This window comes from Paracoccus aminovorans (assembly GCF_900005615.1).
In the GTDB taxonomy this organism is placed as follows: domain Bacteria; phylum Pseudomonadota; class Alphaproteobacteria; order Rhodobacterales; family Rhodobacteraceae; genus Paracoccus; species Paracoccus aminovorans.
The window spans coordinates 1,487,021-1,542,652 of sequence record NZ_LN832559.1 but is presented as its reverse complement, the minus strand read 5'-3'; the positions used below and the strand labels follow the sequence as shown (position 1 = coordinate 1,542,652).

At 68.0% G+C, this 55,632-nt stretch carries 53 protein-coding genes, 1 tRNA gene and 3 pseudogenes (1 of these 57 running past the window's edge); 31 read left to right on the top strand and 26 right to left on the bottom strand.

Features of this window, described 5'->3' with window-relative positions:
• Positions 1-244 carry the start of a glycosyltransferase gene (locus JCM7685_RS07685; RefSeq protein WP_083412549.1) on the bottom strand. Its footprint begins 1,145 nt before the window's first position, so the window shows 244 of its 1,389 coding nt (coding positions 1-244); the start codon lies at positions 242-244; its stop codon lies beyond the left edge, outside the window.
• Positions 245-523: 279 nt separating this feature from the next.
• Between JCM7685_RS07685 and JCM7685_RS07680 the strand changes: the two genes are divergently transcribed.
• Both JCM7685_RS07680 and JCM7685_RS20905 read left to right on the top strand, forming a co-directional pair.
• Complete coding sequence (locus tag JCM7685_RS07680; RefSeq protein ID WP_083412547.1) at positions 524-1,366, top strand: polysaccharide pyruvyl transferase family protein; 843 nt, start codon at positions 524-526, stop codon at positions 1,364-1,366.
• A 273-nt stretch (positions 1,367-1,639) separates the two neighbouring features.
• Positions 1,640-1,957 (top strand): annotated as a pseudogene (locus JCM7685_RS20905) (transposase family protein); the annotation flags it as partial.
• Positions 1,958-2,001: 44 nt separating this feature from the next.
• Here the strand turns inward: JCM7685_RS20905 and JCM7685_RS20250 are convergent.
• A pseudogene (locus JCM7685_RS20250) lies at positions 2,002-2,211 on the bottom strand (transposase); the annotation flags it as partial.
• An 862-nt stretch (positions 2,212-3,073) separates the two neighbouring features.
• Positions 3,074-3,150: transfer RNA gene (locus JCM7685_RS07665), tRNA-His, on the bottom strand.
• A 113-nt stretch (positions 3,151-3,263) separates the two neighbouring features.
• On the opposite strand from JCM7685_RS07665, the gene JCM7685_RS07660 reads away from it, so the two are divergent.
• Positions 3,264-3,479 carry a DUF6324 family protein gene (locus JCM7685_RS07660; RefSeq protein ID WP_074966204.1) on the top strand — a complete coding sequence of 72 codons (216 nt, stop codon included), beginning with the start codon at positions 3,264-3,266 and terminating at the stop codon, positions 3,477-3,479.
• Here the strand turns inward: JCM7685_RS07660 and JCM7685_RS07655 are convergent.
• The 7 genes from JCM7685_RS07655 to JCM7685_RS07625 all read right to left on the bottom strand — a co-directional run bounded on the left by JCM7685_RS07655 (position 3,460) and on the right by JCM7685_RS07625 (position 9,027).
• Positions 3,460-3,936, bottom strand: a complete 477-nt coding sequence (locus JCM7685_RS07655; protein WP_074966203.1) for an MmcB family DNA repair protein — start codon at positions 3,934-3,936, stop codon at positions 3,460-3,462. The genes JCM7685_RS07660 and JCM7685_RS07655 overlap by 20 nt on opposite strands.
• A 336-nt stretch (positions 3,937-4,272) precedes the next feature.
• The gene (locus JCM7685_RS07650) at positions 4,273-5,205 is read right to left on the bottom strand and encodes a DUF481 domain-containing protein (RefSeq protein WP_074966202.1); all 933 of its coding nucleotides are present in this window, start codon (positions 5,203-5,205) and stop codon (positions 4,273-4,275) included.
• Positions 5,206-5,622: 417 nt separating this feature from the next.
• Positions 5,623-5,928, bottom strand: a complete 306-nt coding sequence (locus JCM7685_RS07645; RefSeq protein ID WP_074966288.1) for a hypothetical protein — start codon at positions 5,926-5,928, stop codon at positions 5,623-5,625.
• A 102-nt stretch (positions 5,929-6,030) separates the two neighbouring features.
• Positions 6,031-6,534, bottom strand: coding sequence for a transcription antitermination factor NusB (gene nusB, locus JCM7685_RS07640; protein WP_074966201.1), 504 nt, complete (start codon positions 6,532-6,534; stop codon positions 6,031-6,033).
• Entirely contained in the window at positions 6,531-7,079 is a 549-nt protein-coding gene (locus JCM7685_RS07635; RefSeq protein ID WP_074966200.1) for a 6,7-dimethyl-8-ribityllumazine synthase, read from the bottom strand. The genes nusB and JCM7685_RS07635 overlap by 4 nt, the downstream gene beginning before the upstream one ends.
• Positions 7,080-7,083: 4 nt before the next feature.
• Positions 7,084-8,202, bottom strand: a complete 1,119-nt coding sequence (ribB, locus tag JCM7685_RS07630; RefSeq protein WP_074966199.1) for a 3,4-dihydroxy-2-butanone-4-phosphate synthase — start codon at positions 8,200-8,202, stop codon at positions 7,084-7,086.
• A gap of 231 nt (positions 8,203-8,433) precedes the next feature.
• Complete coding sequence (locus JCM7685_RS07625; RefSeq protein WP_074966198.1) at positions 8,434-9,027, bottom strand: riboflavin synthase; 594 nt, start codon at positions 9,025-9,027, stop codon at positions 8,434-8,436.
• Between the two features lie 232 nt (positions 9,028-9,259).
• Between JCM7685_RS07625 and JCM7685_RS07620 the strand changes: the two genes are divergently transcribed.
• From JCM7685_RS07620 to JCM7685_RS07610, 3 genes are all read left to right on the top strand, one after another.
• Positions 9,260-10,657: a capsule biosynthesis protein gene (locus JCM7685_RS07620; protein WP_083412545.1), complete on the top strand. Its 1,398-nt coding sequence runs from the start codon at positions 9,260-9,262 to the stop codon at positions 10,655-10,657.
• A 133-nt stretch (positions 10,658-10,790) separates the two neighbouring features.
• Positions 10,791-11,933, top strand: a complete 1,143-nt coding sequence (locus JCM7685_RS07615) for a polysaccharide biosynthesis/export family protein (protein ID WP_074966286.1) — start codon at positions 10,791-10,793, stop codon at positions 11,931-11,933.
• A gap of 4 nt (positions 11,934-11,937) precedes the next feature.
• Entirely contained in the window at positions 11,938-13,932 is a 1,995-nt protein-coding gene (locus JCM7685_RS07610; protein ID WP_074966197.1) for a capsular polysaccharide biosynthesis protein, read from the top strand.
• On the opposite strand, the gene ribD is transcribed toward JCM7685_RS07610, so the two are convergent.
• Positions 13,908-14,957: a bifunctional diaminohydroxyphosphoribosylaminopyrimidine deaminase/5-amino-6-(5-phosphoribosylamino)uracil reductase RibD gene (gene ribD, locus JCM7685_RS07605; RefSeq protein ID WP_408634324.1), complete on the bottom strand. Its 1,050-nt coding sequence runs from the start codon at positions 14,955-14,957 to the stop codon at positions 13,908-13,910. The two genes, JCM7685_RS07610 and ribD, sit on opposite strands and share 25 nt — an antisense overlap.
• Positions 14,954-15,418 (bottom strand): transcriptional regulator NrdR, encoded by a 465-nt coding sequence (nrdR, locus tag JCM7685_RS07600; RefSeq protein WP_074966195.1) that lies wholly within the window; start codon positions 15,416-15,418, stop codon positions 14,954-14,956. Before nrdR ends, ribD begins: the two co-directional genes overlap by 4 nt.
• A 201-nt stretch (positions 15,419-15,619) precedes the next feature.
• Between nrdR and JCM7685_RS07595 the strand changes: the two genes are divergently transcribed.
• Both JCM7685_RS07595 and JCM7685_RS07590 read left to right on the top strand, forming a co-directional pair.
• Entirely contained in the window at positions 15,620-16,744 is a 1,125-nt protein-coding gene (locus tag JCM7685_RS07595; RefSeq protein WP_074966194.1) for a TRAP transporter substrate-binding protein, read from the top strand.
• Between the two features lie 101 nt (positions 16,745-16,845).
• A pseudogene (locus JCM7685_RS07590) lies at positions 16,846-17,781 on the top strand (transposase).
• Positions 17,782-18,157: 376 nt separating this feature from the next.
• On the opposite strand, the gene JCM7685_RS07585 reads toward JCM7685_RS07590, so the two are convergent.
• From JCM7685_RS07585 to JCM7685_RS07575, 3 genes are read right to left on the bottom strand one after another with little or no spacing between them, the layout of a single operon-like run.
• Positions 18,158-19,126 carry a GGDEF domain-containing protein gene (locus JCM7685_RS07585; protein ID WP_074966193.1) on the bottom strand — a complete coding sequence of 323 codons (969 nt, stop codon included), beginning with the start codon at positions 19,124-19,126 and terminating at the stop codon, positions 18,158-18,160.
• A 3-nt stretch (positions 19,127-19,129) separates the two neighbouring features.
• Entirely contained in the window at positions 19,130-19,699 is a 570-nt protein-coding gene (locus JCM7685_RS07580) for a heme NO-binding domain-containing protein (RefSeq protein ID WP_074966192.1), read from the bottom strand.
• Between the two features lie 31 nt (positions 19,700-19,730).
• Positions 19,731-21,905 (bottom strand): ComEC/Rec2 family competence protein, encoded by a 2,175-nt coding sequence (locus JCM7685_RS07575; protein ID WP_074966191.1) that lies wholly within the window; start codon positions 21,903-21,905, stop codon positions 19,731-19,733.
• A 123-nt stretch (positions 21,906-22,028) separates the two neighbouring features.
• On the opposite strand from JCM7685_RS07575, the gene gltX reads away from it, so the two are divergent.
• The 3 genes from gltX to JCM7685_RS07560 all read left to right on the top strand — a co-directional run bounded on the left by gltX (position 22,029) and on the right by JCM7685_RS07560 (position 25,621).
• Complete coding sequence (gltX, locus tag JCM7685_RS07570) at positions 22,029-23,435, top strand: glutamate--tRNA ligase (RefSeq protein WP_074966190.1); 1,407 nt, start codon at positions 22,029-22,031, stop codon at positions 23,433-23,435.
• Between the two features lie 54 nt (positions 23,436-23,489).
• Positions 23,490-24,782 (top strand): citrate synthase, encoded by a 1,293-nt coding sequence (gltA, locus tag JCM7685_RS07565; RefSeq protein ID WP_074966189.1) that lies wholly within the window; start codon positions 23,490-23,492, stop codon positions 24,780-24,782.
• A gap of 140 nt (positions 24,783-24,922) precedes the next feature.
• Positions 24,923-25,621 carry an SDR family NAD(P)-dependent oxidoreductase gene (locus JCM7685_RS07560; RefSeq protein ID WP_231964703.1) on the top strand — a complete coding sequence of 233 codons (699 nt, stop codon included), beginning with the start codon at positions 24,923-24,925 and terminating at the stop codon, positions 25,619-25,621.
• Here JCM7685_RS07560 and JCM7685_RS07555 read toward each other — a convergent pair.
• Positions 25,618-27,060, bottom strand: a complete 1,443-nt coding sequence (locus JCM7685_RS07555) for a cobyric acid synthase (protein ID WP_074966188.1) — start codon at positions 27,058-27,060, stop codon at positions 25,618-25,620. The genes JCM7685_RS07560 and JCM7685_RS07555 overlap by 4 nt on opposite strands.
• A gap of 54 nt (positions 27,061-27,114) precedes the next feature.
• Here JCM7685_RS07555 and secG point away from each other — a divergent pair, with 54 nt between their 5' ends.
• From secG to JCM7685_RS07495, 12 genes are all read left to right on the top strand, one after another.
• Positions 27,115-27,639 carry a preprotein translocase subunit SecG gene (gene secG, locus JCM7685_RS07550; protein ID WP_074966187.1) on the top strand — a complete coding sequence of 175 codons (525 nt, stop codon included), beginning with the start codon at positions 27,115-27,117 and terminating at the stop codon, positions 27,637-27,639.
• Positions 27,640-27,787: 148 nt separating this feature from the next.
• Positions 27,788-29,431 (top strand): CTP synthase, encoded by a 1,644-nt coding sequence (locus JCM7685_RS07545; protein ID WP_074966186.1) that lies wholly within the window; start codon positions 27,788-27,790, stop codon positions 29,429-29,431.
• Between the two features lie 241 nt (positions 29,432-29,672).
• Positions 29,673-30,545 carry a DMT family transporter gene (locus tag JCM7685_RS07540; protein WP_074966185.1) on the top strand — a complete coding sequence of 291 codons (873 nt, stop codon included), beginning with the start codon at positions 29,673-29,675 and terminating at the stop codon, positions 30,543-30,545.
• Between the two features lie 122 nt (positions 30,546-30,667).
• Entirely contained in the window at positions 30,668-31,132 is a 465-nt protein-coding gene (locus JCM7685_RS07535; protein WP_074966184.1) for a hypothetical protein, read from the top strand.
• A gap of 61 nt (positions 31,133-31,193) precedes the next feature.
• On the top strand, positions 31,194-32,102 hold the full coding sequence (ppk2, locus tag JCM7685_RS07530; RefSeq protein ID WP_074966183.1) for a polyphosphate kinase 2: 909 nt from the start codon (positions 31,194-31,196) through the stop codon (positions 32,100-32,102).
• 61 nt (positions 32,103-32,163) lie between these two features.
• Positions 32,164-32,454, top strand: coding sequence for a DUF1330 domain-containing protein (locus tag JCM7685_RS07525; protein WP_074966182.1), 291 nt, complete (start codon positions 32,164-32,166; stop codon positions 32,452-32,454).
• Positions 32,455-32,507: 53 nt separating this feature from the next.
• Positions 32,508-32,969 carry a tellurite resistance TerB family protein gene (locus tag JCM7685_RS07520; protein WP_074966181.1) on the top strand — a complete coding sequence of 154 codons (462 nt, stop codon included), beginning with the start codon at positions 32,508-32,510 and terminating at the stop codon, positions 32,967-32,969.
• 126 nt (positions 32,970-33,095) lie between these two features.
• Positions 33,096-33,908: an ABC transporter ATP-binding protein gene (locus JCM7685_RS07515; protein ID WP_074966180.1), complete on the top strand. Its 813-nt coding sequence runs from the start codon at positions 33,096-33,098 to the stop codon at positions 33,906-33,908.
• 25 nt (positions 33,909-33,933) lie between these two features.
• Complete coding sequence (locus JCM7685_RS07510) at positions 33,934-34,659, top strand: transporter substrate-binding domain-containing protein (protein WP_074966179.1); 726 nt, start codon at positions 33,934-33,936, stop codon at positions 34,657-34,659.
• A 59-nt stretch (positions 34,660-34,718) separates the two neighbouring features.
• A complete protein-coding gene (locus JCM7685_RS07505) occupies positions 34,719-35,597 on the top strand; it encodes an ABC transporter permease (protein WP_074966178.1) in 879 nt (292 codons plus the stop codon).
• Positions 35,594-36,421 carry an ABC transporter permease gene (locus tag JCM7685_RS07500; RefSeq protein ID WP_074966177.1) on the top strand — a complete coding sequence of 276 codons (828 nt, stop codon included), beginning with the start codon at positions 35,594-35,596 and terminating at the stop codon, positions 36,419-36,421. The genes JCM7685_RS07505 and JCM7685_RS07500 overlap by 4 nt, the downstream gene beginning before the upstream one ends.
• A gap of 3 nt (positions 36,422-36,424) precedes the next feature.
• Positions 36,425-37,756, top strand: coding sequence for a glutamine synthetase family protein (locus JCM7685_RS07495; protein ID WP_074966176.1), 1,332 nt, complete (start codon positions 36,425-36,427; stop codon positions 37,754-37,756).
• 47 nt (positions 37,757-37,803) lie between these two features.
• Here JCM7685_RS07495 and JCM7685_RS07490 read toward each other — a convergent pair whose 3' ends face one another.
• The 5 genes from JCM7685_RS07490 to gmk form a co-directional block, all read right to left on the bottom strand.
• Positions 37,804-38,001, bottom strand: coding sequence for a hypothetical protein (locus JCM7685_RS07490; protein WP_100526055.1), 198 nt, complete (start codon positions 37,999-38,001; stop codon positions 37,804-37,806).
• 186 nt (positions 38,002-38,187) lie between these two features.
• On the bottom strand, positions 38,188-38,640 hold the full coding sequence (locus tag JCM7685_RS20005; RefSeq protein WP_197701071.1) for a transposase: 453 nt from the start codon (positions 38,638-38,640) through the stop codon (positions 38,188-38,190).
• A gap of 269 nt (positions 38,641-38,909) precedes the next feature.
• On the bottom strand, positions 38,910-39,965 hold the full coding sequence (locus tag JCM7685_RS07480; RefSeq protein WP_074966175.1) for an ATP-binding protein: 1,056 nt from the start codon (positions 39,963-39,965) through the stop codon (positions 38,910-38,912).
• A complete protein-coding gene (locus JCM7685_RS07475) occupies positions 39,962-40,489 on the bottom strand; it encodes a gamma carbonic anhydrase family protein (protein WP_074966174.1) in 528 nt (175 codons plus the stop codon). Before JCM7685_RS07475 ends, JCM7685_RS07480 begins: the two co-directional genes overlap by 4 nt.
• Positions 40,486-41,118, bottom strand: a complete 633-nt coding sequence (gene gmk, locus JCM7685_RS07470; RefSeq protein WP_074966284.1) for a guanylate kinase — start codon at positions 41,116-41,118, stop codon at positions 40,486-40,488. Before gmk ends, JCM7685_RS07475 begins: the two co-directional genes overlap by 4 nt.
• Positions 41,119-41,361: 243 nt before the next feature.
• On the opposite strand from gmk, the gene JCM7685_RS07465 reads away from it, so the two are divergent.
• Positions 41,362-42,090 carry a PAS domain-containing protein gene (locus JCM7685_RS07465; RefSeq protein WP_100526053.1) on the top strand — a complete coding sequence of 243 codons (729 nt, stop codon included), beginning with the start codon at positions 41,362-41,364 and terminating at the stop codon, positions 42,088-42,090.
• Between the two features lie 101 nt (positions 42,091-42,191).
• Here JCM7685_RS07465 and JCM7685_RS07460 read toward each other — a convergent pair whose 3' ends face one another.
• The gene (locus tag JCM7685_RS07460) at positions 42,192-43,601 is read right to left on the bottom strand and encodes a class II 3-deoxy-7-phosphoheptulonate synthase (protein ID WP_074966172.1); all 1,410 of its coding nucleotides are present in this window, start codon (positions 43,599-43,601) and stop codon (positions 42,192-42,194) included.
• A 276-nt stretch (positions 43,602-43,877) separates the two neighbouring features.
• Here JCM7685_RS07460 and JCM7685_RS07455 point away from each other — a divergent pair, with 276 nt between their 5' ends.
• The 6 genes from JCM7685_RS07455 (at position 43,878) to JCM7685_RS07430 (ending at position 49,637) form a co-directional block, all read left to right on the top strand.
• A complete protein-coding gene (locus JCM7685_RS07455) occupies positions 43,878-45,062 on the top strand; it encodes an ABC transporter substrate-binding protein (RefSeq protein WP_074966171.1) in 1,185 nt (394 codons plus the stop codon).
• A 105-nt stretch (positions 45,063-45,167) separates the two neighbouring features.
• Positions 45,168-46,046 (top strand): ABC transporter ATP-binding protein, encoded by an 879-nt coding sequence (locus JCM7685_RS20730; protein ID WP_074966283.1) that lies wholly within the window; start codon positions 45,168-45,170, stop codon positions 46,044-46,046.
• Positions 46,046-46,756, top strand: coding sequence for an ABC transporter ATP-binding protein (locus JCM7685_RS07445; RefSeq protein ID WP_074966170.1), 711 nt, complete (start codon positions 46,046-46,048; stop codon positions 46,754-46,756). The genes JCM7685_RS20730 and JCM7685_RS07445 overlap by 1 nt, the downstream gene beginning before the upstream one ends.
• Positions 46,757-46,758: 2 nt before the next feature.
• The gene (locus JCM7685_RS07440; protein ID WP_074966169.1) at positions 46,759-47,196 is read left to right on the top strand and encodes a hypothetical protein; all 438 of its coding nucleotides are present in this window, start codon (positions 46,759-46,761) and stop codon (positions 47,194-47,196) included.
• Positions 47,197-47,281: 85 nt separating this feature from the next.
• Positions 47,282-48,283, top strand: coding sequence for a branched-chain amino acid ABC transporter permease (locus JCM7685_RS07435; protein ID WP_074966168.1), 1,002 nt, complete (start codon positions 47,282-47,284; stop codon positions 48,281-48,283).
• A 13-nt stretch (positions 48,284-48,296) separates the two neighbouring features.
• On the top strand, positions 48,297-49,637 hold the full coding sequence (locus JCM7685_RS07430; protein ID WP_074966167.1) for a branched-chain amino acid ABC transporter permease: 1,341 nt from the start codon (positions 48,297-48,299) through the stop codon (positions 49,635-49,637).
• A gap of 81 nt (positions 49,638-49,718) precedes the next feature.
• On the opposite strand, the gene purN is transcribed toward JCM7685_RS07430, so the two are convergent.
• Together purN and purM are read right to left on the bottom strand one after the other, a co-directional pair.
• Complete coding sequence (gene purN, locus JCM7685_RS07425) at positions 49,719-50,315, bottom strand: phosphoribosylglycinamide formyltransferase (RefSeq protein ID WP_074966166.1); 597 nt, start codon at positions 50,313-50,315, stop codon at positions 49,719-49,721.
• Positions 50,312-51,358, bottom strand: coding sequence for a phosphoribosylformylglycinamidine cyclo-ligase (gene purM / locus JCM7685_RS07420; protein ID WP_074966165.1), 1,047 nt, complete (start codon positions 51,356-51,358; stop codon positions 50,312-50,314). Before purM ends, purN begins: the two co-directional genes overlap by 4 nt.
• Positions 51,359-51,557: 199 nt before the next feature.
• Between purM and JCM7685_RS07415 the strand changes: the two genes are divergently transcribed.
• Positions 51,558-53,099 (top strand): SARP family transcriptional regulator, encoded by a 1,542-nt coding sequence (locus JCM7685_RS07415; RefSeq protein WP_231964702.1) that lies wholly within the window; start codon positions 51,558-51,560, stop codon positions 53,097-53,099.
• A 13-nt stretch (positions 53,100-53,112) separates the two neighbouring features.
• Here JCM7685_RS07415 and JCM7685_RS07410 read toward each other — a convergent pair whose 3' ends face one another.
• Together JCM7685_RS07410 and JCM7685_RS07405 are read right to left on the bottom strand one after the other, a co-directional pair.
• Positions 53,113-53,814, bottom strand: coding sequence for a pentapeptide repeat-containing protein (locus JCM7685_RS07410; protein WP_074966163.1), 702 nt, complete (start codon positions 53,812-53,814; stop codon positions 53,113-53,115).
• A gap of 83 nt (positions 53,815-53,897) precedes the next feature.
• A complete protein-coding gene (locus JCM7685_RS07405; RefSeq protein ID WP_074966162.1) occupies positions 53,898-55,571 on the bottom strand; it encodes a DUF6345 domain-containing protein in 1,674 nt (557 codons plus the stop codon).
• Positions 55,572-55,632: the final 61 nt, after the last annotated feature.

Below are 55,632 nucleotides of genomic sequence, written 5' to 3'. Positions count from 1 at the left end.
CGGCCGCCGCATCGGTGGCGGCGCAGGCTTCCGGAAGGGACAGGTATTCGACCTGCGGGAAAATGACGCCGTCCGCCTTGAGCTTCAGAAAATTCTCTTTCTGTGTCGGTGCATGGCTGAGGTTGAGAAGAATCGGCTGGAAATCCGGCATCTCCGAGAAGGCGTTCAGACGATGATGCACCGCCCTGATCTTTCCGCCGCCACCCATTCCTAAGCGCTCAAAAATACTAATGATTTTGGTCATGTTGCCTCCGTCTCGCGGGTCAGGAACCTATGTCGTGACCGCCTCTGCGAGGTGTCCAAGTCGCCCGAAGTGTTAACGTCCATCCTTCCTGAGAGCAATGAACAGTTCAGTTCATGCAATCGTTCCGGTCCTTCTGCGGACGGGCCATCCACCTGGGCTCTCGCGAGCCGCGAACGAGGGAAGACGGGCGTCAGCGGCACGCGGCGGTCCTACACTTGGGGTTGAAGGTCCAACCCGCGAACTGTACTGACGGGTTCAGTCGGAGAGGCTGGGACAAGCATGTTTGGAATCGAGAGACCGTCAGACCAGGATCTGAAGCGCCTGCTCGACGGAGAGTTGGACGATCACAACATGTACTGGGCCTGGCCACGGCACCGCACGAATTTTGGCGACTGGATCGGCCCGTACATCTATCTCAAGCGGACCGGAATCAAGCCGCGGCTTGCCCATGCACATCAGGCCGGCGGCGATCGTACGGTTTACTACACATGCGGCAGCATCCTGCATCTGCTGACGCGGAAGGACGCGGCCGTCGTCTGGGGCTCCGGCGTCATCACCGCCACCAAGCGTTTCGCCCGGCCCAAGCGCAGCTTGGCCGTTCGCGGACCGGTGACGCAGGACAGGTTGAAACGGCACGGATACGACGTCCCGGAGGTCGTCGGCGATCCCGGGCTGTGCCTGCCCTTTTTCCACGAAGGGTCATCGGAAAAATCCCATCGTCTGGGGGTCATCGCCCATGTGATCGACGGACTGTTCTGGCGATCGGTCGAGAAGTTTCTTCCCGAGGGGGTAAAAGTCATCCACCTCGACAAGGGCTTCGAAAGCGTCATCGACGAAATCACATCGTGCGAGTGCACGATATCTTCCTCGCTCCATGGCGTGATCGTCTCTCACGCCTATGGCATTCCATGCGCCTGGGTGAAATCTTGCGCGAGCGCGCTGAGCGGGGACGGTGCGAAATTCGACGACTATTTCATGTCGATCGGCGCCAGGGCGCGGTCGACCGATGCGCAGAAGGTGCAATTTCCCTTCAGAGTGGATGGCTATGACTTCGAGATTTGTGCGCCAAGCCGCGATCTGAAGGCGATGGCAGGCCAGCTTCTGGAGGTATGCCCGTTCTGACATCGAACGGAGTTCCGGAGGCTTCGGCACCGCCTCGGATCAGCGCGCAGATATGCCCCTGTTCGGCGCCGCACCTGCGTTCGGCCGAAGAGTCACCCATCTGAATGAGAAAGTAGATTCACCGCATCGACCCCGACCCCCGCGACCTGCCCGGATCGCGGTCCCACAGGCTTTCGGGCTGTTGACCGGCGTGGAATAAGGGGTCTGACGCAGATTTGGTGCAGTTGAGCTTCAGCCTCGCTACATTTTGGCCTTCTTCCAGGGAGGTTACCGATGGCGTCATGGTTTTCAGGCCGAGATTTTCTGCCGGCAGGGCTTACGGCCGATCAGGTCGAGCTCGATGGCAATACGATCCGTATCCATGCCCGCTCTTCGGAGGCCGCGGCCGGCTGTCCACGCTGCGGGAGCATTTCGGACCATGTCCACAGTCGGTATCGACGTCGCCCGGCCGATGTTCCTGCGCATGGGCGAGCCGTGGAAATCGTCTTGCAGGTTCGTCGCTTTCGCTGCCGCGCGCCCGGCTGTCCGGCCCGGATTTTCGCCGAACGGTTCCCGCCCGGCGTCATCCGACCGCATATGCGACGCGGCTCCTCGCCCGGGCCCAGCATCAACGTCGCGAACTCTACGGGGTCTTCCGGTGCGGGCAAAACCAGCCGCCCCTTCCGCGCCAGCGTTCGCAACGATGATACATGGTTTGCAGGCAAGCCGTGCCGTCGCGCCACCTCATTCACCGTTGCACCAGGCTCCAGCGTCTCCGCCACGACCCGAGCCTTCACCTCATCTGGCCACTTCCGGTTCCGACGGCCTCGGCCGCCAACCGGGAGAACCTCCAATGCAGTCTCCATGGAGAAACTCCCTCCTGATCATCACGAACATCCAATGCGACGATCAGCTCAAAGCCTGGAAGGTGCGGTCCAGTCACCGCTTACATACCTCTGGCAGTCCTTGGTTATCTTCTATGCTGGGATCGAAGGGGATAAAGCATGCCGCCATCACATCTGGTCAGCGCGATTTTCTTAGGATTGCAAAAAGGGTTTTGGCCACCCGGCACAGCCTCCGAAGCGAACGGGAAAAGCCTCCGGGTAGGGGTGATCCGCAAGTACCTCTATCGCCCCGCCTGACAACGGAAGTCCTGCTGCCGCATCGCAGACCGGGCCGCACGGAGCCGCCTCCAGAGCATCTTTTCGGTCAAGGCATGGATATCGAAGGCCCGTGCGAACAGGCCTACCAATCCTGTATCCCGCATCGGTGGGCGCGGATTTAGAGGGACAGTTGCACGGGCAAGTCAGCATCGTGGGCCTGCCGCTGCCGAGAACGGTTGCCGCCGCCGCGGTCGCCCAGGTCTCTTTTCCGGTGTACCGCGGGCCCGGACGATCCTGGTGCCGGTATGCGCGATCGGAAAAGGCGCGAGCCAGGCGGGGCGCTTCCCACGTCCGGCGCAGGAAGCTTCTCGATGTGGGGCTCGTTCGCAGGCAGGATGCGCCGGCGCTCGTCGCGATATACAAGCGAGCCGTCACGACGGACGGAGCCCTATGTCGCGTAAAGGCAGGTGATTGGTTTGAACTCCGCCCGGGTCTTTGGCGGAACCCCTGCTATCTTGCCCGACGAATGAATCAGCCGCGCTGCAGTGAGTACCGCCCTGCCGGCTCCAGACAACTCCCACATCGATTCTGATGGGTGTGTATTCTGCCAAGTGTTTGATTTTGATGGTACCGCCTCCCCGGCTCGAACGGGGGACCTCTAGATCCACAATCTAGCGCTCTAACCAGCTGAGCTAAGGCGGCACAGGCGCGTATCTATCGCCAGCGCCCCGCCTGCGCAAGCCCGACTTGCCGGTTTTTGACAAGCGGGTTAAGGAAAAATTCAGCACCCAAGCGCGAGCCGGCAGGAGAGCAGCATGAGCATCAACAGCGAAAGCGATATCGCGGCAAACCTTCAGATCGGCCCCACCGATCGCGGCATGGTCCGAATCTATGTCGAGGGCGAGGGCGTGGACCTGCCGCTGGACTTCGATCCCGACGAGGCCGAGGAAATCGCCGAGGAACTGCTGGCGGCCGCCGAAGCCGCCCGTGCCATGGGCGCGCCCGCCAAGCCTAAAAAGCCGCGTCGCTGACCCCCATCGGATCGGTCAGCGCCAGCAGCCGCCCGGCCGAGACCCGCGCGATGTCGCGCAATAGCCGCGACCGCCGGGCTCCGGCCAGCCGCGATTCGGGCGCCATGCGCACCAGTTCCGCGCCCCAACTGTCGGCCCGGATCAGGCCCGAGCCTTCGGGCAGCAATTCCTCGGGAAAATCCGCGTCCACGGCCCAGAAGAAGCGGTCGCAGAACGCCAGGTAGCCTTGCCATTTGCGGTCGCCGACGAAATCGGCCCGGCAGCTCTTGCATTCCACCACCCAGATCTCGCCCTTCGGCGAGATCGAGATCACATCGACCCGCAACCCGCCCGTCGGCACGAACTCGGCCAGCGCCGCATGGCCCAGCCCGTTCAACATCCGCGCCACGCCGCGTTGCAGCCGCTGGCCGGGCTTCGAAGGCAAGACCTCGTCGGGGAAAGGTTCGGTGTGCTGCATGTCCGAAACATGAACGAAGCGGAAACATCTTGCAAGCCCGGCAGCGCGGCCCTTGCGGCAAGCCGAGGCGTGACCTATCTAGCGTGACTGGCGGGCTTCTGCTCTTCTCGTGTGTGGCCTCTTTTTCCACTGGCCTATAATTTCACCGAGGGGGCTGGCTCTGTCGGGGCCCTGGTCCCGGTATCCGGCTCCCACCTGGACATCCAGGCTTTCGGGGAAACTAGCGCTGCCACGGTTGCTGCGGTTCCCGCCGCCCTACTCTTCCCGCCAAAACGAAAAGGGACGGCCCGAAGGCCGCCCCCGTTGTTGCGAGAGAGAGGAAGGAGAACCGGCTTCTTAGAAGCCGTAGACCAGCGACACGCCCAGCGTGTTGTCGGTGCGGATGCTGCGGTCCGAGACGTATTCGGTCTTGTAGGACACGCGGGTTGCAAAGGCTTCGGTCATCTTGAAGTTCAGACCCAGCTCGTTGGTGATCGTGTCGTTCGCGTCCGAGGTCAGGTAGTCCGTGTCGTTGGTGACGAAGAACTGCTCGTTGATCCGGTGGTAGAAGCGCGACGACAGCAGGTAGCCGACATCGGTGTCCGAATTGTAGTCGATGGTGCCGGTCAGCGGGTCCACCGGATCTTCGGTCGCAACCACGGCCTTGGTGTAGCGGATGCCGACGGCGGCCTGCACGCGCCATGCGGTGGTGTCGTTGTTGATGATCCGGTAGCCCGGGCCGACGCCGAAGTAAGCGTCGCGCTTCAGGCGGCCGTCCAGCGAGCTGAAGGTCTCGCCGCTCGACAGGCTGATCGGATCGCCGGCCAGCGCGTCGGTGGCCAAGCGGCCAAGGGCGAAGGCGTAGAACTTGTCGTTGAAGTTATACATCCCTTCGTAGATCACGTAGGTCTTCTCGGTGTCCTTGTTGCCGGCGTTGTTGTCGCCGTATTCAAGCAGGATACCGACCGACTGCGAGAACTGGCCCTGGTTGTGCGACAGGCGGCCCGACAGGTTGAAGTCCTGGTTTTCGCTGTTGCCGGTCGAGCCGGTATAGCTCAGCGCGACCGAGCCGAAGGTGCCCTGACGCTGGTCGGGGTTGCCGAAGCGATAGGCGTCTTCCGAACGGGCGAAATCGTCGCGGACGTCGCGCTCGATGTCGCGCATGTCTTCGTTGACCTGGGTGATGCCGACGGCATTGGCGCCGGCCGAGGTTTCCGACTGCGCGAAGGCAGGGGCCGCGAAAGAGGCGGCCAGGGCGGTGGCGCCGGCAAGGTAAGCGAGCGTTTTCATCTTTATCAGTCCTTTTCTCGAACCGTGTTCCGTGTCCGTGGCGCCGGCCTTCCGGCACCGCGAGCATCTCTGCTGGCCCAGAGGTAGAACCCTGGCGCTTGTGGATAAAGGGGTCCAAAAAAACTGGTCCGATCTCTCAAAAACGTGAAAACCCCAGGGAACCCACGCATCGGCGGAAAAGCGACAGGGGCAAATCGTGATGAAACCAAATCCTGTTAAGGTTGTGTAAAGGTTTTTGCAGAAACATCAGCAGGTAACTTGGCACCGTCGCGCTCACGAAAGATGACCGAACCGTAACAGTTGTATGGAAGACGGTCGCTGCTCAAAAAAGCGGCAGCGAATTTTCGCCGCCGGCCGATCGGATATGTTGCCCCATGTCCACAGTGCTGGCGCAAAAATGTCAGACCGGAAAAGGGGTCAGCGCGGGCGTGCCGGAACCAGAGCCGGCGCGGACGCGGCTTTGCGGCGAATCCGCTGTCGCAGGCCGCCGCCGGCGCCGCCGTCGCTGGCCATCAGCATGATGCGGATGCCGAATTGCACGCCAGAGAACAGCACGGTGTGAAAGACCACCAGCATCAGCACCGCGATCCAGCCGCCGCGCGTGGCCCCGACCAGGTGGCGCAACCCGGCGACATCCATCGCCAGCAGCAAGGCGGTGAAGGCCAGCGCCAGGGCAAAGCCGACGGCGATGCTGACGATGTAAAGCCGGACGAGCTGCGGCATCTGCTTCCCCGAGGTGACGAACGGCGTCATCCTAGACCCGGCGCCGGCTTTGCCGAAGCGAAAAAGTCTCGCCGCGTCACAATGCCCCGGGGACAGGCGGCATTACGCCTGGAACGCCTCGGGCCGCGCCTCGCGCGCCATGTGATCGAGCACGGCGTTCACGAATTTCGCCTCGCGCCCCTCGGCGAAGAAAGCCTGCGCCAGGCGGACGTATTCGGTGATGACCACCTTGGGCGGCGTCTTCTGCGTCACCAGCTCGGCCCCCGCAGCGCGAAAGACCGAGCGCAGCACGGGGTCGATGCGGTCGATCGGCCATTTCGCCACCAGCGCCCGGTCGGTCATCTGGTCGATCCGCGCCTGCCAGGCCACGGCATCGTCGACGATGCGGGCGAACAGCGCATCATCGGCCTGGGCCGAGACCATGTCCTCGTCCTCGCCCTCGCGGCCGATGCGCCAGTTCAGGAACTCGCGCTGCACGCGGTCGGCCGATTGGCCGGCCGCCTCCATCTGGAACAGCGCCTGCACGGCATAAAGACGCGCCGCCGCAGTCCGCGCCTGCCGTGCTTCACGGTTGCCCGCAGTCCGCTTGTCGCCCGCCTTGCTCATGCGCCCTCCGGCCCTTCGATCTCGCCGGCCAGCCGGATCGCGTCGCGCGGCGCCTCGGCATCCGCGCGCGGCGATTGCGCGGCCCAGCCGCGTTTCAGCGCCACCAGGTGCAGCGCCGCCGCCGCGGCGCCGCCGCCCTTGTTCTGGCCGTCGGGATCGGCGCGGACCGCGGCCTGTTCGTAATTCTCGACCGTCAGGATGCCGTTGCCGATGCAATGGCCCTGCAGGCCCAGCAGGGCGATGCCGCGCGAGCTGTCGTTGCAGACCGTGTCGTAATGCGTGGTCTCGCCCCGGATCACGCAGCCCAGGGCGACATAGCCGTCGTAGAGCCCCCGCGCCGCAGCCAGGGCGATGGCGGTCGGCACCTCCAGCGCGCCGGGGACCTCCACCAGGTCGGCCTTGGCGCCAGCCTCGGCCGCGACCCGCCGCGCGCCGGCGATCAGCCCGTCGGCGATCTGGCGGTAATAGGGCGCGACGACGATCAACAGCCGCGCGCCATCCATGCGGGGCAGCGGCAGTTGATAATGTTCGATGCTGGCGGCCATTGCGTCATCCTTTGGGAATCGGACGGGTGGAATGGATCGAAAGCCCGTAGGCGTCAAGTCCGACGACCTTCATCGGCGGCGAATTCGTCAGCACCACCAGTTCCGACAGTCCCAACGCCGACAGGATCTGCGCCCCCAGCCCGTATTGCCGGATCACATGCGACGACACCTCGTCCTGGCGCGGCAGCCGCGGCTCGAGGTCGCGGAACAGCACCACCACCCCCCTGCCCTCGCCGGCGATGACCTCCATCGCGGCGTCCAGCGTCCCCGCCTCTTCCCGGCCGATGCCCAGCACGTCGTGCAGCGGGTCCAGGACGTGCATCCGCACCAGCACCGGCCCGGGCGCGTTCAGGTCGCCCTTGGTCAGCACGATATGCTCCGCAGCCGTGGTCTCGTCGGCGAAGATGCGCATCATCCAGTCGCCGCCATGGACCGAGTGGACGGCGCGCTGGCCGCGTTCGGCGATCAGGTTGTCGTGGCGGCGGCGATAGGCGATCAGGTCGCTGATGGTGCCGATCTTCAGCCCGTGCTTCTGGGCGAAGGCGACCAGGTCGGGCAGCCGGGCCATGGTGCCGTCCTCGTTCATGATCTCGCAGATCACCCCCGCCGGGTTCAGCCCGGCCAGGCGCGAGATGTCCACCGCCGCCTCGGTATGGCCGGCGCGGACCAGCACCCCGCCTTCGCGCGCGCGCAGCGGGAAGATATGGCCGGGCGTCGCGATGTCGGCGGCGCCCTTGGTCGGATCGATGGCGACCGCGATGGTATGGGCGCGGTCATGGGCCGAGATCCCGGTCGTCACCCCCTCGCGGGCCTCGATGGACATGGTGAAGGCGGTCTCGTGGCGGCTGGTGTTCTTGGAGCTCATCAGCGGCAGCCCCAGCGCGTCGATACGGGCCCCGGGCATCGACAGGCAGATCAGACCACGACCGTGGGTGGCCATGAAGTTGACCGCGTCGGGCGTCGCCATCTGCGCGGGGATCACCAGATCGCCCTCGTTCTCGCGATCCTCGTGGTCGACCAGGATGAACATGCGGCCGTTGCGGGCCTCGTTGATGATCTCCTCGGTCGGGGAAATGGCGCTCGACCAGTCCCGCTCGACCGTACCCGGCTTGTCATACTGCATCCGCAACTCCTGCAAAGAACCGCTGCGCGCCGGGGCAACCCGCCCCGCCGCCAGCCATCGTGATTTCCCGTCGGCATCCAGCCCCGCGGGACGCCGGCATCGCCTTCCCGGCCCGCGCCTGCGGCCGGGCCGCGGCCCTGGGGCGAGGCCGCATGCCGCTCTGCACCGCCCGCGCCCCTGGCGCAAGTCCCGGCCGGCCAAACACCCGCGACCCCGCGTCGCGGCCACCCATCAGCCGGCCTCGGCCAGGCGCGCGACATAGCGCGCCAGCGTGTCGATCTCCAGGTTCACCGCATCGCCCGGCCGTGCCGCGCCCCAGGTGGTGACCGCCTGGGTATGCGGGATGACGTTGATGCCGAACCGCGCGCCCTCGACCTCGTTCACCGTCAGCGAGGTGCCGTTCAGCGCCACCGAACCCTTGGGCGCGATGAAGCGCGCCAGCGTCTCGGGGGCGCGGAAGGTGATGCGGGTGCTGTCGCCCTCGTCGCGCATGTCCTCGATCACGGCCACGCCGTCCACATGCCCCGAGACGATATGCCCGCCCAGTTCGTCGCCGACGCGCAGCGCGCGTTCCAGGTTCAGCCGCTTGCCTGCCGCCCAGCCGTTGGCGCCGATGTTGGTCTTGGACAGCGTCTCGGCCGAGATGTCCACGTCGAACCAGTCCGGCCCCTTCTCGACCACGGTCAGGCAGACGCCGTCGCAGGCGATCGAGGCGCCCAGTTCGACCCCGGCCATGTCGTAGTGGCAGGCGATCCGCGCCCGCATGTCGCCGCGCATCTCGACGCGCGAAACTTCGCCGATGTCCGTGATGATGCCGGTAAACATGGATGCCCCCTTGCTTTCTGCTGCCAGAGAACTAGAGCCTTGCCGCGCGATCTTCAAGCAAAGGCGCAACAGGGGTTAACGGACGTTAAGGCAGATTCGGGAAAGCCCGTGACAGCGGCGGGGTTTTCATGCAATCAGGAAGTGTGAATGTTCTCGGTGGCGCGGTGCCGCCTGTTGCGACAAGTCGAAAGCCCGTCCCTTTTTGCAACCAAGGCCCGAACGGCTCGAAACCATGACCGGAACCCGCACCGCCCGCGCAACCGCGCATCCCCCGCGCATGCAGGACGCCCAGACACCTCGCGCCGCCGGCCAGCGGCTGGCGCCGGTGGCGGCCACTGCCGCATTGCCCGCGGCCAAGCGGGTGTTTTTGATGCTGCAGGGTCCGCATGGCCCCTTCTTCGATCGCGTCGGCCGGCTGCTCAGCGACACCGGGGCGCAGGTCTGGCGCGTCAGCTTCAACGCCGGCGACGAATTCTTCTGGTCCGACAAGGAACGGTTGATCCGCCACGCCGGCGCGCCCGAGGACTGGCCCGAGCATCTGGACCGCATCATCGCCGAAAAGGGCGTGACCGACATCGTGCTCTACGGCGACGTGCGGCCGATCCATGCCGCCGCCCGCGATGCCGCCCAGCATTACGACCTGGTGATGCATGTCTTCGAGGAAGGCTATCTGCGCCCCTTCTGGATCACCTATGAGCGCGGCGGCTCGAACGGCCATTCCGCGCTGATGCGCATCCCCCTGCGCGAGATGCGCAACGCCCTGCGCAACCGCATGGGCGAGATGAACCGGCCGCCCGCGCATTGGGGCGACATGCGCCAGCACAAGTTCTACGGCGCGCTCTACCATTTCTTCGTGCTGACGGCGAACCGCTGCTACCCGGGCTATCGCACGCACCGCCAGATCGGCGTGTTCCAGGAGTTCCGGCTGAACCTGCGCCGCTTCCTGCTTACCCCCTTCGACGCGCTGGCCCGCAAGCGCGAGGGCGATGCCGTCCGCCGCGGCGGCTTTCCCTATGTGCTGGTGCTGATGCAGCTCGAACACGATTCGAATTTCGTCGCGCATTCCCCCTACAGCCGCATGGCGGAATTCACCGACGAGGTGCTGACCGAATTTGCCCGCTCGGCGCCGCGGCATCATCGCATCGTCTTCAAGGCCCACCCGCTCGAGGACGGGCGCGGCGGCATTCGCCAGGCCATCCTGGACAAGGCCCGCAGCCTGGGGATCGAGGATCGGGTTCATTTCGTGCGCGGCGGCAAGCTGGCGCGGTTGATGAACCAAGCCCGCGCGGCAGTGACGGTGAATTCGACCGCGGCGCAGCAGGCGCTTTGGCGGGGCCTGCCGGTCAAGGCCATGGGCCGCGCGGTCTTCGACAAGCCCGGGCTGGTCTCTGACCAGAGCCTCGCGGATTTCCTGCACGACCCGCGCCCGCCCAAGGCCATGGCCTATCGCCGCTATCGCGACTTCCTGCTGGAAAGCAGCCAGGTGCCCGGCGGCTATTACGCCTCGCGTTCGCGCAGCCACGCGCTGCGCATCGTGGTGGACATGATGCTGGCCCCCGAGGACCCTTACCAGGCGCTTTTCGCCGGACGCGGCAAATATCGGCAACAGATGGGCGACAAGGACGAGTGAGCCCGCCAAAACCATGGAAAACCCGGGCCTGCTGGGATAACGTGCCGCGAAAGACGGTGGCGATGCGGGAATCGCGCGAGTGGACAGGAGTAACAGTTTGACCGAAGTGAGTTTTTCGACCCATCCGGGCAGTATGGCCGGTTTTCGGCCGCGTTTTCTGACCTCTCGCGTGGCGCGGGTGGCGATTCTCGGTGCGGTCCTGCTGGTCTCCGCCTGCGGCTTGCCGCGCTCGGGTCCCACCAAGGGTCAGATCATCTCGGGTTCGGTCGAGAAGGGCGGCAGCACCCATATCGTGCATGTGGACGACCGGGTGAACCGGGCCGCGAACTATTCGCCGGCCTACGGTTTCTCGTCGGATTTCCGCGCCGCCGGCCAGGTCGGCGCCGACGAGGTGCGCCCGGGCGACGTGCTGGGCCTGTCGATCTGGGAAAACGTCGACGACGGGCTCCTGGCCTCGATGGGGCAAAGCTCGACCCAGCTGCAGCAGCTGCAGGTGGACAGCCAGGGCTATATCTTCGTGCCCTATGCCGGTCGCATCCGGGCCGCGGGCAACAGCCCCGACGAGCTGCGCCGCATCATCACCCAGAAGCTGGAAAGCCAGACCCCCGACCCGCAGGTCATGGTCACCCGCGTCGCCGGCGATGGCGCCACGGTCTCGGTCATGGGCAAGGTGAACGCCCAAGGGGTATTCCCGATCGAGCGTCCGACCCGCACGCTGTCCTCGATGCTGTCCAAGGCGGGCGGCGTCTCGATCGAGCCCGAGGTCGCGGTCGTGACCGTCAAGCGCGGCAATTCCAGCGGCAAGGTCTGGCTGCGCGACCTTTACTCGAACGCCCGCAACGACATCGCGCTGCGCCCCGGCGACGTGATCCTGGTCGAAGAGGACGAACGCAGCTTCACCGCGCTGGGCGCGCTGGGCGGCCAGACCAAGGTGCCGCTCGGCAACGATCAGATCAATGCCATCGAGGCGGTGGCCATGGTCGGCGGGCTCAGCACCACGCTGGCCGACCCCAAGGGCGTCTTCGTCCTGCGCGACGAGCCGCAGTCGGTCGCCCGCGCCGTGCTGGGCCGGAACGACATCTACGGCAACCAGCGCGTCGCCTATGTGCTGGATCTGACCCGGCCTGACGGCATGTTCCTGGCGCGCGACTTCGTCATCCGCGACGGCGACACCGTCTATGTGACCGAGGCGCCCTTCGTGCAATGGCAGAAAACCCTCAGCGCCATCCTGACGCCCGTCACCCAATTGGGCACCGCTGACGGCGCGTTCCGGTAGACGCATGGGTCTCGACAACAAGGCCGCCGGGGATCCCCGGCGGCTTTTCGTATTCAACGGCGGCTTCTTCACCCGCCCGCGCTTGCGCCGGATCCTGGAACTGGCCGGCTGGGCGCCGCGGCTGGGCCTGCCGGGTCCCGGCGACCATGTCGGCCTTTGGGGCAACAGCCCGACCGCCTGGCGCGGCCGCGCCGTCGCCGCGCGACGCGGCGCGCGGCTGCTGCATGTCGAGGACGCCTTCCTACGCTCGGTCCTGCCCGGCCGCGTCCGCGGCCCGGTCGGCCGCCGCGGACCCGTCGGCCTGATCCTCGATCCGGTCGGGCTGCATTTCGACCCCGAAACCCCCTCGCTGATCGAAACCCTGGTCCGGGAGCCCGCGACCGCCGACTTGCATGACGCGGCGCGGACGGGGATCGCCCGGCTGATCGCCGCCGACCTGTCGAAATACAATGCGCATCTGCCCGGCCTTGCGCCGCCACCGTCCGGCCATGTGCTGGTCATTGATCAGACGCGTGGCGATGCCTCGCTGCTGGGCGCCGGACGGGCCGAGTTCCTGGCCATGCTCTCTGCCGCCAGGGACGAAAACCCCGGCCTGCCGCTGGTGATCCGCACCCACCCCGAGACCGCCGCCGGCCTGCGTCCCGGCCATTTCACCGCCGCCGACCTGCGTCCCGGCGAAACGATCTGCGACACCGCGCTGTCGCCCTGGCGGCTGCTGCGCAGCGCGGCACGGGTCTATGCCTGGTCCTCGCAGCTGGGATACGAGGCGATTCTGGCCGGTCACCGCCCCCGGATCTTCGGCCGGCCCTTCTACGCCGGCTGGGGGCTGTCCGAGGACGAGCACCGCTTTCCACGCCGGGGCCCGGCCCCGGTCGAGGCGCTGTTCGCGGCCAGCCACCTGCGCGCGCCGGTCTGGTACGATCCCTGCCTGGACCGGCTGACCGATTTCGACGGAGCCATGAACCAGATCGAGGCCGAGGCCCGCGCCTGGCGCCAGGACCGGGACGGCCATCTGGCCTATGGCATCCGGCTGTGGAAACGCCCCCTGGTCGCGCGTTTTTTCGGCAGCGGCAAGGGCGTGCGCTTCACCGCGCGGCCCCGGCCCGAGGTCACCCTGGCCTGGGCCAACCGCGCCGATGCCGTGCGGAGCGCGCTGCGGGTCGAGGATGGCTTCGTCCGTTCTCGGGGCCTGGGCGCCGCGCTGGTGCCGCCGCTGTCGCTGGTCGCCGACGACCTCGGCATCTATTACGATCCCAGCCGCGAAAGCCGGTTCGAGCGGCTGATGGCCGAGCCGCTGCCGCCCGGCGGCCGCGACCGCGCCCTGGCGCTGGCCCGGATGCTGACCGAGGCGGGCATCACCAAATACAACCTTGCCGGTCCGCCGCCCGACCTGCCGCCGGGCCAGCGCATCCTGGTTCCGGGCCAGGTCGAGGACGACGCCTCGATCCGCCTCGGCGCCGGCGCCGAGCGCACGAATCTTGCGCTGCTGGAGCGGGTGCGAGCCGAAAACCCCGAGGCGGTGCTGGTCTACAAGCCGCACCCCGATGTCGAGGCCGGGCTGCGTCCCGGGCTGATCGCCGAGCCGGACCTGCGCCGCCTGGCCGATGTCACCGCCCGCAACGTGGGGGCGGATGCGCTGATGGCGCAGGTGGACGAGGTCTGGACCATGACCTCGACGCTCGGCTTCGAGGCGCTGCTACGCGGCCTGCCGGTCACTACGCTGGGCGCGCCCTTCTATGCCGGCTGGGGGCTGACCCGCGACCTGGGGCCGGTGCCGGCGCGCCGGCAGGCCCGGGTCGACCTGCCCGCGCTGATCCATGGCGCGCTGATCGCCTATCCGCGCTATTTCGACCCGCAAACCGGCCTGCCCTGCCCGCCCGAGACCGCCGTTGCCCGCCTGACCGATCCCGAATTCGGCACCCGCGCCGGTCCGGCAATCCGCCTGCTGGCCAAGGCGCAGGGCGCGCTCAGCAGCTACGCCTGGCTGTGGCGGCGCTGATCGCAGCTCATCGATTGACAGTCCGTTGCCGGCTCGCGCAGCCAGCGATGCAGGACATCGTTTCCCAACCGCCGCAATTCGACAAGCCGGAAACGCGGCGCGTCCGCCAATCGCGCAGGCTCCAGCGCGGCGAAGCCGGGACGCCCGTCGCCCCCCAGCACCACGCCCGCGGTATAGCCGATCAGCTGGTCGACCAGCCCGGCGCGCAGCAGGCTCGCCGCCAGCACGCCGCCGCCTTCGCAGAACACCCGGGTCAACCCGCGCGCGCCCAGTTCGGCCATGAATGCCGCCGGCGGACCCGAAACCTGCCACAGCGGACCATGCGCCGGCCCCTCCGGCGGCAGCTCCGGCAGGTCGCGGGCCGAGACCACGATCCGCACCGGCTGCCGCACCGGGCCAAAGCCGCGCACGTTCAGCCCGGGGCGATCGGCCCGCGCCGTGCCGCCGCCGACCATCACCGCATCATGTGCCAGCCGCAGGGCATGGACGTGGTGCCGCGCCTGCGGGCCGGTGATCCATTGGCTTTCGCCCGAGGCGGTGGCGATGCGGCCGTCGAAACTGGCAGCCAGCTTCAGCGTCAGCATCGGCCGGCCCTGGCTGATCCGGGTCAGGAAGCCGCGCTGCGCCTCGCGCGCCTCGGCCTCGCAGACGCCCTCGCGGGTGTCGATGCCGGCGGCGCGCAGGATGGCGTGGCCGCGACCGGCGACACGCGGGTCGGGATCGGTCAGGGCGCTGACCACGCGGGCGACGCCGGCGCGGACCAGGGCCTCGGCGCAGGGCGGCGTCTTGCCGTGATGGGCGCAGGGCTCCAGCGTGACATAGGCGGTGGCGCCGCGCGCGGCCGCGCCGGCCTGGGTCAGAGCCATGGCCTCGGCATGCGGGCGGCCGCCGGGCTGGGTCCAGCCGCGCCCGACCACGCGCCCCTCGCGCACCAGCACGCAGCCGACGGCCGGGTTCGGCCAGCAATTGCCCAGGGCGCGCCGCGCCAGGGACAGGGCGTGGCGCATGTGACGGACGTCGTTCACTCTTCCGGGCCGCCGGGCCGCAACTCGCTGACGAATTTGTCGAAATCGTCCGCCGCCTGGAAATTCTTGTAGACGCTGGCGAAACGCACATAGGCCACGGTGTCGATCCGGGCCAGCGTCTCCATCACGATCTCGCCGATCACCTTCGAGGGGATGTCGGTGTCGCCCAGGCTTTCCAGCCGCCGCACGATGCCCGAGATCATCTGGTCGATCCGCTCGGGGTCGATGGGGCGCTTCTGCATGGCGATGCGGATCGAGCGCTCCAGCTTGGCCCGGTCGAAATCCTCGCGCCGGCCGCTGGACTTGACCACGACCAGGTCGCGCAACTGCACCCGCTCATAGGTGGTGAAGCGCCCGCCGCAAGCCGGGCAGAAGCGCCGGCGCCGGATGGCCACGTTATCCTCGGCCGGACGCGAATCCTTGACCTGGGTATCCACATTTCCGCAGAACGGACAGCGCATCCCTTGTTTCCTCAAAGCCCCAAACCGCTGTCAGTATAGGCAGCCCCGAACGTCTTGGGTAGCCCGTTGATCGCGCCACAAGATCGGCGATGCGCCGGCCTGCCGACGGGCGTCGAATGCCGCAGTCGCGTCTCGACAGGTCGGCGGACCCGTGCAACATTCCAGCCCATCGGCCGCGGGCCGACGCATGCGGAGGAAACCATGAAGACCAGCAACCAGTTCGACCGGCGCGCCTTCCTGACCCGGGCCACGGTCGGCGGCGCCGCCGCGGCCGCCGGCACCGCCTTGGCCGCACCCGCCATCGCGCAGGAGATGCCCGAGATCAAATGGCGTCTGACCTCGTCCTTTCCGAAGTCGCTGGACACGATCTATGGCGGCGCCGAGGAACTGTCCCGCCGCCTGAAGGAGGCGACCGGGGGCAAGTTCAACATCCAGCCCTTTGCCGCGGGCGAGCTGGTGCCGGCGCTGCAAGCCGCCGATGCCGTCAGCGAAGGCTCGGTCGAGGTCTGCCACACGGTCGGCTATTACTATTTCGGCAAGGATCCGACCTGGGCGCTGGGATCGACGGTGCCGTTCTCGCTTTCGGCGCGGGGGATGAACGCCTGGGCCTATCACGGCGGCGGCACCGATCTTTACAACGAGTTCCTGTCCGACAAGAACCTCCATGCCCTGCCCGGCGGCAATACCGGCGTGCAGATGGGCGGATGGTTCCGCAAGGAAATCAAGACGCTGGACGACCTCAAGGGTCTGAAGTTCCGCGTCGGCGGCTTTGCCGGCAGCATCCTGGAACGGCTCGGGGTGGTGCCGCAGCAACTTGCCGGCGGCGACATCTATCCGGCGCTGGAAAAGGGCACGCTGGACGCTACCGAATTCGTCGGCCCCTATGACGACCAGAAGCTGGGCTTCGTCAAGGTCGCGCCCTACTACTATTACCCCGGCTGGTGGGAAGGCGGCCCGATGGTCCATTTCATGTTCAACAAGGCCTCCTGGGAGGGGCTGCCGGACATCTACAAGTCGCTTCTGAAGTCGATCTGCCAGGGCATCGACGCCGACATGCTGCAGAAATACGACTACAAGAACCCGACCGCGATCAAGCAACTCGTGGCCGAGGGCGCGCAGCTTCGCCCCTTCTCGCCCGAGATCCTGGAAGCCTGTTTCGAGACCTCGAATACGGTCTATGCCGAGCTTGAAGCCTCGAACCCCGGCTTCAAGAAGATCTGGGATTCGATCAAGGCGTTCCGGCACGATTACTATACCTGGACCCAGATCGCGGAATACAATTACGACACCTTCATGATGCGCCAGCGGAACGCCGACAAGCTGTAGGGTCGGCGCAGACGCAAAAGCCCCGGTCAGTGCCGGGGCTTTTTTTCCCGAAGCCTGGCCGAGGTTTCCCATTGCGGGTCCATCAGCATAGCCGGGGCGGCATGTCCAAGCCTGCCCCGACCCGCTGCCGCACCCTGAACCGCTCCGCCTGCCATGCTTCGCGGCGTGAGCGTGGGTCGCCGGCCGCCTGGCTCGACCCGTCGATGTCTTGGCACGCGTCATCAGGCAAGCGTGGCGGCCGGCCGATCTGCAGCGGTCCCGCGATCCCGCTGCGATCCTTTTCCGCCTGCCGCTTCGCCGGATCGAGCCGGGGAACGCCCCAGGCCCCGCGTGACCATGGCGCGGGGGCTTCGTCGCAAGCCTTCCGAAGCAGGCCGGCCTCGACTGGCCGGCGCCGGACTTCTCGACGCGCTGCCGGCGGCAGAAGACGTTGGCCGTGCCGTCGCCTTGCCGTGGCGGCGGCGCTCTGCACCGGCTCGTGGACGGCACGGGCATCGCGGTCCGCGGCGGGGCGAATGGCATTGCCCGCAAGCATGGTGGCGCGCGCAGGCGGGGGTTGGCGCCAGTTACACCTGGCCATGGACGAGGCAGCTCCGGATGTGCGTGCCGTCGAGATCGCCGACAGCGGCCTGCGCGATGCGCCCGTGTTGCCCGATCTGCTCGCCCGGATCCCTGAAGTCGCCCCGGCCAGCGCGGCCACCGCGGACGGGGCCTGCGACGCCATCGCGAACCGGGGCGCGGATGCGGTTGAACCGCTGCGGCGCCATGCCCCGCCGTGGAAGAAAGACAGCCCCGGGGGCGGCAGGCAGGAACAAGGGCCTGCGCGCCACCAAGCGCGTCGGCCGAAGCATCCGGCGGCGCTGGAGCGGGCCTCGCCGCAGAAGCCGGGCCGAGGCCGGGATGAACTGCATGAACTGCTCGGCCAGAAGCGCATGGCCCGAGACCTCGGTTGCCAGGCCGCTGCGCTCCAAACCCGCATCGCCGTCCTGGACCGGCTCACGGCCCTCGGCAGCCCCGTCAGGCAACCCGGCGGCTGACCTCGGCTGGCGAAAGGGCAAGCTCGGCCTGAAAGCGTGCCGTGAAACAGGGCCTCAAAAGCCTCAAGGCGTTGCGAGGTCAAGCCGCCCACGCGGAGCGCACGCAACACATGCTAGATAGTTCAGGCAATCAGGGCGTCACTCCCGACATGCTTACGGGGTTCGCCTGTAAGGCTCGCTAACGGATACGCATCGCCGGTGGAGGCTTCCGCCGCGCCCACCTACGCGCGCTGGCGCGGCGTGTCGAGGTTGCCAACGACGAGGTTCGCCTCATGGGATCGAAGTCGGAATTGCTGCGAACGCTGGTCGCCGCTTCAATCGGAAAACCGGCGGCGTTCGGCGCTAAGAGTTCTGCACAGGAACGGCGCCCTACCAGTCATTCCAGTTCCTCCCAGGTCCTGACACGGCCACGGCCTGTGTCCTTGGCCTGATAGAGCGCGGCGTCCGCGCGCTCGAACAGGTCGAATGTTCCGGCCGCAAGGCCGGGCGGGCAGATCGCGATGCCGATGCTTGCCGAGACGCCCGAGGACTCGCAGCCCGTCTCCATCGTCTCGATGCGCCGGATGATGCGGTGGCAGGCGCTCTGGATCGCCGCATGGCAGGTCGTCGAGAACATCAGGATCAGGAACTCGTCCCCACCCGCGCGGCAGAGCTTGTCGCTGGCCCGGATCTCGGCCCGAATGGCCTCGGCGGCCTGTTGCAGGATGCGGTCGCCGGCGGCGTGACCGAACCGGTCGTTCACTTGCTTGAAATGATCGAGATCCAGATGGATCAATGCAAAAGGCGTTTTTTCCCGCTGTTCCATCGCCCGCGAAAAGGCAAGATCGAAACCGCGGCGGTTCAAAACCCCCGTCAGCGGGTCGGTGATCGACATCAGCTGTGCGTCCTCGCGCGCCGCCTTCAGGCTCTTGTTGACGCGCGACAGTTCCGACAGCGCGGCTTTGTTGGCCTCGTGCAGGAACAGGAATTCCATCGCCAGATCGGCGGGGGAAAAATCGGAATCGGTCAGATCGAAGGCCCGAATCGCCGGGGAAAGCGAGACGCCGAAGCCCAGGTTCAGCAGCAGGCAACCGCCCCGGCTGGGGACGCCGTGGCCGCGCAGGTAGATGTCTTCGCGCGCGCGCAGGTTCAGGAACACCCGCCGGCCCGAAGCGATCCGCGCCAGCATGTCCTCCGGCGCGGTCTCCTGCCCGTCGCGGCCGATATGGACGAAGGCGTCGGACATGCGCGCGTGCCCGCCCAGGATTCGGGCGATGGTTCTGCCGCTGGAGAGTATCTTGCCGCTGCGGTCCAGGCAGACATGCATCGGCAGGAGGTCGACCAGATCTCGGATATCGAATTGCATGGATCAGGCCCTGGCTGCGTCGGGGGTGAGGCTGAAGCGACGGCGGTGGGCGAAATCGTGCAGCGCGATCTCGACAGTGACACGGTCCCGCTGCGCCGCGATCAGCGCCAGCGCGCCATAGTCGTCGGCCATGCCGCGAATGATCCCGGCGGTGACCTGCAACAGGCGCGGGTGATGCGCCTTGGGCCGGATGCAGTAATGCCCTTCGCCTTCGTGGGTGACCGACAGCGCCGGAATCTCCAGGTCGGGGATGACAAGGCCGATGCGACCAGGCAGTTCGCGCAGGGATTCCAGGAATTCCCGATAATCCGGGCCGCTGAAGCGCAGCAGGCGACGGATTTCCTCCTGCCGGGTCAACCAGGCGCCCATATCCTCAAGGCATTCGCCCGCCGATTTCCCCAGCATCCGGGCGGCGGTGAAAAGAACGGAATCCGTCACCTTGTCGGGCGAGGGGCTCCAGGTCAAAAAGCCCTCGGGGTCGACGCCGGCGGCATCGGCGATGGCCGTCCAGGTCTCCTGCCCGTAAGAAGCGCGCAGGAAGCCCTCGATCGACCTGTTTACGAGACCATGCATGGCGGGATCCGGTTTTCACATCGCTTGAACGTCATTGCCAGAGCCGGCCGGCCCCCCGCCGCTGTGCGGGCGTCAGCTTCAGTCCGTCTTGGCCCGGGCTGATCGCGACCGCCCCCAGCCGGCGCAGTTGCGCCAGGTCCAGCAGCACGCAGTCGTCGCCCCGCTTGCGGGCGGCCAGCTTGCGGTCGGAGACGACCAGGGTAGGCTCGGCGCAATCGAGGGTCCGTACCGCCTCTGCGGCCTTGCCGGTCAGATGGCGGACATGCAGGCCGCCGTCAGGAAGAGACAGGCTGGCCAGGCGGTCCGAGGAGGGACCCGACCACAGCTTCCGCGCCGCCGCAGTGGGCTGGTCGGAGGAGTCGCCGTCCGCCTCCAGCCAGTTCTGGATCGCGAAGCCGCCGCCGCGAGGCTTGGAGGGCACGCGACCGGCCGGAGTCATCACGGCCACGGCATTCCCCTCGGCCGAGACCAGGATCCGGGGCCGCTCGGCCAGCGTCCAGGACAAGGCAGAAGCTGCGATCAGCCCACCTCCGGCCAGACGGCGCAAAGTCAACGCCCTGCCACGCCCTGCTCCGACCAGCGGGCCCAGGAAAACCAGGGTCGCCCCGATGCCCAGCAGCGGCAGCACGGCTTGCGGCGGTGCCGGGACCAGGGTGACGGCGCCGTTCAAGCCTGCCACCCATTCCGCCACCCACAGCATCCATTTCGTGCCCAGCCCCATCATCCAGAGGGCGGGCTGCGCCAGCCCCAATGGCGCCAGCACCGCCGCCAGCACGGCGCCGGGCATGACCAGAATGCCGACCACGGGCACGACCAGAAGGTTGGCCAGCATGCCGTAATGCGCCATCCGCCCGAAGTGGATGGCGGCGATCGGCGAGGTGGCGATACTTGCCACCGCCGAGGACAGCACCAGCATCGCCGCCGGCCGAATCCACCAAGGCAGATGCGGGGAGAGTTTCAGCCACGGCTCCTGCACCAGGATCAGCGCCACGGTGGCGGCGAAGCTCATCTGGAAGCCCGGCTCGGTCAGCGCCTCGGGCGCCATCGCCAGCACCAGGATCGCCGCGATCGCGACCGTGCGCAGCGACACCGCCCTGCGGTCGGCCATGATCGCCAGAAGCATCACGGCGACCATGATGAACGAGCGTTCGGTCGCCACGCCGCCGCCGGACAACCACAGGTAAAGCGCTGCCGCGGCCAGCGCACCGGCCGCAGCCAGCTTGTGAACCGGCAGCCGGCGCAGGCCAAGAACGCCCTGCGCGGTCGCTCCGACCAGCCGCAGCGCGGCATAGACGAAGCCGGCCAGCATGCTCATGTGCAGGCCCGAGATCGAAATGATGTGATAGAGGTTCGAGGCCCGCATGATCTCGTTGGTCGCCTCGGAGATCCCCGAGCGGTCGCCGGTGACCAGCGCGGAGGAGACCGCGCCCGCCTGCCCGCCGATCCGCGTCTGCATCGATTCGGACAGCGACATCCGCAGCCGGTGCAACGCCAGCGCGCCGTCGTTGCGAGGCATGGCCACGGTCAGCACCGGCGTCCGGGCATAGCCGATCGCGCCCAGTCCCTGGAACCACGCGAGGCGCCGGAAATCGAAGGCCCCCGGCTCGGACGGACCGCCGGGCGGACCCAGATTCGCCGTCAACATCACCCGCTGGCCGGGCACCGGCAGGTCCTGGGCGTTCATCAACGAGATTCGCACCCGCGCAGGCGTCCTGCCGGGCGGCACGTCGCGCAGTTGCACCTGATCCAGCAGCAGCCGCATCCGGTCGCTGCCCGAGCGGTCGATGCCGATCACCCGCCCCTCGACCGGCCCGTAATAGCGAAAGCCCAGCACCGGTGCCGCGACCAGATGCGCGCGCATCCCGCTGAGCCCCGCCCCCACCGCCACCAGCAGCAGCGTCAAGCAGGCGATCCGGCAGCGGTCGGCCCAGATCCAGCCGCAGCGCCCGCTTTCCGCCAGCCGCAGCACCAGCGCCGGCAGCAGCAGGCACGCGCCCCCCGCCACCGCCAGGGCAGAATAGAAGCGCGGTCCGGGCTCGTCCCGCAACAGGAACCAGCCGCCGATTCCCAGCCCCAGCCAGAACGGCACCCAGGGCAGCATCCCCGCCCGGATCGCCACCGGCACTCGCCGCGGACGTGCCGTAGCCGTGCGCGGCCGGGCCGCGCCCAGGACCCCCGGGCCGGGGTGCGCCTTCACGGAATCCATCGCCGAAACTTGTCCTTGTCACGCCGGTTGCTTATCACTGCGCCAAGACTGGCATGCCGACTCTTTCAAAAGGATTAACGGCATGGCGCCAAAACCCCGTTTTTCTGGACCGATCCGCACCCGATGACCGATTCCCGCCCCGTCGTGACCCGTTTCGCCCCTTCGCCCACCGGCTATCTGCATATCGGTGGCGCGCGCACCGCGCTGTTCAACTGGCTTTACGCCCGCGGCCGGGGCGGCAAGTTCCTGCTGCGGATCGAGGACACCGACCGCGCGCGCTCGACCCCCGAGGCGACCGAGGCGATCCTGCAGGGGCTGGAATGGCTCGGCCTCGACTGGGACGGCACGCCGGTCAGCCAGTTCGAGGGCCGCGCCCGCCATGCCGAGGTCGCCCGCGAGATGCTGGCGAACGGCAGCGCCTACAAATGTTTCTCGACCGCCGAGGAAATCGAATCCTTCCGCGAGAAGGCCAAAGCCGAGGGCCGCTCGACCCTGTTCCTGTCGCCCTGGCGCGACGCCGATCCGGCGAGCCTGCCCGACGCGCCCCACGTCATTCGGCTGAAGGCGCCGCGCACGGGCGAGACCGTGGTGCATGACGCGGTGCAGGGCGCGGTGACCTTCCGCAACGACCAGCTCGACGACATGGTGCTGCTGCGTTCGGACGGGACGCCGACCTATATGCTGGCGGTGGTGGTGGACGACCATGACATGGGTGTCACCCATGTCATCCGCGGCGACGACCACCTGACCAATGCCGCGCGCCAGATCCAGATCTACCAGGCGATGGGCTGGGAGATCCCGGTCTTTGCCCATATCCCGCTGATCCATGGCGAGGACGGCAAGAAGCTGTCCAAGCGCCACGGCGCCGTGGGCCTGCACGAATTCGCCGCCATGGGCTATCCGGCCGCGGCGATGCGCAACTACCTGGCCCGGCTGGGCTGGAGCCATGGCGACGACGAGTTGTTCGACGACGCCCAGGCCCGGGAATGGTTCGACCTGGCCGGCATCGGCAAGGCCCCTGCCCGGCTGGATTTCAAGAAGCTGGAACATGTCAGCGGCTGGTATATCGCCCGCATGGACGATGCCGAATTGATGGCCGAAATCGCGGCCTACCGCACCGCGACCGGCGCGGCCCAACTGGACGACGCGCAGTCCGCGCGGCTGGCCGCCGTGCTGCCGGCGTTGAAAGCAAAGGCGAAAACCCTGCCCGCGCTGCTGGAGCAGGCGCATTTCGCGCTGATCTCGCGTCCCGTCGCGGTCGAGGAAAAGGCCGCTGCGGCGCTGGATACTGTATCCCGTGGTATACTGAAAGAATTGACTGCCGCGGTGCAGCATGCTAGCTGGGGGCGCGACGCGCTCGAGGCGGCGGCCAAGGCCATCGCCGAGTCGCACGGGCTGGGGCTGGGCAAGGTCGCAGCGCCAATTCGCGCCGCCCTGGCCGGTCGCAGTTCGACCCCCAGCGTGTTCGACATGATGATGGCACTTGGCCGCGACGAAACGCTGGCCCGGCTGCAGGACCAGGCGGGCTGAGACCCGCACCCCATCACCCGGCCAGCGGCCGGAGACAGGTGAAAGGAAGAGGGAATGGCAGAAAGCAAATCCGCAAGACTGCTCGTCGAAGGAAAGGAACTCGAGCTTCCGATCCTTTCGCCCACGGCGGGGCCGGACGTGATCGATATCCGCAAGCTCTATGGCCAGGCCGAGGTCTTTACCTACGACCCCGGCTTCACCTCGACCGCGTCCTGCGATTCGACGATCACCTATATCGACGGCGACAAGGGCGAGCTTTGGTATCGCGGCTATCCGATCGAGCAACTGGCCGACCAGTCGCATTACCTGGAGGTCTGCTACCTGCTGCTCTACGGCGAGCTGCCGAGCACGGCCCAACTGGCGGATTTCGAGACCCGCATCACCCGCCACACCATGGTGCACGAACAGATGCACTATTTCTTCCGCGGCTTCCGCCGCGACAGCCACCCGATGGCGACCATGGTCAGCGTGGTGGGCGCGATGTCGGCCTTCTATCACGACAGCCTCGACATCAACGACCCCTGGCAGCGCGAGGTCGCGGCGATCCGGCTGATCGCCAAGGTGCCGACCATCGCCGCCATGGCCTATAAGTATTCGCTGGGCCAGCCCTTCGTCTATCCGCAGAACGAGCTGGATTATGCCAGCAACTTCCTGCACATGTGCTTCTCGGTCCCGGCAGAGACCTACAAGGTCAACCCGGCCGTGGCGCGCGCCATGGACCGCATCTTCACCCTGCATGCGGATCACGAGCAGAACGCCTCGACCTCGACCGTGCGGCTGGCGGGCTCGTCGGGCGCGAACCCCTTTGCCTGCATCGCGGCCGGCATCGCCTGCCTGTGGGGCCCCGCCCATGGCGGCGCCAACCAGGCCTGCCTGGAAATGCTGCGCGAGATCGGCAGCGTGGACCGCATCCCCGAGTTCATCGCCCGGGCCAAGGACAAGAACGATCCGTTCAAGCTGATGGGCTTCGGCCACCGGGTCTACAAGAACTTCGACCCGCGCGCCAAGGTGATGAAGGAATCGGCGGACGAGGTGCTGGACCTCTTGGGCATCCACGACAACCCGACGCTGCAGGTCGCCAAGGAGCTGGAGCGGATCGCGCTGGAGGACGATTACTTCATCGAGAAGAAGCTCTACCCCAACGTGGACTTCTATTCCGGGATCATCCTCGAGGCGATCGGCTTCCCGACTTCGATGTTCACGCCGATCTTCGCGGTGTCGCGCACCGTGGGCTGGATCTCGCAGTGGAAAGAGATGATCGCCGATCCGCAGAACAAGATCGGCCGCCCGCGCCAGCTTTACGTCGGCTCGCCGCGGCGCGACTACAAGCCGCTGGACCAGCGCTGAGCCCATTGCCGAAAGGCATCGCGGCCCCGGAGCGATCCGGGGCCGTCGCTTTTTGGCGGATCCGGTGAAAGGGGCTCTGCCCCTCGCCCCTGCGGGGCTCACCCCGGGATATTTGACACAAAAGAAAAACGAGGTGCGACATGGCGGGACTTGCGCGTGGGCCGGCGCGATGCGACATCGGCGCCATGAGCGAACATGACAAAATCGCGCTGGTCACCGGCGCCTCGCGCGGCCTGGGCGCCGCATTGGCCGAAGCGCTTGCCGGGCGGGGCTGGCACATCCTTGCCGTGGCGCGCACGAGCGGCGCCTTGGAAGAGCTGGACGACCGCATCCGCGGCGCCGGCGGCTCGGCCACGCTGGCACCGCTGGACGTAGGGCAGCCCGAGGCCATGGTGCAGCTGGCGCAGGCGGTGCTCGAGCGTTGGGGCGGGCTCGATCTTTGGGCGCATTGCGCGATCCATGCCGCGCCGCTGTCGCCGGCGGGGCATATCGACGGCAAGGATTTCCAGAAATCGGTCGATCTGAACGTCGTCGCCACGCGGGGGCTGATCGGGCTGATCGAGCCGCTGCTGCGCGCGCGCGAAGGTCAGGCGCTGTTTTTCGACGACGCGCGCGCCGGGCAGAAGTTCTTCGGCAGCTACGGCACCACCAAGGCGGCGCAGATTGCGCTGGCCCGCAGCTGGCAGGCCGAGAACGCGGCGCTGGGCCCGCGCGTCCGCATCGCCGCGCCGGCGCCGATGCCGACCGCGACCCGTGCCCGCTTCTTTCCCGGCGAGGACCGGTCGCGGCTGACGCCCTGCAAGGCGGAGGCCGGGCGGATCCTGGCGGAAATCCTCTAGCCAGCGGTGCGGGCCAGCGCGAAGAGCCGGTCGATGTCGAGATGCGTCTCGAGATGCGCGGCCAGGCGGTCCAGAACCGCCTCGACCCCCGCGCCGTAGTCGAACGTCGACGCCGTCCCGAATTGCTCCAGCCAGGCGGCGCGGAAACCGTTGTCCGAGAACAGCCCGTGCAGGTAAGTGCCGGCGATGCGCCCGTCCGGGCTGATGGCGCCGTCGGGGCCGGGAATATGGGCGAAGGCGCGGGCGCAATCCGGGCCCTCGGTCCGGCCCATGTGGATCTCGTAGCCTTCGATCGGCTGGCCAAGCGCGGTGCCGCGGGTTCGCGTCAGCCTCTTTTCGGCGGCCATGCGGGTCTCGACCGAGAGCAGGCCCAGGCCCGGCGTGCTGCCGGGATCGCCGTCATGGCCCTGGGGGTCGTGGATCGCGCGGCCGAGCATCTGGTAGCCGCCGCATATCCCCAGCACATATCCGCCGCGCCGGACATGGGCGGCCAGGTCGATGTCCCAGCCCTGCACGCGCAGGAAGGCGAGATCGCCGCGGGTCGATTTCGTGCCCGGCAGGATCACCAGATCGGCATCCCCGGGCAGCGGCCGTCCCGGCGGCACCATGGTCAGCCGCACCCCGGGTTCGGCCGCCAGCGGGTCGAGATCGTCGAAATTCGCGATCCGCGACAGCATCGGGCAGGCGATATGCAAGCCCCCTGCCCCCGAGGCGCGGCGCAGGTCCACCGCATCCTCGGCCGGCAGCAGCGCGGCGTCCGGGAACCAGGGCACCAACCCCAGATCGGGCCAGCCGGTGCGCTGCGCGATGAAGGCGCGGCCGGCGTCGAACAGCGTCGGATCGCCGCGGAAGCGGTTGATGATGAAGCCGCGGATCATCGCTGCGTCCTCGGGGTCGATCACCGCCTGCGTGCCGACGATCTGCGCGATCACGCCGCCGCGGTCGATGTCGCCGGCCAGCACCACCGGCACGCCGGCCGCGCGGGCAAAGCCCATGTTGGCGATGTCGCGGGCGCGCAGGTTGACCTCGGCCGGCGAACCCGCGCCCTCGACCAGCACCAGATCGTGGCCGGCCCGCAGCCGGCCGTAGCTGTCCAGCACCGCGTTCATCAGCTGTGCCTTCAGCGCCGCATAGTCGGCGGCCGCCGCCCGGGCCACGGCGCGCCCCTGCACCACCACTTGCGCGGCGCGGTCGGTTTCCGGCTTCAGCAGCACCGGGTTCATGTGCACCGAGGGCTCCAGCCCCGCCGCGCGGGCCTGCAAGGCCTGGGCGCGGCCGATCTCGCCGCCCTCCGCCGTCACCGCGGCATTGTTCGACATGTTCTGCGGCTTGAAGGGCGCCACGCCGATCCCCCGCAGCCGCGCCGCCCGGCAGAGCCCTGCCACCAGCAGCGACTTGCCGACGTTCGAGCCGGTCCCCTGGATCATCAGCGCGCCCATGCCCGCCCCCGCTTGCCAATTCCCAGCTTGGTGACTAGATAGGCGCGTCGTTGAATGAAAGGCCCCGTGGTGGAAAACATCATCCTGACCGTGCATCTGATCCTTGCCGTGCTGCTGATCGGCGTGGTGCTGCTGCAGCGGTCCGAAGGCGGCGGCCTGGGCATGGGCAGCGGCGGCGGCGGAGGCGGCGTCATGACCGGCCGGCAGGCGGCGAACGCGCTGTCCCGGGCGACCTGGATCTTCGCCATCGGCTTTCTCATCACCTCGATGGCGCTTACCATCATCGCGGCGCGCAATTCCTCGAGCGGCTCGATCGTCGATCAGCTGAACCTGGGCGGCGCCACGGAACAGGCTCCGGCGCCCAGCCTGCCGGGCATCGGCGATTATGCCCCGCCGCCCGGCGCGGGCCAGCCCGTGCTGCCCGGTGCCGGCCAGCCGGCCACGCCGCCCGCGCCGGCTTCGCAAGCGCCCGCCCCGGCCGGGACGCAGGACAGTGCGCCCGCCAGCCAGCCGGTAACCCCGCCGGCGGCGGAAGCCCCGGCCGCAACCGAGCCCGCGACGGCGCCGGCTGCCAACTGATACAAGAGCTTGGGGCGCGTTCGGCGCCCCTTACAACAAATAGCGGTCCGTTGCGGCTGCGGGGCAAATCGGATATATCTCGGGTCCCGTGATGCCGGCCAGATTCGGGCCGCGATTTCCTATTTGATCGACTCACGGGGGTCTTCCGATGGCGCGCTATATCTTCATCACCGGCGGCGTGGTGTCTTCGCTGGGCAAGGGGCTCGCCTCGGCCGCGCTGGGGGCCTTGCTGCAGGCGCGGGGCTATACCGTCCGGCTGCGCAAGCTGGATCCCTATCTGAACGTCGATCCGGGCACGATGAGCCCGTTCGAGCATGGCGAGGTCTTCGTCACCGACGACGGCGCCGAGACCGACCTGGACCTGGGCCACTACGAGCGCTTCACCGGGGTTTCGGCGCGCAAGACCGACAGCGTCTCCTCGGGCCGGATCTATTCCAACGTGCTGGAGAAAGAGCGGCGCGGCGCCTATCTGGGCAAGACCATCCAGGTCATTCCCCACGTCACCAACGAGATCAAGGACTTCCTGGCCGTGGGCGAGGACGAGGTCGATTTCATGCTCTGCGAGATCGGCGGCACCGTCGGCGACATAGAGGGCCTGCCCTTCTTCGAGGCGATCCGGCAATTCGCCCAGGACCGCCCGCGCGGGCGCTGCATCTTCATGCACCTGACGCTGCTGCCTTATCTGGCCGCCTCGGGCGAGCTCAAGACCAAGCCGACGCAGCACAGCGTCAAGGAGCTGCGTTCCATCGGGTTGCAGCCCGACGTGCTGGTCTGCCGCAGCGAGCAGCCGATCCCGGAAAAGGAACGCGCCAAGATCGCGCTGTTCTGCAACGTCCGCCCCGATGCGGTGATCCCGGCCTATGACCTGAAGTCGATCTACGAGGCGCCGCTGGCCTATCACCGCGCCGGCCTGGACCAGGCGGTGCTGGATGCCTTCCAGATCAGCCCGGCGCCGCGACCCGACATGTCGCGCTGGGAAGATGTGATGGACCGGCTGAACCATGCCGAGGGCCAGGTCAGGATCGCCATCGTCGGCAAATACACCCAGCTTGAGGACGCCTACAAATCCATCGCCGAGGCGCTGACCCATGGCGGCATGGCCAATCGCGTCCGCGTCAAGGCCGACTGGGTCGACAGCGAGAAGCTGGAAGGCGAAGGCGCGCATCTGCTGGACGGCTATAACGGCATCATCGTCCCCGGCGGCTTCGGCGAGCGCGGCACCGAGGGCATGGTCACCGCCGCCCGCTACGCGCGCGAAAAGAAGGTGCCCTATCTGGGCATCTGCCTGGGCATGCAGATGGCGGTGATCGAGGCGGCGAGAAACCTTGCCGACATGCCCGACGCCGGCTCGGAGGAGTTCGACCACGAGGCCGGCAAGACCCGCTTCACCCCGGTGGTCTATCACCTCAAGGAATGGGTGCAGGGCAATTACACCGTGAGCCGCAAGGTGACGGACGACAAGGGTGGCACCATGCGGCTGGGCGCCTATACCGCCGTGCTGGCGCCGGGCTCGAAGATCTCCGAGGTCTATGGCGGCGCGCTGGAGATCGAGGACCGCCACCGCCACCGCTACGAGGTCGACGCGAAATTCCGCGACCAGCTGGAATCGGCGGGCCTGACCTTTTCGGGCATGTCGCCGGACGGCCGGCTGCCCGAGGTGGTGGAATACGGCGACCACCCCTGGTTCATCGGCGTGCAGTCGCATCCCGAGTTGAAATCGAAACCCTTCGAGCCGGCGCCGCTGTTCGCGGGCTTCGTCCGCGCCGCGATGGATAACGAGCGGCTGGTTTAAGGAGAAAGGGACGCGCGGGGCCTCCATGCGGGGGCAAAGCGGACGGTCAGCCCTTGAGGCCGCTGTCCAATACCGATTAGGATCGCGACATCGACCGAGTGGCAACTAGGGTTCCGGGCGATCCGCCGCAGGACCGAGCGTTGCAGAGACCGGGGCGTTCCCGGCTGCACCCAAGGGACAAAAGCCCAGGGGAGGAGACGTCGAGATCAACCGCGCCGTCCCGGCGCATAAGGGGGTCTCCATGACGCTTGCCTCGGCTCTTCTCGTCGTTCTCGCATCTTTCATCCATGCCAGCTGGAACCTGCTGGCCAAGCGCGCCGCCTCGGCCGGACCGGCCTTCGTCCTGGCCTACAGCATCGTCGCCTGCATCGCCTATGCGCCCTGGGTGGTCTGGTTACTGGCGCAGGGCGGCATGGGCTGGGGCCGGGTCGAGCTGGGCTTCGTCCTGCTCAGCGGGCTGATCCACCTGGGCTACAGCCTGTGCCTGCAACACGGCTATCGGGTGGCCGACCTGTCGGTGGTCTATCCGGTGGCGCGGGGAACCGGGCCGATGCTCTCCTCGATAGGGGCCTTCCTGATCCTGGGCGAGACGCCGACCGGCATGGGCCTGCTTGGCCTGGCGCTGGTCGTCGCCGGCATCCTGCTGATCGCCACCCAGGGCAAGCTGGCCGCCTTCACCCGGCCGGGAGGACAGGCCGGCGTCCGCTGGGGCGTGACGACCGGCGGGCTGATCGCCAGCTATACGGTGGTCGATGCCTATGCGGTCAAGGCGCTTGGCATCGCGCCGGTGATGCTGGACTGGTTCACCAACCTGCTGCGCGTCTTCCTGCTGCTGCCGGTGGTGCTGTCGGACCGCCGCCGCGCCATCGCGGCGATGCGGGGCCATTGGCGCACCGCCATCGGCGTGGGCGTGCTGCAACCGCTGTCCTACATCCTCGTGCTGGCGGCCCTGACGGGGGGCGCACCGCTGAGCCTGGTGGCCCCGATGCGCGAAATGTCGATGATGGTGGGCGCGCTGATGGGAATGCTGATCCTGCGCGAGGCGGTGGGCCCATGGCGGCTGGCCGGATGCGGGGTGCTGATCGCCGGGGTGATCCTGCTGTCATCCTCCTGACCGACCGCGACCGGCAGCCATCGGCTCAGGCGACATTCCCGCTGGCCGGCAACGTCACACGCATCCCCCCTGTCCTTCCGTCCGTCCCTGTCGCACAATCGGCGCAGCAGACGGAGCCGACCATGCGCCTGATCCACAAACTCCTTGCTCTGATCCTGACCTTCGCCGCCACGCCCGCCCTGGCGGATGCGCCGCTGTTCCTGCTGGACCAGACCAGGCTGCCCTTCGACCTGGGTCCCGGCGCACCGCAGAACCAGCCCGCCCGCCCGTCGAATTCGCCCTATGCCGCGGCGAATTCCGCGGCGAGCCCGGCCAACAGCGGGACCAGCTTCGCCAATTCCCCGCGCAACACCCAGAACGAAAAGCGGGTGATCTTCACCGCCGACGGTTCTGCGGTCGGCTATTACGCCCCGAACGGCGCCGGCACGCTGAACCTCTTCACCCTGACCGGCAAGCGGGTCGCCTATCGTCCCAGGGGCAGCAAGAGCCTGTTTTCCAGCGACGGCCGCTGGTGCGGCACCGTGGCCGATGCCAGCGGCGGCGGCTTCGCCTTCGGCATCATCCGCGCCTGCGCCGGCCTGTTCTGAAAGCGACACCGCATTGTCACATTTCGCGGCTAAACCGCGCAGCAGACAGCAGGAGACCGCAATGCAGGACGAAACGCCCAAGGACTGGCTGGAAGCCGAGCTTCAGGACACGCTGGACGAGGATTACGAGATCGAGCTGGAAGACGCGGTGCTGTCGCAGGAAATCGCGCGCATCTATCGCGATACCCATCCCGACCAGATGCCGCGCGCCGACTATTTCCGCGAATTGCTGCGGCTGCAGGCCGAACTGATCCGGCTGCAGGACTGGGTGGCCTATCACAAGGAAAAGGTCGTGGTCCTGTTCGAGGGCCGCGACAGCGCCGGCAAGGGCGGCGCCATCAAGCGCATCACCCAGCGGCTGAACCCGCGCGTGGCCCGCGTCGTCGCCCTGCCCGCCCCCTCGGACCGCGAAAAGACGCAATGGTATTTCCAGCGCTACGTGCCGCACCTGCCGGCGGGGGGCGAGATCGTGCTCTTCGACCGCAGCTGGTACAACCGCGCCGGGGTCGAGCGGGTCATGGGCTTTGCCACCGAGGAACAGGTGCAGCAATTCTTCGACGACGTTCCCGAGTTCGAGCGGATGCTGCTGCGCTCGGGGATCCGGCTGGTGAAATACTGGTTCTCGATCACCGACGAGGAACAGCAGATGCGCTTCCTGATGCGCATCCACGACCCGCTGAAACAGTGGAAGCTGTCGCCGATGGACCTGCAATCCCGCGTCCGCTGGGAGGATTACACCAAGGCCAAGGAGGAGATGTTCGAGCGCACCAACATCCCCGAGGCGCCCTGGTACATCGTGCCCGGCAACGACAAGAAGCGGGCGCGGCTGAACTGCATGGCGCATCTTCTGGACCAGGTGCCCTATGGCGACGTGCCGCATGAAGAGGTCCACCTGCCCGACCGGGTCTTCAACCCGGACTACGAACGCGAGGTGCTGCCGCCCGAACTCTACGTTCCGCAGCGTTACTGAACGCGTTCCCACTTGCGGATGGCGCGGGACCGCGCATGATCGCGGCCATGCCACGCAAGAGGTGCGCGATGCCGAAAGCCTATTCACGGTCGATGACCCTGCCGCCTACGGGGCCTATCGGCGCGCGAGCGCCGGCGCCTTCGCGAAATGCGGCGCGCGCTTCCTGGTGCGCGGCGGCCACCGGCAGGTGGTCGAAGGCGCGCTGCGCCCCCGCGCGGCGGTGATCGGGTTTCCCGACATGGCCGCCGCCCGCGCCTGCTGCGACAGCCCCGCATACCGGGCGGCGCTTGTGCTGCGCCGGCCCTGCGCGCTGGCGGATCTCGCCATCCTCGGGGGCCGGGAAGACGCCTGACTTTCATCCCCGAACCATATTGTCGCTTCTGGAAAATGACCTATTATCCCCGTATGTTCCGAAATCTTTTGAGCAGACTTTTCGCCGACGGCGGTCCGGACGCGCGCCTGGACGGCCATGACGCCGAAGTCGCGGTGGCCGCGCTGCTGGTGCGGCTGGCGCGGGCCGACGACCGCTACGGCCCCGCCGAGAAGCGGCGCATCGACCAGATCCTGGCCCGGCGCAACGGCCTGGCCGCCGCCGAGGCGGCCGAGCATCGCGCCGCGGCCGAGATGATCGAGGCCGAGGCCCCAGACACCGTGCGCTTCACCCGCATCATCAAGGACCGGATCGAACTGGCCGACCGCCACGACATCGTCGCCGCCATGTGGGAGGTGGCCTATGCCGACGGCCGCCGCAGCCCGGACGAGGAATCGCTGGTCCGGCTGGTGGCCGGGCTTCTGGGCGTCAGCGACCGCGATTCGGCGCTGGCCCGGCAAGGCGCGCTGACGGCGCTGGGACAGCCCGATTCCTGATGCGCCCGCCCCGCCATCTGCCCGTTTTCCGCGCCCCGGCGATGCCGGCCGCCGCCATGGCGACCTGACCGGAAAGCCAGTGAGGAAAGCGTTGCAATCGCCCGGCAAATATCGCCTGATATCGGCATGAACGAAGCCGACCCGACTGTCTCTGCCGCGGCCGAAAGCGCCCGTACGCCCGTGATCGAAATCCGCGGGCTGCACAAGGCCTATGGCGCGTTGCAGGTGCTGCGCGGCGTCAGCCTGACCGCGCCGCGCGGCCATGTCGTCAGCCTGATCGGCTCGTCGGGGTCGGGCAAGTCCACGCTGCTGCGCTGCTGCAACCTGCTGGAAGACAGCCAGCAGGGCGACATCCTGTTCGAGGGCGAGGCCGTGCGCTGGCGCGGCGCCGGCATGGAGCGTGTGCCCGCCGACCGCGCCCAGGTCACGCGGCTGCGCACCAACCTGTCGATGGTGTTCCAGCAGTTCAATCTGTGGTCGCACCTGACCATCCTCCAAAACGTCATGGAGGCCCCGGTCCAGGTGCTGCGCCGCAACCCGGCCGAGGTCGAGGCCCGCGCCCGCGCGCTGCTGGCCAAGGTCGGCATCGGCGACAAGGCCGACGCCTGGCCGGCCCAGCTGTCCGGCGGCCAGCAGCAGCGCGCCGCCATCGCCCGCGCGCTCTGCATGGAACCCAAGGCGCTGCTTCTGGACGAGCCGACCAGCGCGCTGGACCCCGAATTGCAGCAGGAGGTGGTCAAGGTCATCAAGGATCTGGCCGCCGAGCATCGCACCATGCTGCTGGTCACCCACGACATGCGGCTGGCGGCGGATGTCAGCGACCACGTCGTCTTCCTCCATCAGGGCCTGATCGAGGAGGAAGGCCCGCCGGCGCGGCTTTTCGGCGCGCCGCGCTCGGACCGGCTGCGGCAGTTTCTCAGCGCCACCATGGCCGAATGACAAAAAGACCAACAGGAGAAGCCAAATGAAGAAGATCATGCTTGCCGCCGCCGCCCTGGCCCTGACGGCGGGAATGGGCATGGCGCAAACCGTGCGCATCGGCACCGAGGGCGCCTATCCGCCCTTCAACTTCGTCAACGACAAGGGCCAGCTCGACGGGTTCGAGATCGAGCTGGGCAACGAGCTGTGCAAGCGGGCCGAGCTGCAATGCACCTTCGTCAAGAACGACTGGGATTCGATCATCCCGAACCTGGTCAGCTCGAACTACGACGCGATCATGGCCGGCATGAACATCTCGGAAGAGCGCAAGAAGGCGATCCAGTTCAGCGAGGAATACCTGCCGCCGCCGCTGTCGGCCTATGCCGCGACCAGCGCCGATGCGGATATCGAAGGGACGGTCGCCGCCCAGACCAGCACCATCCAGGCCGGCTATATCGCCGAGAGCGCCGCCACGCTGCTGGAGTTCCCGACCGGCGAGGAAACCATCGCCGCCGTCCGCAACGGCGAGGCCGACGCGGTCTTTGCCGACCGGGACTTCCTGGCCCCCTATGTCAACGAATCGAACGGCGACCTGGTCTGGGTCGAGGGCCAGGACAAGGTCGTGGTCGGCGAAGGCATCGCCATCGGGATGCGCAAGTCGGATACCGAGCTGAAGGGCAAGTTCGACAAGGCCATCGAATCGATGAAGGCCGACGGCAGCCTGAACGCCATGATCCAGAAATGGTATGGCCCCGAGGCGCTGATCTTCTGATCGGCCGCAACCGCTCTGCCGTCCGGTCCCACGGGTCCGGGCGGCGCCCGAGGTGATCCATGTTCGCGTCCTGCGCCGATCCGAAAACGCTGGAAGGCCTTGCCTGGCTGCTGTGCTATCTCAGCTCGGGCAAGCATCTGCTGTTCTACCTGTCCTTCGGTACCGTGCTGGCGCTTCTGGCGGTCACCGCGCCCATCGCGCTGCTTTTCGGTTTCGGCGGCGCCCTGGCCGCGCGGTCGCGCATCGCGCCGCTGCGCTGGTTCGGCAAGATCTATACCTCGATGGTGCGCGGCGTGCCCGACATCATCTTCTTCCTGTTCGTGCCCATCGCGCTGGACCAGGGTTTCGAATGGCTGCGCGCCAAGATGTGGTGCGACCCCTCGCTGCCGATCCGGCAGGGCAACGAATTCGTGGTCTGCGCCGCGGCCAAGCTGCCGCTGTCGACCGCGCCCGACTGGGTGCACCAGCTTTACGGCGTATTCCTGGCCGTGGTCGCCTTTTCCATCGTCTTCGGCGCCTTCGCCGCCAATGTCCTTCGCGGAGCGATGGACGCCGTGCCCAAGGCGCAGCTGGAAACGGCCGAGGCCTACGGCATGTCGTCCGGGCAGGTCAGCCGGCGTATCCTGATCCCGCAGATGTGGACCTATGCCCTGCCCGGCCTCGGCAATCTGTGGATGATCCTGGTCAAGGCCACGCCGCTGCTCTTCATCCTGGGCGTCGAGGACATCGTCTATTGGGCGCGCGAGCTGGGCGGATCCAAGACCAGCGCCTATGCCTATCCGCATCCCGACTGGCGCATCTATTATTTCCTCGCCATCCTGGTCTTCTACCTGCTGATGACCTGGGTATCCGAGCGGATCTTCGACCGCCTGCGCACGCGGCTGTCGCGCGGCCAGGCCACCGCCGCCGGCGAGGCGATGCGAAAGGCCGCGACATGAGCCAATGCCTGCAGACCTTCCAGGACTATGCCCTGCGCGCGATCGGCATCGGCGAGAAGCTGCTGCCGCGCGGCGATTTCACGCTGTGCGAACAGGTGGTGCTGATCGGCTCGGGCCTGATCTGGAACATCTATTTCGGCGCGTTGGCGCTGTTCTTCGGCTTCTTCCTGGCCAATGCGCTGGCGGTGGCCAAGACCAGCCGCAACCCCTGGCTCAGGAAGCCGGCCGAGGGCTTCGTCTTCGTCTTCCGCGGCAGCCCGCTGTTCATCCAGTTCTTCGTCGCCTACGAGGCACTTGTGCAGCTGCCGCGCGCCGGCATCGAAATCCTGGGCCTCACCGTGCAGACCAGCTGGACGACCCGCGCCTGGGCCGGGGCGCTGCTGGTCCTGATGCTGAACACCGCCGCCTATTCGGCCGAGATCTTCTACGGCGCGCTGCGCAATATCCCCAAGGGCGAGCTCGAGGCCGCCGATGCCTATGGCATGACCGGCTGGCGCCGCTATCGCCGGATCGTCTGGCCGACCGCCATGCGCCTCGCGTGGCCCGCCTATACCAACGAGGCGATCTTCCTGGTCCATGCCACGACGCTGGTGTTCTTCTCGGGCTTCCCGGCGGTGCGGCAACAGGGCGACGCGCTGTATTACGCCAGTTATTTCGCCGACAAGACCTTCAACCCCTTCGTGGCCTATCCCATCGTCGCGGGCTATTTCATCCTCCTGACCCTGTGCCTGATCGGGCTTTTCGGGGTCGTCAACCGGCGGCTGAACCGCCATCTGCCGGGCGCGGCCAAACGGCTGCGCTACCGGCCCAATCTCATCAGGTGATCCATGGAGTGGCTGCGCGAGCATCCCGAAGTCAAGACCATCCGCGTGGCCGCGGCCGACCTGAACGGCCAGCCGCGCGGCAAGCGGATGCCCGCCCGCTTTGCCGACAAGATCCTGACCGAGGGCACGAAATTCCCGTTCTCGGTCCTGAACATGGACATCTGGGGCGAGGATGTCGAGGACAGCCCGCTGGTCTTTCAGGCCGGCGACCCGGACGGGCTGCTGCTGCCGACCGAGCGCGGCTTCATGCCCATGCCCTGGCTCGAGGCGCCGACCGGCCTCTTGCCGCTCTGGATGTTCCACACCGACGGCACCCCCTATGACGGCGACCCGCGCCAGGCGCTGGCCCGCGTCGTGGATCGCTACAAGGCCGCCGGCCTGACCCCGGTGGTGGCGACGGAACTGGAATTCTTCCTGATCGACGATTCCGGCGGCCAGCTGCGCGTGCCGCCCAGCCCGCGTTCCGGCAAGCGCCGCACCGGCGCGGAGACCCTGTCGCTGCGCGCGCTCGATGCCTTCGACCGCTTCTTCACCTCGCTCTACGACGCCTGCGAAGCGATGGACATTCCCGCCGACACTGCGATTTCCGAAGCCGCCCCCGGGCAGTTCGAGATCAACCTGATGCACCAACCCGACCCGCTGAAGGCCGCGGACGACGCCTGGCTCTTCAAGCTGCTGGTCAAGGGGCTGGCGCGGCAATACGGCTTTGCCGGTTCCTTCATGGCCAAGCCCTACGAGGCCTGGAACGGCTCGGGCATGCATATGCATTTCTCGGTGCTGGACGCGCAGGGCCGCAACGTCTTCGACGACGGCACCGACGCCGGTTCGGACATCCTGCGCCATGCCGTCGCCGGCTGCCTCGCCGCCATGCCCGGCTCGACCCTGGTCTTTGCGCCGCATGAAAACAGCTATGACAGGCTGGTGCCCAATGCCCACGCGCCCACCGGCATCGGCTGGGCCTATGAGAACCGCACCTCGGCGATCCGCATCCCGGCCTCGGGTCCCAAGGCGCGGCGGATCGAGCATCGCGTGGCCGGCGGCGACGTGAACCCCTATCTCAGCGTCGCGGCGGTGCTGGGCGCGGCGCTGAACGGCATCGAGGACCGGCTGGAGCCGCCGCCGCCGATCCAGGGCAACGCCTATGAGCAGGGCCTGGCGCAACTGCCGGCGACCTGGGGCGCCGCCATCGACGCCTTTTCCGCCTGCCCGCAGATCAAGCGTATCTTCCCGGCGCATCTGATCGAGAATTTCGTGATGACCAAGCGCCAGGAGCTGCATTACATGGCCGAACTGTCCGACGACGAAACCGTCGAGCTCTATCTCGATACGGTCTGAGCCGCGCAAAACAAGCGCGTGATCCGCGCCGGCCTTGACCGCGGCGGTCAGAGGGACATGCCCATCGGCCGTTCCAGGATGCGGCCGTCATCCGCGATGGCAGCGGCCTCAAGGACGACATCTTCAGCGCGCAGCTTTGCTGCGCCGCGGGCGATGCGGACCTCAATGAATGTCCAGGCGATGCCCAGAGAAACTGGACCGCACGCTTCGCGGCCTCTTGTGTCATCGCAGACGGTCTCTAGCAACTGTGTCTATCGACGCGGCCGAGCATGCCATGGGGCGCCGGTTTTGAGGATTGCATTTGCGATTGTGATCAGTCTGCGCGCGATGGCGACGATGACCAGTCTGTGGGGCTTGCCTGGCATTTTTAGGCACTTTCAGGACAGGATTGTGACACGCTGCAGCCAGTGATGCCTGGAAGAGGACACGCCTCAGTGCGCGCCGGCCCCTGCGATTGCTCGCTTCCCACGCCGTATCCCGCTGTCGTGAGGGATGGGTGCTAGACCGGTCATGGCCGCAGCTTCGCCGGATGTCATCCGCCCGAGCTCCGGCAGTTCCGCGATCAGCATGGCCGCAGAAACCGGACCGATCCCGGGGATGGACAGCAGAAGCCTTGCCTTGACGGCTGACGCTTCCTCCTGCGCGATGATGCTTTCGATCCGCCGCTCAAGGTTACGGACGATCCTGCAACGCTTCGGAGCGCGGCCGATGAAATGCGAAATCTTACCGGTCAATTCGAACGCGGCGACATTAACGGCGAGGAATTCGCCGCAAAGCTGGCCGAGATCCAGAAGGAAGCCGAGGGGCCTTCGCGTCCTTGTCTGACAGGGACTCGACAGCTTCGGATCGGTGATGGGCCGACTTGGCTGCCTAGGTGGTGTCATTGCCTCCGTCAGGTCGCAGGCAAGCGCCTTGACCGCGGAGCCAGCGAAGAGCGCCGAAATACCGCGACCACGGAACAGTTCAATCTTGAACGCGCGACCGCTGATGGACGCAAATGTGCTGTCGATGCCGGCATGATCCTGACCGGCCGGCGCGCAAAGGGAATCGGATCATGTTCGGTCCTCATATCATGTCGAGAAACTTCAATGAACACGGAAATCCCTTACATCCGGTAAACCTGCCTATTCTTCCGGCAGATCGGCGCCAGACCTCAGATACGCCCGATCTTTTCCGGCAGGATGACGGTGAAGCGGCTGCCCTGCCCGCGGGTGCTTTCGATGCGCAGCCGGCCGCGGTGGCGGTTCACGATATGTTTGACGATGGCCAGCCCCAGCCCCGTTCCCCCCTGCTCGCGCGAACGGTGGGTATCGACGCGATAGAAGCGCTCGGTCAGCCGCGGCAGATGCTGCGGATCGATCCCCTCGCCGCGGTCGGCCACCGAGACCGACCAAGCCGGACCGCGCAGCACCGGCTCATGCGCCAGATGCGCGAGGGTGACCGTGACCACGCTGCCCCCGGCACCGTATTTCAGCGCATTCTCGATCAGGTTGTGAAACACCTGCACCAGCTGATCGGCATCGCCCGGGACGGCGGCGGTGGTCCCGGTGCCGGCCAGTTCCAGCCGCACCCCGGCCGCAGCCGCCGCCGGAGTCAGCGTCGCCACCACCCCGCGCAGAAGCCCGCCCAGATCGACGGCCTGGGCCGGGCGGCGGCGTTCGTCCTGCTCGACCCGGCTCAGCGACAGCAGGTCCGCGACCAGCCGGTTCATCCGCCCGGCCTCGCGCTCCATGATGTCCAGAAAGCGGGACCGGGCGGCCGGGTCGTTGCGGGCCGGGCCGCGCAGGGTCTCGATGAAGCCCATCAGCGCGGTCAGCGGCGTGCGCAGCTCATGGCTGACGTTGGCGACGAAATCGCGGCGCATCTGCTCGGTCTCCTCGTCGCGCGAGCGGTCCTCGATCGCCACCGTCGCGCCGCGCAGCCCGGGCGCATCCAGCGCCGTCACCGTGACCTCGCAGAACACCCGCCGCTCGGCCGCGCCCAGCGTCAGGCTCAGCCGCGCGCGGTCCTGCCGGCCGGCCAGCACCGCGTCCAGCGCCGCGTTCACCTCGGGCTGGCGCAGCACGGTGACGAAGGGCCGGCCGCCGGGGACCGGGCCCAGCAGCGCCTCGGCCGGCTCGTTGGCGCCGATGATGCGGGACTGCGCATCCGCCACCAGCATCGGCACCGGCACACCGCGCAGAAGCGCATGCAGCCGGGCCTCGATCATCCTTGGAAGGCCCGGGTCAGCCCCTTGCGGAATCGGGCGGCATTGCGCTTGTAGCCCTCGGCCGATTTCAGCAGCTGCGCCCGGGCGATGTCGTCGAGTTCGCGCACGATCTTGCCCGGCGCGCCCATGACCAGCGAGCCGGGCGGGATCACCTTGCCCTCGGCGACCAGCGCGCCCGCGCCGATCAGCGAGCCGGCCCCGATGCGGGCGCCGTTCATGATCGTGGCGCCCATGCCGACCAGCACCCCGTCCTCGATGGTGCAGCCGTGCAGGATGGCGCGGTGGCCGATGGTGCAATTCGCGCCGATGGTCAGCGGATAGCCGATGTCGGTATGGCAGACCGTCAGGTCCTGCACGTTCGAGTTCCGGCCGACGCGGATCTCCTCGTTGTCGCCGCGCAGCACGGCGCCGAACCAGACGCTGGCGCCGGGCTCCAGCACCACCTTGCCCATCAGCTGCGCCGAGGGCGCCACCCAGGCGTCGCCCTCCAGCTTCGGCACGATGCCGTCCAGTTCCCAGATCATGCGCTTTCCTCCTCCATCAGGGCGCGAACGAAAGGACCCAGGCCCACCTGCCGGTCACGGCGCTGCCGCTCGGCCGTCAGGATGGCGATCAGCGTCTCGGCGCTGCGGTCCAGGTCGTCATTGACGAGCACATAGTCATATTCCGCCCAATGGCTGATTTCCGCACGGCTTTTTTCCATCCGCGCCGCGATCACCTCGGCGGCGTCCTGCCCGCGAGAGATCAGCCGGCGCTCCAGCTCGACCAGGCTGGGCGGCAGCACGAAGATCGAGACGACATGCTTGCCCAGGCTCGACGCCCGGATCTGCTGGCCGCCCTGCCAGTCCACGTCGAAAAGCGTGTCGCGCCCGGCCAGCATCGCCGCCTCGACCGGGGCGCGCGGGGTGCCGTAGAAATTGCCGAAGACCTCGGCATGTTCCAGCATCTCGCCGCCTTGGACCATGGCCCGGAACTGCTCGGGGCTGCGGAAATAGTAGTGCTGACCCTCGATTTCGCCCGGGCGCGGCCTGCGGGTGGTGGCCGAGACGGAAAAGCGCAGCTCCGGGTCCCAGTCCATCAGCCGCCGCGCCAGCGTCGACTTGCCCGCCCCCGAGGGCGAGGACAGGATCACCAGAACTCCGTTGCGCCCCAAGCCCATGCCTTCCCCCAGGTTTTCCGCGCCGCCTGAATGGCCCCGCCCGGGGCCGGGGTCAAGTCCCGCGCCGCCGGCCGAGGCGCGCGTCGGCTATTTTAACCATTGGCGGAAAATTCGCTCGGAAATGATGAACGAAAGGTTTAGATTTCGGGCAAGGGTTTGATTTACGAGTGAACAGATAGGCCGGGGCAGATCATGCAGGATCACGGGCAGGATGGGGATCCGGGGTCGGAACGGGACATGCCGCAAGGCGCCGGCGGCAGGGGAAAGCTGCTGCGCCTGGCGGATTACGAGCCGGTGCAGGTCGAGCGCATCCTCGGCGAATTGCGCGGCTATTGGGAAGGGCTGCGGCAGGGCCGCGCCATCCCCTCGCGCGGGGATGTCGAGCCGCGCGGCATCCGCAGGGCGCTGGACTATGCCTTCATCCTGGAGCGCATCGCGCCGGGCGCGGCGCGTTTCCGCCTTGCCGGCCGGCATCTGATCGACCTGATGGGCATGGAGGTGCGCGGCATGCCGCTTTGCGCCTTCCTGAACACCAGTTCGCGCGGGCGGCTGTCGGATGTGCTGGAAAGCGTGTTCCGCGGCCCGCAGATCGCCGAGATGACGCTGGATTCGCCCGCGTCCTACGGCCGGCCGGCGATGGCGGGGCGGATGCTGCTCTTGCCGCTGCGCTCGGACCTGGGCGACGTGACCCGAGCTCTGGGCTGCCTGATCTGCGAAGGCGCGGTGGGCGAAAGCCCGCGCCGCTTCGATCTGGTCGCGGACCAGGAATTCCCGGTGATCCCCGGCGCCAAGGTGCTGGAGCCCTCGCCCTCGCGCACCGGCTTCGCCGACGCGCCAGCGCCCTGGAAAGCGGCGCCGCCCCGCGCCGAGCCCCTGCCCGAAAACGCCACGCCCGAGGAGCGCCGCGCCCGCTTCCGTCTGGTCAGCGACAGCAAGCCGCCACCGCCGCGCGGCACCCGCTATTGAGCGCACCGCCCATCCGACACGCATCGTCGCGGATGAAATAGGGGCGGCAGGCCCCGGCCCGCCGCCCCTTTGTTCCGTCGAATTGGCCGATCGAAACCGGCTCAGCCCGCCTTGGCTTGCCGGCCGCGGCCGTCGATGCGGCGGCTGCGCAGTTCCTCGGCCACCAGGAAGGCCAGTTCCAGCGATTGGCTGGCGTTCAGGCGCGGGTCGCAGGCGGTGTGATAGCGGCTGGACAGGTCCTCGTCGGTCACGGCACGCACGCCGCCGGTGCATTCGGTCACGTCCTTGCCGGTCATCTCGAAATGCACGCCGCCGGGGATAGTGCCCTCGGCCCGGTGCACGGCGAAGAATTCGCGCACCTCGCGCAGCACGGAATCGAAGGGCCGGGTCTTGTAGCCCGAGGCCGACTTGATGGTGTTGCCGTGCATCGGGTCGCAGGACCAGACGACATTGGCGCCCTCATCCTGCACGGCCTTGATCAGCCGCGGCAGGTGGTCGCCGACCGTGCCGGCGCCGAAACGGGCGATCAGCGTCAGCCGGCCCGGTTCGTTTTCCGGGTTCAGCCGCGCCATCAGCGCCTTCAGGTCGCCGTCGCTGATCGAGGGCCCGCATTTCAGCCCGATCGGGTTCTGCACGCCGCGACAGAATTCGACATGCGCGCCATCGACCTGCCGGGTGCGGTCGCCGATCCAGACCATGTGACCCGAGCCCGCGACCGGCAGGCCGGTGGTCGAATCGATCCGCGCCAGCGCTTCCTCGTATTCCAGCAGCAGCGCCTCGTGGCTGGTATAGAAGTCCACGGTGCCGAGGTCATGCGCGGTTTCCGCAGTCACGCCCGCCGCCGCCATGAAGGCCATGGCGTCGCTGATGCGGTCGGCGATGTCGCGATAGCGCGCCGCCTCCTCGCCGCCGGTGAAGTCGCTGATCCAGCTCTGCACCCGGTGCATGTCGGCAAAGCCGCCGGTCGAGAAGGCGCGCAGCAGGTTCAGCGAGGCCGCGGCCTGGGTATAGGCCGCCAGCATCCGCTGCGGATCGGGAATGCGCGCCTCGGCGGTGAAGTCGAAGCCGTTGACTATGTCGCCGCGATAGCTGGGCAGCTCCTGCCCCGAGATCACCTCGGTCGGGGCCGAGCGCGGCTTGGCGAACTGGCCCGCCATGCGGCCGACCTTGACCACCGGCAGCTGCGCGCCCCAGGTCAGCACCACCGCCATCTGCAGCATGACCTTGAAGGTGTCGCGGATGTTGTCGGCCGAGAATTCCGAGAAGCTTTCGGCGCAATCGCCGCCCTGCAGCAGGAAGGCGCGGCCCGAGGCGACCTCGCCCAGCGACGCCTTCAGCCGGCGCGCCTCGCCGGCAAAGACCAGCGGCGGGAACTTGGCCAGCTGCGCCTCGACCGCGCCAAGCGCGGCCTGGTCGGGATAGTCCGGCATCTGGACGCGCGGATAGGCGCGCCAGCCACGCTTGTCCCATGCCTGTGCGGGGGTCGCGGAACTGGGGGTGGTCTGTGCCATGATCCTATCCTTCATGAAAGCCGTGCCCGCCATATAGAGGTTGCGCGGGCCAAGGGAAAGCCTTGCGCGGCCGGGGATCGTCCGCGGGTCCGACATTCCCCCGCCGGACAGCAACGTCGAGCCCGCCCCAGCGCCTGCGGCGCCCGGTCGCGGCCGGCATATCGCCAAGGAAAACGGCAGATTTGCACCGCGCCGCGGACCGCAAGCCGCTTTTCTTTTCGGCGGCGCGCTTATAACCTGTCTGACAGGACAACGTTCCACTCAGGGAGAACAGGAATGAAAAAGCTTCTTCTGGCCAGCGCCGCGGGGGCCCTGCTTGCCGGTGCCGCGGGTGCCGAGGACATCAAGATGGGCATCTCGCTGGGCCTGACCGGGCCGCTGGAATCGATTTCGCCCGCGATGCAGAAGGGCGCCGAACTGGCGATGAAGGAAGTAAGCGACAGCGGCAAGCTGCTGGACGGCTCGACCGTGACCCCGGTGGTCGCCGACAACACCTGCACCGACGCGGCCGCCTCGGTCGCCGCCGTCACCCGTCTGGTCACCGCCGAAGGCGTCAAGGGCATCATGGGCGGCATGTGCTCTGGCGAGACCATCGCCTCGCTGGAACAGGTGGGCGTGCCGCAGGGCGTGGTGATGATCTCGCCCTCGGCCACCTCGCCGGCGCTGTCGACCATCGACGACAAGGGCTTCTTCTTCCGCACCTCGCCCTCGGACGCGCGCCAGGGCGAGGTCATGGCCGACATCGTGCTGGAGCGCGGCATCAAGTCGGTCGCCGTGACCTATACCAACAACGATTACGGCAAGGGCCTGGCCGACAGTTTCGCCGAGGCCTACAAGAAGAAGGGCGGCACCGTCACCGTGGTTTCCGCCCATGACGACGGCAAGGCCGACTATTCGGCCGAGGTCGCGGCACTGGCCGCAGCCGGCGGCGACGCGCTGGTGGTGGCGGGCTATGCCGACCAGGGCGGCTCGGGCGTGATCCAGGGCGCGCTGGACACCGGCGCCTTCGAGACCTTCGTGCTGCCCGACGGCATGGTCAACAATGTCCTGGTCGAGAAATTCGGCACCCAGCTGGAAACCTCCTTCGGCCAGAACCCCTCGGCCGAGGGCGAGGGGCACGACAAGTTCGCCGAACTGGCCAAGGCGGGGGGCTTCGACGGCAGCTCGGCCTATGCCGGCGAAAGCTACGACGCCACCGCGCTGATGCTGCTGGCGATGCAGGCGGCCAAGTCCTCGGACCCCAAGATCTACAAGGACAAGGTGATGGAGGTCGCCAACGCTCCGGGCGAGAAGATCTATCCCGGCGAACTGGCAAAGGGGCTGGAACTGCTCTCCGAAGGCAAGGACATCGACTATGTCGGCGCCACCTCGGTCGAACTGGTCGAGCCGGGCGAAAGCGCCGGCGTCTATCGCGAGGTCGACTTCAAGGGCGGCAAGCTGAACGTGGTGGGCTTCCGCTGAGGCGCGGCAACCAGAAAGGGGGTCCGGCAAAACCGGGCCCCTTCTTCATAGACAACAATCCCTTGACGGGAATTCTTCATGCACTGCATGAAGCTGGGGAACAGCATGATCCAGGTCCATGACCTGCACCGGCATTTCGGGGGCTTCCGCGCCGTGGACGGTGCCAGCCTGACCATCGAGACCGGCTCGATCACCGGGCTGATCGGACCGAACGGCGCAGGAAAATCTACTCTTTTCAACGTGATCGCCGGGGTTCTGAAACCGACTTCGGGCCAGGTGACCATGGCGGGCGAGGACATCACCGGCCTGCCCCCGCATGAACTGTTCCACAAGGGCCTGTTGCGCACCTTCCAGCTGGCGCACGAATTTTCGTCGATGACGGTGCGCGAGAACCTGATGATGGTGCCCAGCGGCCAATGCGGCGAGACGCTGCTCAACACCTGGCTGCGGCGCGGCCGCATCCGCGAGGAAGAGCGCGCCCTTCGCAAGAAGGCCGACGAGGTGCTTGAATTTCTGACCATTTCCCATGTCGCCGATGAAAAGGCCGGCAACCTGTCCGGCGGGCAGAAGAAGCTTCTGGAACTGGGCCGCACCATGATGGTGGACGCGAAGATCGTCTTTCTGGACGAGGTCGGCGCCGGGGTGAACCGCACGCTTCTAGGCACCATCGGCGACGCCATCGTGCGGCTGAACAAGGAGCGCGGCTATACCTTCTGCGTCATCGAGCATGACATGGATTTCATCGGCCGGCTTTGCGACCCGGTGATCGTCATGGCGGCGGGCAAGGTGCTGGCCCAGGGCAGCGCCTCCAGCATCATGCAGAACGAGGCGGTGATCGAGGCCTATCTGGGCACCGGCCTGAAGAACAAGGTCGCTGCCGAGATCGCCGAGGAAACCGCCTTCGGCGAGGCCCATGGCGCCCAGCCCGGCCTGGGGGCCGAGGCGGGCCAGGGCGGCGAGGGCAAGCCGGCGGGGGGGATGTGATGGCCCAGCCCTATCTTTCCGCCACCGACATGCGCGGCGGCTATGGCAAGGCCGATATCCTGAACGGCTGCACCCTGACCGTGGACAAGGGCCAGATCGCGGTGATCGTCGGCCCGAACGGCGCCGGCAAATCGACCGCGATGAAGGCGGTCTTCGGCATGCTGCACCTGCGCGAGGGCCGGGTGACGCTGGGCGGCGAGGAGATCACCGCCCTGACCCCGCAGGAGCGCGTGCGCAAGGGCATGGGATTCGTGCCGCAGACCCACAACATCTTCCCGACCATGACGGTCGAGGAGAACCTGGAAATGGGCGCCTTCATCCGCACCGACGACTACCGCGACACCCTGGCCCAGGTCTATGACCTGTTCCCCGCCGTCGCCGACAAGCGCCGGCAGAACGCGGGCGAACTGTCCGGTGGCCAGCGCCAGCAGGTCGCCGTCGGCCGGGCGCTGATGACCAAACCCAGCCTGCTGATGCTGGACGAGCCCACGGCGGGCGTTTCGCCCATCGTCATGGACGAGCTTTTCGACCGCATCATCGAGGTGGCGCGCACCGGCATCTCGATCCTGATGGTGGAACAGAACGCCCGCCAGGCCCTTGAGATCGCCGATATCGGCTATGTGCTGGTGCAGGGCGCGAACCGCTATACCGACTCGGGGGCGGCGCTGCTGGCCGATCCCGAGGTCCGCCGCACCTTCCTGGGGGGCTGAGGATGCGGCTTGCCTTTGCGCTGGCGCTTTGCCTTGCCCCCGCTCTCGCCCTGGCCGACATCGTGCCGGATCGCGTGATGGAATGCACCCTGATCCGCCGCTGCAACGAAACCAATTGTCTGGATGTCCGCCAGCCCCTGGCCCTAGAGCTCTTTCACGTCGACGGCGAGGTCATCCACCAAAACGGCTCGCAGGGAATTGCCGCGCGCTTTGCCCGGAATGGCCAGGTGCTGGAAACCCTTGCCGATCTCTATGACGACGGCGGCGTCGAACTGGTATTGCCGTCGCCCGGCCTGCCGCAGTTACCGCCCCGGCCGGTTGTTGCCTTATATGCAAAGCCGAACGGCCCGATCCGCCTTGCGGAGGTGATGGGCAGGGCGGGACATCCCAAGCAAGACACCGGAATGTGGTTCGGAACCTGCGATGGAGGGCTGGCATGAGCGCGGCGCAGGTCCGGTCCGGCCCGCTGCGACCGGCGGCCGGATCGCCGAACGCAAAAGCCCTTGCCAGCAAGGACGGAGACAGATGGATATCCTGAACGCCCTCGTGGCCGTGCTGAACTTCGTGGTGATCCCCGCCGCCGCCTATGGCGCGCAGCTGGCGCTTGGCGCGCTGGGGGTGACGCTGATCTATGGCATCCTGCGATTCTCCAACTTCGCCCATGGCGACACCATGGCCTTCGGCACCGCGCTGGTGATCCTGGCGACCTGGGGCCTGCAGTCCATCGGCATCAGCCTGGCGCCGCTGCCGACCGCGCTGCTGGCGCTGCCCATCGGCATTGCCCTGTGCGCGGTCTTCGTGCTGGGCACCGACCGCGCGATCTATCGCTTCTATCGCCGGAAGCGGTCCGATCCGATCATCCTGGTCATGGCCTCGGTCGGGATCATGTTCATCATGAACGGGTTGACACGACTGGTGATCGGCGTGGACGAGATCCGCTTCGACGACGGTGCCCGCTTCCTGGTCTCGGTGCAGCAGTTCAAGGCCTGGACCGGGCTGAGCGAGGGCCTGTCGCTGCGCGTCAGCCAAGCGATCACGCTGGTCGTCACCGCCCTGGCCTGCTGGGCGCTGTTCCGCTTCCTGAGCCGCTCGCGGTCCGGCAAGGCGATGCGGGCCTATTCCGACAACGAGGACCTGGCGCTTCTGTCCGGCATCGACCCCGAGCGCGTGGTGCGGCTGACCTGGATCATCGCCACGGCGCTGGCGGTGACGGCGGGCACGCTCTACGGGCTGGACAAGAGCTTCAAGGCCTTCAACTATTTCCAGATCCTGCTGCCGATCTTCGCCGCCTCGATCGTGGGCGGGCTCGGAAATCCGCTGGGCGCGGTGGCGGGCGGCTTCATCGTCGCCTTCTCCGAGGTGGCGGTGACCTATCCCTGGAAGAAGATCGCGGCCTATCTGGGCTTCCAGCCGGAGGGCATGCTGCAGCTGCTGTCCACCGAATACAAATTCGCGGTCAGCTTCGTCATCCTGATCGTGGTGCTGCTGTTCCGGCCGACCGGCCTGTTCCGCGGCAAATCCGCCTGAGGAGGGTTTCACCATGTCGCACACACGTCAGGCCGAGGCTCTGAGCCCGTGGCGGGCGCCACTGCTGTTCCTGATCCTGGCCCTGCTGTTCGTGCTGGAGGGCAGCTTCCGCAGCGCCATGTTCTCGGGCAGCTGGAACACGGCCCTGGGCATCCTGAACATGGGGCTGATCTCGGCCATCATGGCCCTGGGCGTCAACATGCAATGGGGCTACGGCGGGCTCTTCAACGCCGGCGTCGTCGGGTTCCTGGCGCTGGGAGGGCTGGCGCCGGTGCTGATCTCGACCGCGCCTGTGCCCGGCGCCTGGGAGGCCGGCGGGCCGCGGGTGCTGCTGGCGCTGGCGGTGGGGCTGGGAACGCTGGTGCTGGGTGCGCTGGCCTGGCGGCGCGTCCGCGGGCCGCTGCGGGTGCCGGCGCTGGTCGCGGTGCTGGTGCTGGGCTTCGTGCTGTACCGTTGGCTCTTCGATCCCGCGGTGATGGCGATCGAGGCCAACAATTCCGCCCGCGCCGGCAATATCGGCGGCCTGGGCTGGCCGATCCTGCTGTCCTGGCCGGTCGGCGCGCTGTTCGCCGCCGCCGCGGCCTGGGGGGTCGGCAAGGTGGCGCTGGGGCTGCGCTCGGACTATCTGGCCATCGCCACGCTGGGCATCGGCGAGATCATCGTCGCGGTGATGCGCAACGAGGAATGGCTGGCGCGCGGGGTCAAGAACATGTCCGGCATCCCGCGCCCGGTGCCCTATGAGCTGGACCTGCAGAACGACCCCGGCTTCGTCGCCCGGGCCGCCGAATGGGGGATGAGCCCGGGCGTCGCCTCGGGGATCTGGGTGAAGCTGCTTTACGCCGGGCTGTTCGGCACGGTGCTGCTGGCGCTGATCCTGCTGGCGGAACTGGCGCTGAAATCGCCCTGGGGCCGGATGATGCGGGCGATCCGCGACAACGAGACCGCGGCCGAGGCCATGGGCAAGGACGTGACCCGCCGGCATCTGCAGATCTTCGTCATCGGCTCGGCGGTGATCGGGCTGGCCGGGGCGATGATGATCACGCAGGACGGGCTGCTGTCGCCGAACAGCTTCAACCCCCTGCGCTATACCTTCGTGATCTGGGTGATGGTGATCGTCGGCGGCTCGGGCAACAACTGGGGCGCGGTGCTGGGCGCGATGCTGATCTGGTTCCTGTGGATCAAGGCAGAGGTCTGGGGGCCCGAGTTGATGCGCCTGGTCACCCTGCCGCTGCCGGCGGGCGCCTTGCGCGACCACCTGCTGGGCGGGGCACCGCATATGCGTTTCATCGCCATGGGGCTGGTGCTGCTGCTGGTGCTGCGCTTCGCACCGCGCGGGTTGGTGCCCGAGCGGTAGGCGGCGCGGTCGCTGGCGGGGGCTTTGCCCCCGCACCCCAGAGTATTTGCAAAACGGAGAAAGGGCCGGCCAGGCCCCTTCTCATGCGGCGGTGAGGGTGAGCGGCGTCAGGTCGCCTTGCGCGAAGCGGCGCAGCACCTGGGGATAGAGGCGGTGTTCCTGCGTCAGCACACGGGCGGCCAGCGTGTCGGCGGTGTCCTGCGGCAGCACCGGGACGCGGGCCTGGCCCAGGATCGGGCCGGCATCGAGTTCGGGCGTGACCAGGTGGACCGTGGCGCCGGCTTGGCGGTCGCCGGCGTCGAGGGCGCGCTGGTGCGTGTGCAGCCCGGGGTATTTCGGCAGGAGCGAGGGATGGATGTTCAGCATCCGGCCCTGGAAGCGCTGGACGAAATCCGGCGTCAGGATCCGCATGAAGCCGGCAAGGCAGAGGATATCGGGTCGGACCGCCAGCAGGGGTTCCAGCAGCGCCGCCTCGAAGCCGGGACGGTCGCCCCTGAAATCGCGATGATCGACGGCGAAGGTCGGCACGCCCAGGGCCTGCGCGCGGGCGAGGCCGGCGGCGGCCGGGTCGTTCGAGCCGACGATCACGGCGCGGCCCGGGTGGTCGCCGGTCATCGATTCGACCAGCTTCACCATGTTCGAGCCGCCGCCCGAGATCAGGATCGCGACCCGTTTCACCGCAGCCGGCCGGCGTAGCGCACGCCCTCGCCCGGGGCGACATGGCCAAGGCGGATCACCGTCTCGCCCTGCTGTTTCAGCAGCGTTTCCAGTTCCGCAGCGCGGTCGGCGGCCACGGCGAGGACCATGCCGATGCCGGAGTTGAAGGTCTTGAGCATCTCGGCCTCGGCGATGCCGCCGGCCTCGGCCAGCCAGTCGAAGACCGGCGGCAGGCTGAAGCTGTCGAGGTCGATCTCGGCGCCAAGGCCCTTGGGCAGCACCCGCGGCAGGTTCTCGGTGATGCCGCCGCCGGTGATATGGGCGGCCGCGTGGACGCCGCCCGAGCGGATCGCGGCCAGCACCGGCTTGACATAGAGCCGGGTCGGCACCAGCAGCGCCTGTCCCAGGGTGCCGGTGCCGAAGGGCGCGGGCGCGTTCCAGTCGAGCCCGGCGTGTTCCGCGACCTTGCGCACCAGCGAAAAGCCGTTGGAATGGACCCCGTCCGAGGCGAGGCCCAGCAGCAGGTCGCCGTCGCCGACCCCGGCGGGCAGCGCGCTGCCGCGCTCCATCGCGCCGACGGCGAAGCCGGCGAGGTCGAAATCGCCCCGGGCATACATGCCCGGCATCTCGGCCGTCTCGCCGCCGATCAGGGCGCAGCCGGAGCGCCGGCAGCCTTCGGCAATGCCGGTGATGACGCGGGCGGCCTCATCGACCGACAGCTTGCCGGTGGCGAAATAGTCGAGGAAGAACAGCGGCTCGGCGCCCTGGCAGACCAGGTCGTTCACGCACATCGCCACCAGGTCGATGCCGAGCCCGTCGAGTTCTCCGGTATCGATGCCGATGCGCAGCTTGGTGCCGACGCCGTCGGTGGCGGCGACCAGAACCGGGTCCCGATAGCCGGCCGCGCGCGGGTCGAAGAGCGCGCCGAAGCCGCCGAGCCCGTCCATCACCCCCGGCCGCTTGGTGGCGGCCGCCGCCGGCTTGATGCGCTCGACCAGGGCATTGCCCGCGTCGATGTCCACTCCGGCCCCGGCATAGGAAAGCCCGCCTTTGCGCTCGGTCATATCGGTCCCCTCTGGTTTGCAGCCCCGATAGCGCAGCCCGCGGAAAGTGGCAATGATCGGCTGCGGACCGGCGCGGATTCCCGGTCCCCGGCCTGCGGGCGCGTGTTTGTGCTGTCGTCCCGGGCTTCGGCGAATTATGGTTAATAACGACCACAACGAAGCCATGCGGCGAGTCGATATGCCTGCCACGCTGAGTCTGATGGGATCAGTGCGCTTGCACGGGGCCGCGGGCGGCGATCTGACGCCGCGCAGCCAGAAGGCGCGGGGAGCGCTTGCGCTTCTGGGAACGGCGGCGGACCTGCGGCTGAACCGCGCGCGCCTGCAGGATCTTCTGTGGAGCGAGCGCGGCAAGCAGCAGGGCTCGGACAGCCTGCGCCAGATGCTGCGCGAATTGCGCGGTGCCCTGGGCGAAGAAAAGGACATATTGCAGTCCGGCGTCGGCTGGGTCGGGCTAGACCCCGACCGGCTGCGCATCGACCTGACCCCGGTCTATGACGTCGGCGGCACGCCCATGGAGTTCGCCGCCGACATCGACATCCCCGACCCGGAGTTCGAGACCTGGCTGCGCGACATGCGCCTGCGCCTCTTGCCCGACGAGGACGGGCCGCGCGGCCTGCGGCGGATCGCGGCCGGGGGCGAACCGGCCGCGACCGGCTATGTGGTGGCGCTGGCCCCGGTCGAAAGCAACGCCGCCCGCGCCCATCTGGTCGGCGAGATGATCGTCAGCGAGGCCGCCGCCCGCGCCTGCGAGATGATCCCCGCGACCCTGGCCGACCTGACCGGGCCGGCGGCGGGGCCGATCGGCACCCAGGTCGCGACCTTCTGCTATGCCACCGGCGCGGATTGCGCGCTGATGGTGGTGATGCGCGACCTCGCGACCGGGCGGCGCTGCTGGACCCGACGCTTCACCGTACGGGCCGCGGACGAGACAGCGACCATGCGCCATGCCGTGGCCCAGATCACGGTCGCGCTTCTGGACCGGGCGCGGCTGACGGTGTCGGCGAAATGGGAAGGCTTCCCAATCCGGGACGTGTTCAGCTATTCGCGCGAACGGCTGGAGGCGGCCGACCAGGTGCTGGCCGCCCTGCCCCGCGAACGGCAGAGCGCGGTCAGCCTGGCGCTGCGCTCCTATCTGCGCAATACGCTGATCATCGAGCGGCTGACCGCCGACCCCGCGCGCTGCTCGGACGAGGCCGAGGCGCTGGCGCGGCGGGCGCGCGACCTGGCGCCCGGCAATCCGGTGGTGCTGGCGGTCGCCTCGCTGTCGGCGTCGTGGCGGCGCGACGGCGTCGGGGCGCTGGAACTGGCGCAGGCGGCCTGCCGCAGCGATGCCGACAACGAGTTGGCCTGCCACGCGCTGTCGCAGGCGCTGACCGACGTCGGCCGCGACGCCGAGGCGCTGGAGGCGATCGAGCGCGGCGCTCGCGGCGCGCTGGCCGAACTGGGTCCCGCCTGCTGGCTGATGAGGCGGGCGCAGGTGCTGGTCCGGCTGGGACGGCTGGGCGATGCCGAGAATTCGGCCGCCGCCGCTTTCGCCTTCGCCGCGGACAACCGGCCCTCGCTGCGCTTCCTGGCGGCGCTGCGCCATCACCGGGGCGATGTCGCCGGCGCGGCCGACGCGCTGCGCCACCTGCGCCGGATCGAGCCAGACTTCTCGCTGGAGCTGATGGCGCATCCCGACTATCCGGTGCAGACCCTGCGCATGGCCGGGCTGATGGGGATCCTGCAATCCGGGCTGTGATGCCGGCCCCGCGTCAGGGCGTGACCAGCACCTCGAGCGCGATGGGCGCCCCGCCCTTTTCGCCCAGGTCCAGGACCAGCCGCGCCCGGCCCGGCGCCACCGCGCTGAAGGCCAGCACCCTGCCCGGCCCGGCCATGCCGTCGGGCGGCTCGGGACCGGCCAGGATCGGCGCGCCCTCGACATGGGCGGCCGGGGCGGATGCGTGCAGGTGCATCTCCAGCCGGTCGCCGCAGCGCAGGGACACCGGGTCGCCCAGCTGCGCCTGGTTCAGGATGCGGGTGGTGGCGCCGTGGCGCGGGGCCGGATAACGCAGCGGCGGCGCGCTGATCGCCAGCGCGCGCTGCATCGCATCCAGCCAGGCGCCGCGCAGCCGCGCCCCGGTCAGGTCGGCCCGGTCCAGCCGCGCCCCGGTCAGGTCGGCGCGTTCCAGCACCGCCTGGCGCAGGTCGGCGCCGGTCAGGTCGGCCAGTCCCAGGCTGGCGCCCGAAAGATTGGCCCGGAACAGCCGCGCGCCCGGCGCCCGAGCCGACCACAGGCTGGCGCCGGACAGCTGGGCATCGGTCAGGTCGGCTTCCGTCAGGTCGGCATAGGACAGATCCGCCCCCACCAGCGTCATCCCGGACAGGTCGAGCCCGGCCAGGTCCGCCCCGGCCAGGTGCAGGCTTCCGATCATGGCGATGCGCCGGACGATCTCGGCGCGGGTATAATCTGCCATCCTCACCTCATCCGCGGCTGCCGCCATTCCTGCATGTCTGTGCCCGGGGGCGGCTGCCTCCGCCCCCGGGGCTTACCGGATCGTCAGTCACCCAGGTCGGACTGGATCCAGTAACGCTTGCGAAAACCGCGCCGGCATTCGATCTCGATGGCCTTGCGGGCCACGAGACGCGCCGTGTTGCTGCGGATTCCGTATCCGATCTCGATCGTGCCCGGCAGCACGGTCAGGTTCAGCGGCGCCGCGCCCCGCGCCGCCAGGTCGCGCATCAGCCGCGCCGAACGCTGGGCCAGGATCTGCGGGATCGCGGGCGGCTCGGTCCCCGGCGGGGCGCCGGCGGGGGACGGCGGATCGTCGGGCAGGCCGTTGCGATGGGCGCGGGCCGGCATGCGCTCGGCCACCCGGCGCAGGGTCGATTCCACCCGCAGCACGGTGCCGTCCGGCCGCATGGTCAGCCGCAGGCTGCCCGCGTCCGGCGCCAGCACCGGGACGCCGCCGATGGCCTGGCGGAACTGGACCACGATCTCGTCCAGGCTTTCGGTCGCGGCTTCCTCGGGCCGGCGCAGGCTGGCCGTCGCGGACATGGCCAACGACACCCGGTCGAAAAGCAGTTCGCAATCGGTCTGCAGAAACCCATAGCTGCGCAGCGCGCTGCGGGCGCGGCCGACCAGGGCGCGGCGCTGCAGGGGCATGCGCGGCTGGTCGCCGGGCCGGCTCGGCTCAAGCTCCAGCAGGATGCGGCCGTCGGCAAGGCGCTGGAAGCGGCAGTGGTCGCGGCGGACCGACACAGCGCCGTCGTCCTGCCGCCGCATGAGCGCGGGGTCCGCGCCGATGCGCGACAGCACCTCCTGGGCCAGGGCGCGGTCCTCGGTCACCGGCACCAGCCGCACGGCCGAGAATGCCGCCGGCGGCTGCACCAGCGCGGGCTCGCGCTGGAAAAGCGGGGCGGGCGCATGCCAGCGCCAGGCCCAGCAGGCGCCCGAGGCCGGCGCCGCGCGAAAGCGCCGCTCGCCGAACAGCAGCGCCAGCGCCTCGTCCCGGCTGCCGGCGCAGGCGGCGACGGCCGGGCTCTGGTCGGCCGAAACGTCCCAGCAGCCGTCCAGCCAGGATTGCGAGAAGGTCTTGCCCATGCGCCAGTGGCGCCAGAAGTTGCGGCCGTATTGCCCCGAATCCCAGCAGATCGATTCAAAGCCGAACAGCATCCGCAGCCCGGCATTGGCCAGGCCCCAGCTTTGCAGCGGGCTGTGCCCCGCCTCCACCCGCAGCGACTGGCTGGCCGACCAGAACAGATAGCGCAGCGCGTCGCCGCCAAAACGCATCCGCTCGGACGACAGGCAGTCGTCCGCCCCCGCCCACAGCGCACCCATCGGCAGGTGGAAGCTGCCGCGGTCGTCCATGCGGCCATGGCCGGCATGATAGAAGACCCGCACCGAGTCCATGTCGCGCCCGGGGGCGTGCTCGGCCTCGCGCCGGTCGTAGATCCAGGATTTCACCGCCAGGTCGCGGCGCCAGAACGCGGGCGTGGCGAAACCGTCCACCGCGTCCAGAAAGCCCTCGGCATCGCGATGCGCCGCATGCAGCGCCCCGGCGGCACGATAGGTCTCGACGCTGCAGGCCCCGTAGAGGCGGCTCGTTCCCTGCACGGCATCCGCGATGTCGCTGGCCGCGGGCTCGGCGGGGTCCCGGGCGGATTCCTCCGCCGGGACCGGCCGGCTACACAACTGGCGCGCGGCGCCGAAACTCGGAACGAAATCTTCCATCAACAAGGGCTCCTCTGCGATACAGCGCCGGAACCGGAAGCGGGCGGATCCGAGGCGACGC

Coding starts and splice junctions, on each gene's coding strand:
- nrdR (WP_074966195.1), bottom strand. CDS start 15,418: ATGCGCTGTCCGTTCTGCGGAAATGTGGATACCCAGGTCAAGGATTCG.
- JCM7685_RS07475 (WP_074966174.1), bottom strand. CDS start 40,489: ATGATCTGGGAACTGGACGGCATCGTGCCGAAGCTGGAGGGCGACGCC.
- JCM7685_RS07580 (WP_074966192.1), bottom strand. CDS start 19,699: ATGCATGGTCTCGTAAACAGGTCGATCGAGGGCTTCCTGCGCGCTTCT.
- JCM7685_RS07510 (WP_074966179.1), top strand. CDS start 33,934: ATGAAGAAGATCATGCTTGCCGCCGCCGCCCTGGCCCTGACGGCGGGA.
- JCM7685_RS07460 (WP_074966172.1), bottom strand. CDS start 43,601: ATGGCACAGACCACCCCCAGTTCCGCGACCCCCGCACAGGCATGGGAC.
- JCM7685_RS20730 (WP_074966283.1), top strand. CDS start 45,168: ATGATCCAGGTCCATGACCTGCACCGGCATTTCGGGGGCTTCCGCGCC.
- JCM7685_RS07620 (WP_083412545.1), top strand. CDS start 9,260: ATGACCGGAACCCGCACCGCCCGCGCAACCGCGCATCCCCCGCGCATG.
- JCM7685_RS07500 (WP_074966177.1), top strand. CDS start 35,594: ATGAGCCAATGCCTGCAGACCTTCCAGGACTATGCCCTGCGCGCGATC.
- JCM7685_RS07515 (WP_074966180.1), top strand. CDS start 33,096: ATGAACGAAGCCGACCCGACTGTCTCTGCCGCGGCCGAAAGCGCCCGT.
- ppk2 (WP_074966183.1), top strand. CDS start 31,194: ATGCAGGACGAAACGCCCAAGGACTGGCTGGAAGCCGAGCTTCAGGAC.
- JCM7685_RS07560 (WP_231964703.1), top strand. CDS start 24,923: ATGGCGGGACTTGCGCGTGGGCCGGCGCGATGCGACATCGGCGCCATG.
- JCM7685_RS07430 (WP_074966167.1), top strand. CDS start 48,297: ATGTCGCACACACGTCAGGCCGAGGCTCTGAGCCCGTGGCGGGCGCCA.
- JCM7685_RS07595 (WP_074966194.1), top strand. CDS start 15,620: ATGAAGACCAGCAACCAGTTCGACCGGCGCGCCTTCCTGACCCGGGCC.
- JCM7685_RS07520 (WP_074966181.1), top strand. CDS start 32,508: ATGTTCCGAAATCTTTTGAGCAGACTTTTCGCCGACGGCGGTCCGGAC.
- JCM7685_RS07505 (WP_074966178.1), top strand. CDS start 34,719: ATGTTCGCGTCCTGCGCCGATCCGAAAACGCTGGAAGGCCTTGCCTGG.
- nusB (WP_074966201.1), bottom strand. CDS start 6,534: ATGAGCAAGGCGGGCGACAAGCGGACTGCGGGCAACCGTGAAGCACGG.
- JCM7685_RS07480 (WP_074966175.1), bottom strand. CDS start 39,965: ATGATCGAGGCCCGGCTGCATGCGCTTCTGCGCGGTGTGCCGGTGCCG.
- JCM7685_RS07435 (WP_074966168.1), top strand. CDS start 47,282: ATGGATATCCTGAACGCCCTCGTGGCCGTGCTGAACTTCGTGGTGATC.
- JCM7685_RS07465 (WP_100526053.1), top strand. CDS start 41,362: ATGCCGCAAGGCGCCGGCGGCAGGGGAAAGCTGCTGCGCCTGGCGGAT.
- JCM7685_RS07555 (WP_074966188.1), bottom strand. CDS start 27,060: ATGGGCGCGCTGATGATCCAGGGGACCGGCTCGAACGTCGGCAAGTCG.
- JCM7685_RS07495 (WP_074966176.1), top strand. CDS start 36,425: ATGGAGTGGCTGCGCGAGCATCCCGAAGTCAAGACCATCCGCGTGGCC.
- purM (WP_074966165.1), bottom strand. CDS start 51,358: ATGACCGAGCGCAAAGGCGGGCTTTCCTATGCCGGGGCCGGAGTGGAC.
- JCM7685_RS07415 (WP_231964702.1), top strand. CDS start 51,558: ATGGGATCAGTGCGCTTGCACGGGGCCGCGGGCGGCGATCTGACGCCG.
- JCM7685_RS07610 (WP_074966197.1), top strand. CDS start 11,938: ATGGGTCTCGACAACAAGGCCGCCGGGGATCCCCGGCGGCTTTTCGTA.
- ribB (WP_074966199.1), bottom strand. CDS start 8,202: ATGCAGTATGACAAGCCGGGTACGGTCGAGCGGGACTGGTCGAGCGCC.
- JCM7685_RS07650 (WP_074966202.1), bottom strand. CDS start 5,205: ATGAAAACGCTCGCTTACCTTGCCGGCGCCACCGCCCTGGCCGCCTCT.
- JCM7685_RS07440 (WP_074966169.1), top strand. CDS start 46,759: ATGCGGCTTGCCTTTGCGCTGGCGCTTTGCCTTGCCCCCGCTCTCGCC.
- secG (WP_074966187.1), top strand. CDS start 27,115: ATGAAAGGCCCCGTGGTGGAAAACATCATCCTGACCGTGCATCTGATC.
- gltX (WP_074966190.1), top strand. CDS start 22,029: ATGACCGATTCCCGCCCCGTCGTGACCCGTTTCGCCCCTTCGCCCACC.
- JCM7685_RS07645 (WP_074966288.1), bottom strand. CDS start 5,928: ATGCCGCAGCTCGTCCGGCTTTACATCGTCAGCATCGCCGTCGGCTTT.
- JCM7685_RS07445 (WP_074966170.1), top strand. CDS start 46,046: ATGGCCCAGCCCTATCTTTCCGCCACCGACATGCGCGGCGGCTATGGC.
- JCM7685_RS07540 (WP_074966185.1), top strand. CDS start 29,673: ATGACGCTTGCCTCGGCTCTTCTCGTCGTTCTCGCATCTTTCATCCAT.
- JCM7685_RS07655 (WP_074966203.1), bottom strand. CDS start 3,936: ATGCAGCACACCGAACCTTTCCCCGACGAGGTCTTGCCTTCGAAGCCC.
- JCM7685_RS07680 (WP_083412547.1), top strand. CDS start 524: ATGTTTGGAATCGAGAGACCGTCAGACCAGGATCTGAAGCGCCTGCTC.
- JCM7685_RS07535 (WP_074966184.1), top strand. CDS start 30,668: ATGCGCCTGATCCACAAACTCCTTGCTCTGATCCTGACCTTCGCCGCC.
- JCM7685_RS07635 (WP_074966200.1), bottom strand. CDS start 7,079: ATGGCCGCCAGCATCGAACATTATCAACTGCCGCTGCCCCGCATGGAT.
- JCM7685_RS07455 (WP_074966171.1), top strand. CDS start 43,878: ATGAAAAAGCTTCTTCTGGCCAGCGCCGCGGGGGCCCTGCTTGCCGGT.
- JCM7685_RS07625 (WP_074966198.1), bottom strand. CDS start 9,027: ATGTTTACCGGCATCATCACGGACATCGGCGAAGTTTCGCGCGTCGAG.
- JCM7685_RS07405 (WP_074966162.1), bottom strand. CDS start 55,571: ATGGAAGATTTCGTTCCGAGTTTCGGCGCCGCGCGCCAGTTGTGTAGC.
- JCM7685_RS07575 (WP_074966191.1), bottom strand. CDS start 21,905: ATGGATTCCGTGAAGGCGCACCCCGGCCCGGGGGTCCTGGGCGCGGCC.
- gltA (WP_074966189.1), top strand. CDS start 23,490: ATGGCAGAAAGCAAATCCGCAAGACTGCTCGTCGAAGGAAAGGAACTC.
- JCM7685_RS07660 (WP_074966204.1), top strand. CDS start 3,264: ATGAGCATCAACAGCGAAAGCGATATCGCGGCAAACCTTCAGATCGGC.
- JCM7685_RS07615 (WP_074966286.1), top strand. CDS start 10,791: ATGGCCGGTTTTCGGCCGCGTTTTCTGACCTCTCGCGTGGCGCGGGTG.
- JCM7685_RS07410 (WP_074966163.1), bottom strand. CDS start 53,814: ATGGCAGATTATACCCGCGCCGAGATCGTCCGGCGCATCGCCATGATC.
- JCM7685_RS20005 (WP_197701071.1), bottom strand. CDS start 38,640: ATGACACCACCTAGGCAGCCAAGTCGGCCCATCACCGATCCGAAGCTG.
- JCM7685_RS07545 (WP_074966186.1), top strand. CDS start 27,788: ATGGCGCGCTATATCTTCATCACCGGCGGCGTGGTGTCTTCGCTGGGC.
- JCM7685_RS07585 (WP_074966193.1), bottom strand. CDS start 19,126: ATGCAATTCGATATCCGAGATCTGGTCGACCTCCTGCCGATGCATGTC.